The following is a 54,455-nucleotide window of genomic DNA, read 5'->3' as shown; positions in this document are numbered from 1 at the left end:
GACGTGGCAGGAGTGGACCGGCCGCCCGGCGCCGGCAGGCACCGCCACACCGCCGCAGCCGTTCGTGCGCAGCGCGGAATACGACCCCGAGGAGCCCGTGCTCGCCTCCAAGGCGATCGTCGTGCCCGAGAGCGGCGACCGTGCCGAGCCGTCTTTGGCCCGCACCGACGCTCCGCAGCCGCGCGACGTGGCCCCGTCCGCAGACACCGTCACGGCCGATGCTGCGGGCTTCCATCGGTTCGGCTATCGCGGCCGGCTCGGCCGCAGCGACTGGGTGGAGCCCGAGGCCCCTGCGTCGCATGGCCTGCGCCCCGGCATGGCACGCCACTACGGCAGCGTGACGGCCGTCGTGCACGGGCACGCGGCGGCACTGGCGGCAGATCGCGTGACCGAGCACCACCGTGCGCTGCATGCCTTCGGGGTGCACGCGCAGCTCGAAGACCCCTATGCGCGCCTGCCCCGCGCCGAGCGCATCGACACCCTGCATGGGTTCGGCCGCCGAGGCAACGTCGTCGCCGACGACGTCTGACCGCGGGCAACGCCATCTCCGTGCGCTCCGGTGAGTGACCACCGGAGCGCTTTTCTTTTGGCAAACGTTCTAACGCAAACGGGGGAGGCCGAGATTTTCCTGCGACGCACACGTCGCGCAATCGTTGTTGCACATGCGCGCGGCTGCACGGCAAACGTATGTTGCCGCCGTGGCTCGCGCGCAGGTCAAAGATCGCGCCGGAAAGCGCCGAATTGGCGCCTTGAATGGCATGGCGGCTGTGCCTATGCTGGCTTCTCCTGCAAGCCGCCCATGCCCTCTCTCGATGTATCCGGCAGCCCTTGCAGTGCTCATGGTGTCAGTGAACCAAGCCCACCGTCGCGGCGGCGTGCCGTGGCCCACAAACAAGCTGGAGTCAACTGTGCTGAGTCCCCATGAATTTGCCGTGCTGCTTCTCGTCAACGACGGCGTCGCCTCGGACGACCTTGACCGCGCCGATATGGAAGCGCTGATCGAGCAAGAGCTCGTCACGTTGGAGCGCCGCGGCCCGGACCGCTGTTATGCCCGTGTGACTCTGCAGGGCTATGCGTTTCTGAAGGCTTCGGGCCATGGACGCCCGGCGCCGCGCCGCGTGGCGGCTGCGCCGCATTGAGCCGGCCCTGTCATCCGCCCCCGATGCCCTGAATGACCTTGCCGGTGCCCTCGCACGTGGGGCACGGCACGTCGCCGCGCCGGCCGGTGCCATTGCAATCCGGGCAGACGGCTTCGCCGGTGCCGGGAGTGCCGGGCCTGGCTTGATCGCCGGGGGCGGGCTTCGCTGCGGGCGTGGAGTGTTCGTTCGCCATATGTGCTCCTGGATCCGTTGAGGCGGCGCGCGTACTGGCAGACGTACGCACGCTGTGGCAAGCGCCTGTGCGCTTCGCTTCAGGGCTGCGTGGCCGGAATGTTCGGCGGGCTCGCGGGCGGACGTTCACGCCCCTGCGGGCTGCCGCCCGTCGATTGGTCCTTCACCACGTTGCCGTGCTTGTCCTGATGCGAGCTTGAACCCGTGCGCGGCACGTACTCGCCGGAGGGCTTGGTCCCGATGCGGCTGCGGTTGCGGCTGGCGTCGCGGCCTACGGGGTTGTCGGTGTGGCTGGTGCTGCCGCTGGCCGTGGTGCTGTCCGATGTCACCGATGTCCCCTTGCCGCTGCCCGACTGCGCCCCTGTGGCCTGTGCAAAGGCGTTGGTGCTGACGACCGCCGCCGCCATCGCCGCGGCAACGCAGAGTGACCGCACGATGACGCCTCGCGCGCGATGTTGTCGTGATGACCTGATCATGATCGCTCCTGATGGTGTGTCCGCCATGGCGACGCAACTCGCGCGCCCGCGCCGCTACTTGCCCGAGGCCAGCGTGCGTGCGTGCTTGAGCGCGGCGACGATGTCGGCATAAGCGCGCTCCCGGGTGGCCGTATCGGGCGCCCGCAGTGCATAGGACGGATGCCACGTCGCGAGCACCATGCGGCCCGCGTGACGCGAGACCTTGCTGAAGTGCTCCTGCAGCCGCGCATGCGCATCGTCGAGCAGCGCCTTCAGGGCCGTTGCGCCCAGCGCCACGACCACGGCGGGCTGCTCCTGTTCGAGTTCACGCTCGAGCCAGTACATGCACGCTTGCACCTCGCGCTGCCCCGGTGTCTTGTGCAGGCGGCGCTTGCCGCGCAACTCCCATTTGAAATGCTTGACCGCGTTGGTGATGAACACGTCGTCGCGCGGGATGCCGGCGTCGGCCAGCGCCCGGTCGAGCAGCTTGCCGGCGGGCCCGACAAACGGCTTTCCGGCCAGGTCTTCGCCGTCGCCGGGCTGCTCGCCGACAAGCATGATGCGTGCACGCCGCTTGCCTTCGCCAGGGACGGCCTGCGTGGCACGCCGCCACAGGTCGCAGCGCCGGCATGCATCGAGCGATTCGGGTTGCTGGGTCGGGTCCGTCTCGTCCGGCGGGCCGGCAGGGGAAGGGGGCTTCGGTGTCTTCATCGGGAACGCCTTGCAGGATGCGCAGCGCCCAGCAAGCGGGATGCCGCGGCGCAGGCGTGGAACGGACGTTGCGTCGTCGCACAGGTCGATCACAGGCTGGGCCGGCGTGCCGTTGGAGACGCGATGCAGCAGCTCTTCGAGTTGTACCTGATGTATTTCCTGATCCCGCTGTGGGTGGTCGCGGGCGTGGCCGACTGGTGCTGCCATCGCGCCACGCACATCGAGAAGACGGCCGGCGCCAAGGAGTCGGTGCTGCATCTGCTCATGCTCGCCGAGATGGGCGTGCCGGTGCTGGCTGCGCTGTTCCTGCACGTCAACGCGCTCGTGCTGGTGATCATGGCCGTGGCCTACGTGGTGCACGAAGCCACGGCGCTCTGGGATGTCAGCTATGCCGTTTCGCGCCGCAACGTCACGCCGTTCGAGCAGCACGTGCACAGCTTCCTCGAGATGATCCCGCTCATGGCGCTGTCGGTGCTGGCGCTGCTGCATTGGGACGAGGTGCTGGGGCTGTTTGGCGTGGGGTCGGCCACGCCCGACTTCAGTCTGCGCCTGAAGGATCCGCCGCTGCCCTGGGCTTACGTGGGCGGTGTGCTGGCCGTGTTCGTGCTGCTGGAACTCGTGCCGTACGCCGAAGAACTGGTGCGATGCCTGCGCCAGCGCCGGCCTGCGACCGCAGCGGCCGAACGGCACCGGGTTTGAAAAAAGGAGCTCAACTTGAATGCAACATCGAATGGCCCGCAGGACCGCCGCCGCCGGCTGGGCGACTGGCTGCCCGAGGGCGAAGACAAACTTGCCGCGTTTCGCTGCGAACTCGTGGAGCAGGCGTTATCCCGCCGGACCACGACGCCGGCCGTCTCCGCCGTACGCGCGCTGGCAAGCCTGATCGACCGCGAACCGGCGCTGCGCATGCACATGGCCCGCGCGATCGACGAGGCTCGGGACCGCGGCTACGTGCTCGGCTATCGGGACACCCGCGAACTGCTCCTTGCCATCGATCACGTCGTGACCACGGCGCCGCGGTTCAATGAATCGAGCATGGTGGTGTGTCCGATCAACGCGCTGCTCGACTGGCCGATATGCATGCCTTCCGGTTACGCGCTGTTCCGCGACCGGCGCATGAACGACGCGCTCAAGGCCGTGCTCAACGGCTGGAGCGCCTTCCTCAGCGGGCCGCATTCGCGCGCCTACCTGAACACGCATGCGCCCGACGGCTGGTTCTGCCCCGAAGCGACGCGGCGTGTCGGCATGGACCAGTTTCTGTGCGACCCGACGCAGCCGTACTGGGGCTTTGCCTCGTGGAACGATTTCTTCACGCGGCGCTTCCGTGCCGGCATGCGTCCGGTGGCGTGCGAGGACGACCCCAAACTCGTCGTCAGCGCGTGCGAGGCCGCGCCGTACAACATCACGCGCAATGCGCGCTACGAAGATACGTTCTGGATCAAGGCGCAGCCGTATTCGCTGCGCGACATCTTCGGGCCGGGCAAGGCGAACCTGGCGGAGACCTTCGCCGGCGGGAGCGTCTATCAGGCATTCCTGAGCGCGTACAACTACCACCGCTGGCACGCGCCCGTCGGCGGCACGATCGTCGATACGTATCACGTGGAAGGCACGTACTACTCGTGCGTGGAATCGGAGGGCGCCGATCCGGAGGGACTGAACGATTCGCAGGGTTACAGCGCCGCGGTGGCCGCGCGCGCCGTCATCACGATCGCCTGCGATGACCCGGGCATGGGCACCGTGGCGTGCGTGTTCATCGGCATGGGCGAGGTGTCGTCCTGCATGATCGACGTCACGCCCGGCCAGCGCGTGCGCAAGGGCGAGGAGCTCGGCTTCTTCCAGTACGGCGGGTCGACGTACTGCCTCTTCTTCGAGCCCGACGTCATCGAGTCGTTTCTGGTGGAGCCGCCGCCCGCGGGCAGCGGCGAGCCGGTCAAGGTGAACGCTGCACTCGCGCGGGCACGCTAGCAGCAGCGGCGTCAGGCCTTGACGACGTGGATGCGCAGGGCCGGTGCACCCGCCGCGATGGCGAGCAGGCGGTCGACGTTTGGGTGCGCGCCCGGGCGGTTTCGCGCGTCGGCGGTGTGCTCGGCAAACACGGCCAGTCCGTGCTCGGCTGCCTGCGCGTCGAGCTGGCCGAACGTCTGCTGCAGGTAGTGATACACCGCGAGCGACCCCTGCTTGCCGGGCTTGTTCTCGATGTCGGCCACCACGGCGCCCTGGCCGTCGATCAGATCGATGCGCTCGATGCCGTCAATGGCGGGCAGCTGGGCGAGGTTGTCCTTGAAGACGGGGGTGGGCTGGATCACTGCAATGGCTCCGTTGGTTGATCAGGCGGGCCGTATGTTAGCGGCTCGGCCCGGCCAACGCGAGCCTAGCGGCGGGTCTTGGACTGGTTGACCGCAACGGCCGCCAGGATGAGCGCCTTCAGCGCCTTCTCGTTGACCTTGTCGCCCTCCCGGAAGTCGATCGCGCGGCGCGCATTGCCTTCCAGGCTCGCATTGAACAGGCCCGCCGGGTCCGGCACGGACGCGCCCTTCGGAAACGTCATCTTCACCGCCTGCTTGTAGACCTCGCCGGTGCAGATGATGCCGTCGTGCGACCACACGGGCACGCTCCATTTCCATTCTTCGACCACCTCCGGGTCGGCCGCATGGATGAGCGCACGCAGGCGGGCAAGCATCGCCCCGCGCCAGTCGCCGAGCTCCGCGATGCGGGCATCGATCAATTCGGATGCGGGCACGGCGCTGTCGGGCGCGCTGTTCTTGGTCATGACGCTGGCTCCGTAATGGATGTATCCGCAGAGCATTCTGGCAGGAACGCAGCCGGGCGGCCACTGTGCGCGTCTGCGCCGCGCCCGCGTGCAGCCGCCGGTTTCTCCGGAATGGGAAACCTGAGAAATGCATTTTTGCTGGATTTGAAATTCCAGCAATAAAAATCGAGCTTAAAAAGCCGCGCACTTTTAACGGCGGCAACGCGAGAAACTTTAGCTGCTTGCTGAAATTCCCCACGTGAGTAGGGTGCAAGCGCCGGTTTGCCGCCAAGCCAAGCACGGTAAGGATGTCGGTATGCAATGCCTGCGCATTGCAATAGCCGGATGATGAATATGGGAGTCATCGATTGGTCATCTTTCGACTTCAATAATTGCGCCTCCGATGTTCAGGAAATCAACGGGCGTGTACCTCGCTTTCAGGCGGGGCGATTGAATCGAGAGAATTGAAAAATGACTATTCGTCAGCGGATTACGTTGCTGGTCGTGCTGATGTTCATTGCACTGGCGGCCATTGGCGGCTATGCCGTCTACCAGACGCGCAGCGGCGCCGCAGAGGTGCGCAAGGTGACCGAGGGCGTGGTGCCGAGTGCGCTGGCATCGGCCGATCTGGTGGCGCTCGTCAAGGACGTGCAACTGGCCACGATGACGCTCGTGTATGCGCCCGACGGCAACATCGTTGCGCAGGCCCGGGGCGATCTGCAGGCCAAGGAGGCCGCGCTGCGCGCTGCGTTGCAGGTGCAGGCCACACGCGCCAACAGCCATGCCCAGGCAGGCCTGGTTGCACAGGCCAAGGAAGCCGTCGACAGCTATGTCGAGGCAATCGGGCAGACCACCGACATGAAGCTCGCGGGCAAGAACGAGTTGGCGCAGGCCTTCCTGTTTGCCAACGTGGCGAGCTACCGCGACGTGCTGGAGAAGATCGTCGAGACGCTGCGCATCGAGAAGAACCGCGAGAAGGACGCAGCCATCACCGTGCTCAACGGCAAGCTCGCCACCACGGCCACTGCCATTGGCGCGGTGAGCGGCATTGCCATCGTGGTGCTGACGGCCATCGGCATGCTGCTGTACCGGCAGATCACCCGGCCGCTGACGCGCATGCAGGCCGAGATGAGCGAGATCGCCGCCAGCCAGGATTTCACGCGCCGTGTGCCTGTGGGCCGCATGGATGAAATCGGCCATTCGGTCGTCGCATTCAACCGGATGATCGAGAAGATCCAGGAGAACGCCGCGCTGCTCAAGCAGAAGACGGCCGATATCCAGGCGATGCTGCAGAACATGCAGCAGGGCATCCTGACCGTGGTGGGCAGCGGCACGGTGCACGAGGAGTACTCCATCTATCTCGAATCGATCTTCGAGACGCAGGACATTGCCGGGCGCAGCCTCATGGCGCTCGTCTTTGCCGACACCAACCTCGGCACCGATGCGCTGTCGCAGGTGGAGGCGGCCGTGGACGCGTGCCTGGGGCAGGACATCATCAACTTCGCGTTCAACCAGCACTTGCTGGCCACCGAAGTCGAGAAGCGCATGCCCGATGGCCGTGTGAAGACGCTCGACCTGTCGTGGTCGGCCATTACCGACGACAGCGACACGATCCTGCGCCTGATGCTGTGCGTGCGCGACGTGACCGAACTGCGCAAGCTGGCCGCTGAAGCGAGCGAGCAGCGCCGCAACCTGGAGATCATCGGCGAGATCCTCGCGGTCAGCCAGGAGAAGTTCCAGCACTTCATCGAGAGCTCCACGAGCTTCGTGCACGAGAACGAGCGCATCATCCGCCAGTACTCGCAGGCCGACAGCGCCGCCATTGCCGCGCTCTTCCGCAACATGCACACCATCAAGGGCAACGCGCGCACGTACAACCTGCAGTACTTGACCAACGTGGTGCACGAAACGGAGCAGACCTACCATGCGCTGCGCGAGCCGGGCAGCGAGCACGCGTGGGACCAGGATTGGCTGATGGCGGAGCTGACGCGCGTGCGCGAGGCCATCGAGAACTACGCACGCATCAACGAGGTGAAGCTCGGCCGCAAGTCGGAACCGGCACACGGCGCGGCCGCACACGCCGCACCAGCGGTCCTGGCGCGCATTCACGAGAGCCTGCGGGCACTGGAAGCGGCCAACCCGGCCAGCCTCGATGAACTGGCCGCCATGCGCGAGACGGTGTACCAGCAATTGCGCCTGGCAGACAGCGAGACTCTTGGCGAGTTGCTGGGCAGCACGCTGCAGTCGCTGCCCTCGCTTGCGCGCGAGCTTGGCAAGGAGCCCGTCCGCGTGCGCATCGACGACAACGGTTACCGCATGCGGACCGCGGCGCGCGGCGTGTTGCAGAACGTGTTCACCCATCTGCTGCGCAACGCCGTCGACCACGGCATCGAAACCGCCGACGTGCGCATGGCACAAGGCAAGCCCGCCGCCGGCTCCCTCGACATCGAGGTGGGCGTCGACCGGGGCATGCTGCAGATCACGCTGTGCGACGACGGCCGCGGCCTTGCACTCGATCGCATCCGCGCGATTGCCGTGGAGCGCGGCTGGATCGGACCGGACGATCGGCCCAGCGACGAAGACATCGCGCAGTACATCCTCCGCCCGGGGTTCTCCACGGCCGACGAGGTGACGGCTGTGTCGGGCCGGGGGGTCGGCATGGACGCGGTGCAGGAATTCCTGCGCCGCGAGCAGGGCCGCATCGAGTTGCGTTTCACCGACGACCGCAGGGGCGCGGCATTCCGCCCGTTCCAGATGGTCATCTGCCTGCCCGAGCGATTGGCGGTGGACAGCGTGCATGCCGCCGTTGGCCCGGCCGGTGCCACGCGTGTGGCCGAGGATCAGGAAGCATCGTGATGGAATCGACCATGCTGGCCGCGCTGGCGGCGGGGATCGTGCTGGGCGCGGTGACGTGGTTCGTGCAGCAGCGTCGCGTGAACGCGCTGGCGAGCAGCTTGCGCGATGCGCAGCAGCAGGCCTCCGAGTTGTCGGAAGCCGTCGCCAGGCAAACCGCCATCGCGCAGCGGCACGCGAACGAGGTTGCCGCGCTGGAGACCTCCGTCGCGCAGATGCGCGATGCCGCGGCAGACCAGCTGGAAGTCATCGAGCAGTTGCGCACGGAGCTGCAGTCGGCCGCGCACGCCAAGTCGCAGTTGGCCGACCGCGCCCGACGGATTGCGCAGGAGGCAGCGCGCCTGCGCGGCCTGGCGCTCACGTTCGAGCGCTGGCACGAGCAGATGATTTCGCTGATGGAGCAGAACCACGACATGCATGCCAAGAACCAGGAGCTGCAGTCGATCGTGCGGCACGTGGTGATCGTGTCGCTCAATGCGTCCATCGAGGCCGCGCGTGCGGGCCAGGCGGGGCGCGGCTTTGCCGTAGTCGCCAGCGAGGTCCGCACGCTGGCGGCGCGCTCGGAGGAACTCTCGAAGAGCTACCGCGACAGCCTGCACCTGAACGACCTCACCACCACCGCCACGTTCCAGGACATCCAGGCGGGCGGCAAGATGATCACCGCATCGCTGTCGAGCGTCGAGGCGCTGGCCAGCGCGTTTGAATCGTGGACGGACCGCACGTGATCGGCACCAACGCACAGGACAGCCTGGACCGCATCTTCCGCAAGGCGGCGCGCACGCGGCTCGTACTGCACGCAGAAGACGCATGCAGCGTGGCCGTGGCTGCCGCCTCGGATGACGATGCCGTTGCAGGCGAGCAGGCCGTCCTGCTGACCATCTCGTCGGTGGCGTTCCGGTTGCTGCTGGTGCTGCGCTTCGATGCATCGGAGCCCACGCGCCGGTACTTCGCCGGCGAAGGCAACGGGCGCCCGTTTGACGAAGCGTGCATGGAGATCGCCAACCTGTGCTGCGGCGCGATCAACCAGGAGCTGCTGCAGGCGTTTCCGGACCTCGGCATGTCGACGCCGTATGCGGTGAGTGCGCGTTGCGTGTCGTATCTCGATGTGCTCAAACCCGGCTATGTAGCGTCGTATGCGGTCACCATCAACGGCGACGTGCGCGTGGCGGCGACCGTTTGCGTGTGCGCGCATGCACCGCTCGATTTCGTGGCCGACGTACGTGACGAGGTGCAGCCCAGCGGCGAGCTGGAACTGTTCTGACGAAAAAGGAGAGAAGACGATGACAAGGATCCTGGTGGTCGACGATTCGAGCACCGTGCGTGACGAGGTGGCCGGTTTTCTGAGGAAGCACGGCCTCGCCGTGGATACCGCCGTGGACGGCAAGGACGGCCTGGCCAAGATCAAGGCCAACCCCGGCGTGAAGCTCGTCATCAGCGACGTCAACATGCCGAACATGGACGGCCTCACGATGGTGGAAAAGGTGCGCGGTGAACTCGGCAACAACACGGTCAACGTCATCATGCTGACCACCGAAAGCAGCACCGCCATGAAAGACCGCGGCCGGGCGGCCGGGGTGAAAGGCTGGATCGTCAAGCCGTTCAAGGGTGAGGCGGTGCTGGAGACGTTCAAGAAGCTGGCGAGCTGACACGCGGCACCGGGGTGCGCCATCGTCGACTCGATGCCGGCGGGCGTGGCGCGCACGTGTTTTTGGCGCCAAACTTGCTTGACCGAGGCCGTGGGCTGAAGGAGTCGTCATGCAAGAGCTCGCCTTTCGCACCCTGCTGTACCGCTACTTCTTCTTCGGCTGGCTGTTCAAGGACGCCAGCCGCGGCAACCTGTTCGAGCGGTCGGCCGCGTGGCGCTTCAACAAGGCACATGCGCACTGGCTGCTCGCCTACATGCGACGATGGGCGTGGTGCGGGCTGCTGTGCTATGCGCTGGGCGGCGCGCTGGAACTGGGGCTCGGCACGCCGCGCCTGTCGGTGCTGTTCTACGTGCCGAGCGCGCTCAGCGTGCCTGTGAACGTGGTGATCGCGGTGCTGTGGATCGGACTCAAGGCGCTGCCCGGGCCGCTGCGCGATCAGTAGCGCGCGGCGCTCAGTTCTTTGCCACGGGCACCAGGTCGAAGCGGTCGGCCTGATACTGGAACAGCAGGCAGTCCTCCCCCTTTTCGCAGCCGCTGTAATGCGGCATGCCGGCGGGCAGCTGATAGAACGAGCCCGCCGGATACGCCACGCGCTTGCCGTCGATCACGGCGTAGAACGTTCCCTTGAGCACCACCGTCGGCAGGTTCTGCGTATGCACGTGGTACGGATTGCCCTTGCCGGCCGGGAAGATGACGAACGCTTCGTACGGCCCCTTGCCGGTGATGCTGCCGCGCACGTCGGCCACCTGGATGCCGCCGGTGTCCGGCAACTCGCGCCACTGCAGCCTGGCGGTCGGAAACGACACGAGCGGCAGCGGCACGACACGTTGCTCGGCGGCATGGCCCGCCTGGGCGACGAGTGAGCCGAGCAAGGCCGCGGCAACGAGTGCGCCGGTACGTCGGGGGGTCAACATCATGGGTTTCTCCTGAAAGGGCTGTGGAAGTCGGGCCAGTCTAGGAGAGGCGCCCCGCCGCGAGAATCCGCGCACGCACACAGCGCCTGTGCGCGGGCTGCACGGATCAGACCGTTGCGATCAGCAGTTCTTCGGCATTGCGTGGCGGGCGCAGGCCATCGGCGCGGCCGGCAAAGTAGCGCGCCGTCAATGCGTCTGCCGAGATGTGCTGCGCCTCGCGCAAGCCGTTGTCCCGCGCGAGCGCGAGCATCTCGGCCGGGGTGAAGAAGCTGATGAAGGGCGTGCCGCTCGCACGCGCGCCTTTCTCGGCCATCTCAAGCCCTGGGCGGACATCCGGGTCCGCCATCTCCAGCGGCAGCAGGAACGTCATGGCAAAGATCGAGCCCGGCGCCAGCGATGCCACTTGCCGCAGCGTGGCCGCATTCGTTTCCTTGGTCAGGTACATGCTCACGCCGGTCGATACCACGACGGCGGGCTTGCCGGCATCGAAGCCCGCATCGACCAGGGCGTCCTGCCACGATTGCCGCGCCTCGAAATCCACCGGCACGAAGCGCAGCCAGTCCGGAACGCCATAGCCGAGTTCCATCAGGCGCCGGCGCTTCCAGGCCTGCGGGCCGGGCGGGTCCACTTCAAACACCGTCATGCGCGAGGCCACGTCGGGCCGGCGCTGCGCAAAGCTGTCCAGCCCCGCCCCCAGGATCACGTACTGGCGCAACCCGTGCGCCGCGTGTTCGATGACGAGGTCCTCGATGAACCGCGCACGCGCCACGATGGACGCGCGAAACGGCCGCGTGAACTGGGGGTGCATGTCGCCGCGCTGCTGCCAGCCCGGTTCAGGCGCGAGCAGCTTCAGGCCCACCTCGTCTTCCAGCACGTGGGGCGCAGCGTCGCTCTGCACGTGCAACGCGCGCCACAACGCGACGCGGGCGGCGGTGCTGTCGGGGGCGGCATCGTGTGCGTCGTTCATGGCAAGGATCACTCCATCCGGTCGGTCGACGGCTCGTAGTCGGGAAACACCGCGAAGGCCTGCACGGGCTGCTTTGTCATGCACACCGCGAACAGGCGGCTGGCGAGCCACCCGGCCAGCCACGCTTGCACGGTGGGCAGCGGCTGGCCCGCGAACCAATCGGGCTGCACCGCCGCAAACTGCCGCACGAACGGGAAGATCGCCAGGTCGGCCGCACACGGCTGCGCCCCGCCCAGATACCGCTGATGCTGCAAGCGCGATTCCAGCGGCGCCAGCAGGGCCTCAACGGCCTGTGCGCGCACCGTCTCGCGCGGGACGGCTTCGTTTGGATAGCGCTCGGGGTATTTGTAGCGATCGAGCAGGCGCTTGAACTCGCCGTCGTTGGTGCGCAGCAGCGCGAGGTTGTCGTCGGCCTGGGCGCGGCGCCACCAGCCTTGCGCGTCGTCCGGCTCGAAGGCCCAGCGCATGATGTCCAGGCTTTCTTCCAGCACGGTGCCGTCGGGCAGGCGCAGCACCGGCACGGTGCCTTTGGGCGATAGCGCAAGCAGCTCGGCCGGCTTGTCGCGCATCACGATCTCGAAGGTCTGGAACCGGCGGTGGGCTTGCAGCATCGCCAGGCGGGCGCGCATCGCATAGGGGCAGCGGCGATAGCTGTAGAGCAGGGGCAGGGTGGCGTCGGCGGACATCGTGATGGCGGTGCAGGACATTCGGGCGCGTCAGGGTAACGGAATCGGGGCTGCGGCGCTGCTACGCGACCAGGCGCGCATGCCCGGCGCGGCCTGAGCGCCGCACGGACTGCGGCGGCTGGCCGAACACGCGGATGAACGCGCGCCGCATGCGTTCCGGATCAGCAAAGCCGACCGCGCGCGCCACCTGCTCCAGCGATTCGTCGCCCGCCTCTACGCGCGGGCGCGCGGCTTCTGCACGCAGTTTTTCGATGGCCTTGGCGGGCGTCTGTCCCGTCTCGGCCACGAAGGCGCGGTCGAACTGGCGGCGGCTCAGGTGCGCGACCTCTGCCAGGCGGTCGACATCGAGCGCTTCATGCAGGTGCTCGCGTGCATAGCTCAGCGCCCGGGCGATGCGGCTCGATGCCGGATCCAGCTCCAGCAGCGCCGAGAACTGCGATTGCCCGCCCGGGCGCCGGTGATACACCACCAATTCGCGTGCCACCGCGCGCGATACGTCGACACCCAGGTCGTCTTCGATGAGCGCCAGCGCCAGGTCGATGCCCGACGAGATCCCTGCCGACGTCCACACCGGCCCATCGTGGATGAAGATATGGTCGCTCTGCACCTGCACGCGCGGATAGCGCCGCTGCAGCAACGCCGCCATGCGCCAGTGCGTGGTCGCGCGGCGGCCGTCGAGCAGCCCCGCCGCCGCCAGGGCAAACGCGCCGGAGCACACGCTGGTCATGCGCCGCGAGTGCCGCGCCGCTTCCTGCACGAAGGCGATCAGCCGGGCAGAAAACGCATCTTCGCGCGGGCCGTTGCCGCCCGAGATGACCAGCGTGTCGAAGGCCGGGTCGTCCAGCGGCTGCGTCTGCATGACGAGGCCCGGTGCGCTCTGCACTTGCGCGCCCCCTTCGGACACGACATCAATCCGATACGCTGGTTGCGCAGCGAGCCGGTTCGCCACGTCAAAGGCCGTCAGCGGGCCGGTGAAGTCGAGCAGGCTGCAGCCGGGAAACACCAGAAAACCGATTCTGCGCATGATGGCTTGAAATGAGGGAATAACGTCATTCAAGACGGATGTTGCTCCGCCATGCTGGCGCTGTCAAACGCACTCCTGGAGCACACCATGACGACAGCAGTCTGTTCCCCGGCCGCCGAAGGCGAGGTTTCACGCCATCACCGCTGGAAGGTGCTCGGCGTGGGCGTGGCGGCCAACGCGAGTTTTTCGGCGGCGTTCTCAGGCATCCCGACCACGGCCGTGTTCATGCGCTCTGCGTATCACCTGGGCAATGCGGAGCTGGGCGTCGCGCTGGGGGCGCTGGGGCTGGGCATTGCCGTCAGCGAACTGCCATGGGGCCTGCTGACCGACCGCTGGGGCGACCGCACGGTGCTGCTCGCGGGGCTCGGCCTGACCGCGCTGGCGTTGCTCGTGATGGCGTGCTGCGCGGTGCCGCTGCATGGCAGCGCGCCGCCCCTGGCGTGGCTGGTGGCGGGCATGCTGAGCGTCGGGCTGCTGGGCGGCAGCGTGAACGGCTCCAGCGGCCGCGCGGTCATGGGCTGGTTTCGCGAAGGGGAGCGCGGGCTCGCCATGAGCATCCGCCAGACTGCCGTGCCGCTGGGTGGCGGCATTGGCGCGCTGGTGTTGCCGGGCCTGGCCGCGCATGCCGGCTTTGGCGCGGTCTACGGCGGGCTGGCCGCGGCCTGCGCTGTGACGGCGGTGCTGACGTGGCTGTGGGTGCACGAGGCGCCCGGCATCGCGCAGGCCAGCATGGCTGGGGCCGGCGAAGCGGCCGGCGCCGCACCGTTGCGCGATCCGGTGCTGTGGCGCATGGCGCTGGCCATTGGCCTGCTGTGCGTACCGCAGGGCGCGGTGGTGGCGTTTGCCACGGTGTTCCTGCGCGATTTCGCGCATGCCGGCGTCCTCACGCTGAGCCTGACGATGGCCTCGGTGCAGGGCGGTGCGGCCGTCATGCGCGTCTGGAGCGGCCGCTGGACCGATCGGCACGGCAATCGCCGCGCATATCTGCTGACCTGCGCCCGCTGGAGTGCGGCGCTGTTTGTCGCGCTGGCCGGGGTGGCCTGGATGACGTGGGCGTGGTCGATGGACCTGACGGTCATGCGCGTGGCGCTGGTGGCGGTCATCGTGGCCGGCGGCATCTGTGTGTCGGCGTGGCATGGTGTCGGCTACACGGAACTCGCGACGCTGGCCGGCGCGCAGCGGGCGGGCACCGCGCTGGGCCTGGGAAACACGGGGGCGTTTGCGGCGCTCGGCCTCACGTCGTTGTGCCTGCCGCAGCTGCTGGCGTGGTCGTCATGGCCGGTCGTGTGGCTCGTGGCGGCGGGTAGCGCGCTGCTGGCCTGGCGGGTGCTGCCGGCGGTGCAGCCGCGCTCCGCCGGTGGTCGTATGCCGCGCTCGTGATTTCACGCGCCGGTGTTCGGAACCTGCGTGCAGTTCTGAATTTCGTTTCAAGCCAGCCCTTGCGGGGCAAGGCCTTGCGGGGCGCAAGGCCGTGCCCCGCAGGCAGCCAGGGGCCACAGATCGGTTAAAGCTCTCTGAGAATCTGTCGTTAGCTTCGTTTATATCAAACGGGTGCTTCCAGCACACCGGGCAACACCCCCGCTTTCCCATCGAGTAGTGCACGGCAGATATGAAGACGCTTTCCATCAAGGCCCGGCTTGCGCTGGTGCTGTTCGTTCTCGCTGTATTCCTTGCAGGCGTTGGCGCGCTGGGGCTATACGGCAACCTGCGCTCGAACGCGGCGCTCAAGGAAACCTACGCCAACCAGCTCGCGTCCACGCGGGCGCTCGGCCAGGCGGTGTCGCGGCTGGTGCAGGCACGCACGGCGCTCGACCGCGCCGTCTATGAAAGCGACGACGCGAAGATCGCCGACCTGGTGAAGGCCGCTCGCGCGCAGATCGCCGCCAGCGACGAGGGGTGGAAGGCCTACAACGCCCTGCCGTTCGCCACGCCGGAAGAGGAGCAGACCGCCACCGAGGCCAAGCGTCTGCGCGACACGTTCTTTCGCGAAGGCATGGAGCCGGTCCTGGCCGCCTTCGACCGCCACGACTACGCGGCAGCGCGCCCGCTGGTCCTGGACAAGCTGTACGAACTGTTTGTGCCGTATGCGGTGAAGGCGGACCGTCTGAACGCCATCCAGGCCGAGATTGCGGCCTCGGCGTACAACAACGCGCAGTCGTTCTTCAACCGCCTCGTCTGGATGTTCCTGATCGTGATTGCGGTGGGGCTGGCGCTGGCGGCGGGGTGCTATGTCGTGCTCTCGCGTGCCATTTCGCGCCCGCTGGAGGAGATGCTCGCGCATTTCCGCGAGATCTCCAGCGGTAACCTGACGACTGACATCCGCGTCCACTCGCGTGACGAGATGGGCGTGCTGATGGAAGGGCTGCAGCAGATGCAAGCCAAGCTCAAGGAGACCGTGGTGACGGTGCGCCGGGGCAGCGAGTCGATCGCTTCGGCCACCCAGCAGATCGCGGCGGGCAACACGAACCTGTCGCAGCGCACCGAGGAGCAGGCCAGCTCGCTGGAAGAAACCGCGTCGAGCATGGAAGAGCTCACGAGCATCGTCAAGCAGAACGCCGACAACGCCCGCCAGGCCAGCACGCTCGCGGTGAGCGCATCGGAGATCGCCGTGCAGGGCGGTGCCGTGGTGCAGGACGTGGTCAATACGATGGGCGAGATCAGCGAGTCGTCGCGCAAGATCACCGACATCATTGCCGTGATCGAGGGCATCGCGTTCCAGACCAACATCCTGGCGCTGAACGCCGCCGTGGAAGCCGCGCGTGCGGGTGAACAGGGCCGCGGCTTTGCCGTGGTGGCCGGTGAAGTGCGCACGCTCGCCCAGCGCAGCGCGGGCGCGGCGAAGGAGATCAAGTCGTTGATCGAGGATTCCGCCGCGCGCGTGGAGTCGGGCTCCACGCTGGTGGCGCGTGCCGGCAAGACGATGGAAGAGATCGTCGTGGCCGTGAAGCGCGTGACCGACATCATGGGCGAGATCAGCGCGGGCTCGGCCGAACAGAGCAGCGGCATCGAGCAGATCAACGAAGCCGTCACGCAGATGGACGACGTGACGCAGCAGAACGCCGCGCTGGTCGAGCAAGCTGCCGCCGCCGCGCAGGCACTGGAAGAACAGGCCGACGAACTGCGCCGCGCGGTGGCGGTGTTCCGCGTGGCCATGTAGCGCACGGCGGCACAGCACTGCGATTGCTCCGGCAGCGAAGCGGCTGCGGCGGGGCTACACTGCGGGGTCGGCCTTCGGGTCGACCCCGCTTTTTGTTCGATGCGGCCCCCATAACGATTATCCGGAGGTGTCATGCGTTTCCAGTGTCGTCGTGTTCCCGTTCGAGCCTTGGTGTCTGCTGCCGTGCTTGCATGCAGCGCCGGAGCCTTCGCCCAGACCATTCCCGCCAGCAAGCCTGCGCCTACCTCGCTCACGCCCGAGCAGCAGCGCTATCACGACATCTACAAGGAGCTGGTCGAGATCAACACGACGCATTCGGCCGGTGACACCACCCAGGCCGCGCATGCCATGGAAAAGCGCCTGCGCGAGGCCGGCTTTGCGGCCGGCGACATGCAGGTGATCGAGCCCTTCCCGAAGAAGGGCAACCTCGTGCTGCGCTGGAAGGGCACCGGCGCCAAGAAGCCGATGCTGCTGCTCGCTCACATCGACGTGGTGGAGGCCAAGCGTGAAGACTGGAAGACCGATCCGTTCAAGCTGCAGGAAACCGACGGCTACTTCACCGCGCGTGGCGCCATTGACGACAAGGCGATGGCGTCGGCCTTCGTGTCGGTGCTGGGCCAGCTCAAACAGGAAGGCTTCAAGCCCTCGCGCGACATCATCCTCGCGCTGACGACCGACGAGGAGCGCGGCGACGTGCCGAGCAACGGCGCGTACTGGATCGTCAACAACAAGCCCGAGCTGGTGAAGGCGGAGTTCGGCATCAACGAAGGCGGCGGTGGCGAGCTGCGCAACGGCAAACCGGTGCTGCACCGCATCCAGGTGGCCGAGAAGATGTACACGACGTACGAGCTGGAGGTGCGCGACGTAGGAGGACATAGCTCGGTGCCGACCAAGACGAACCCGATCTATGCGCTGTCGGCCGCGCTGGACAGGCTGGGGGCGTATCAGTTTCCCGTCAGGCTGGCAGACGTGACGCAGACCTACTTTGCGCGCAGCGCACCGCTGGCGACGGGGCAACTGGCGCAAGACATGCGTGCCGTCGGCACCGGCAAGCCGGACCAGGCGGCCATCGACCGGCTTTCCGCCAATCCGTTCTACAACGCGCAGCTGCGCACCACGTGCGTGGCCACGATGGTCAACGCGGGCCATGCCGAGAACGCGCTGCCGCAGTCGGCCAAGGCGACGGTCAATTGCCGCATCCTGCCGCACGATGATCCTGCCGATATCGACCGCCAACTCAAGCAGGTGCTGGGCAACGACAAGATCAGCGTGCGCTATGTCAACAAGCCGCTGGCGAGCCCCGCCTCGCCGCTCAATGGCGATCTGGTGAAGACGGTGGAGGCGCTCACGCAGCAGATGTGGGGCGTGCCGGTGATCCCGGCGATGAGCACGGGCGCGACGGACAGCCGCTTCATGCGCAATGCGGGGATTCCGATGTATGGGGTGTCCGGGTTGTTTACGGAGCCGGCGGATCTGCGCACGCACGTGCTGGATGAGCGGATCGAGATTGCGCGGTTGTACGACGGGAGGGAGTTTCTTTATCGGCTGGTGAAGCAGTTGGCTGAGTAAATTGTTGGGCGCGGCTTGTTCGTGCTGGTTTTTGTTGGGTTTCGGCCCCTGGCGGGGCCGACTTACTTTCTTTGTCTTGCCAAAGAAAGCAAGCAAAGAAAGGCGCGCCCGAGATGGCGACTTCCCCTTGGATTTGTGTCACGGGGAGGGAGGGGAGGCAAACTCGCTGCGCTCAGACAGCCTCCCCTCTTTTTCCTCCCCGCGACAAAAATCCAAGGCGCCATCTAGGGCAGGGTACGGCCACACCCTCTGCGTGCGGGAGTTGGCGGCGTTGCACGCGTTTTGGCTGGTTACTTTCTCAGATGAAGCCGCCGTCAGTCATCAGGGTGCGGCCGGTGATCCAGCGGGCGTCGTCCGAGGCCAGGAAGGCGATGGCGTCGGCGATGTCTTCCGGCTCGGCCAGGCGGCCCATCGGGGTTGATTCGCGCATGCGCGCTTTCACTTCATCGGGGATCGGGGCGGTCATGTCGGTGCGCGTCATGGCGGGGGCCACGGCATTGACGGTGATGTTGCGCGGGCCCAGTTCGACCGCAAACGAATGGGTGAGGGCGCCCACGGCGGCCTTGCTTGCCGCATAGACGGACAGCCCTGCGCGCGGCCGGTACACCAGGCTCGACGATACGTTGACGATGCGGCCGCCGCGCGCGGGCACGTGCGGGAGCACGGCCTGCGTCACCAGAATCGTCGACAGCACATTGGTGCGGAACTGCGCGGTGAACGACGCCTCGTCGATGCTGCCCACCGCCTGGCTTTCCAGAATGCCGGCGTTGTTGACGAGGATGTCGATGGCGCCGAAGGCCTCGCGCACGGTGCTCACCATGGCGTTGATGGAACTGGCGTCGGCCACGTCGGCCTGCACGGCAATCGCTTCTGCGCCGGTGTTGCGGATGGATTGCACCACCGCGTCGGCTTCCTTGCTGTTGCTGCGGTAGACGACCGCCACGCGTGCGCCGTCGGCTGCCAGGCGCCGCGCCACGGCGGCGCCGATGCCCCGCGAGCCGCCGGTCACGATGGCGGTGCGTCCGCCCAGTCGGGGCGCAGATGCGGTTGTCTGGGTTTGCGTCATGCTGTTCTCCTGCAATGCAATGTGTCGGGAGAACAGGTTACGAATCGGGCGGCGCGTGCGCAGCGCCCCTCGCTGCGACGCCGCGTTGCAATGCTGGAACGACGGCTCAGCCCGGTAGGCGTTTGCGGTGGGCCGCCACCTTGTGGCGGTTGCCGCAGAGCGCCATGCTGCACCAGCGGCGCGTGTGGGCTTTGGTGCGGTCGTAGAACCATCGGCCGCAGTCGGGGTGCTCGCATTGGCGGATGTGGCGGAAGTCGCCTTCGGCCAGCAGGTGGGCGGCGGCTTCGGCCGGGGCGGCCAGGCGCTGCTCCACGGAATCGGCGGGGCGCACGCGCTCCACACGCGGCGTGCCGGCCGTCCAGATCAGGATCGGGTGGCTCGGCGCTTGTCGGAGGAACGTGTTCAGGGCGTCGGCACTGCAGGGCCGCCCCGCCTTGCGCGCTTCCACCAGCTGCCGGATCACCTCGCGCAGATGCCGCGCCACCGCCAGCAGAACGCCGGGCGGAGATTGGCCGGCGAACGGTTCGGCCCACCAGCCCGCACGCACGAGCCAGTCCGACACATCGTCGTCGGATTGCCAGAAGTCGTGCGGCCGGCCCTGGACGTGGTCCACGGTGTTGAGCATGTCCAGTACGGCGTCGTCGGCAATCAGCGGTGGGGTGTTGGCAGGCATGGCGGCAGCAGCAGATCGAGTGGGCCGATTGTAACCGCGGAATGTGGTTCAATCAGGTTACGAGCGCGGCCGGTACGGTGCCCCTCGGAACGCCGCAGAAGTCCGCCGCATTACCATGGGCGCATCGTCATCATCTTGCTGGAGACCATCATGAGCGCATGGCCCGATGCCCGCATCCTGGAGCTGTTCAACATCGACGTGCCGATCGTGCTGGGGCCAATGGCCGGGGCCGCCGGCGTGGACCTGGCGATTGCGGTGGCGCGTGCCGGGGGCCTCGGTTCGCTGCCGTGCGCGATGCTGAATGCCGAGCAGATCCGCCAGCAGGTCGAGCAGTTTCGTGCCGCCGTGCGCGCGCCCATCAACCTGAACTTCTTCTGCCACACCCCGCCGCAGCCCGACCCCGAGCGTGAAGCCAGGTGGCGCGCCCATCTGGCTCCGTACTACGCCGAGTTCGGCATCGACCCGAACGCGCAGGCACCGGCGGCCAATCGCGCACCGTTTGATGAGTCGACGTGTGCGGTGGTGGAAGACCTCAGGCCAGAGATCGTGAGTTTCCACTTCGGCCTGCCGGCGCCCGAGCTGCTGGCGCGTGTGAAGGCCACGGGGGCCAAGGTGATCTCCGCCGCCACGACGGTGGAAGAGGCGCGCTGGCTGGAGGCCCGCGGCGTGGACGCCGTCATCGCCATGGGCAACGAGGCGGGCGGGCATCGCGGCATGTTTCTCGCGACGACCATCGAATCGCAGGTCGGTACGCTCGCGCTGGTGCCGCAGGTGGTGGACGCGGTAAAGGTGCCCGTCATTGCGGCCGGCGGCATTGGCGACGGGCGCGGCATGGCGGCCGCGTTCGCCCTGGGTGCCTCTGCCGCGCAGATCGGCACGGCGTATCTGCTCTCGCCCGAGGCGAAGACCTCCGCCATCCACCGTGCCGCGCTCAAGCAGGCGACGGATGCCGATACGGCGCTGACGAACCTGTTCACCGGGCGTCCGGCGCGCGGCATCGTCAACCGGCTGATGCGGGAGATCGGCCCGATGAACCCGCTGGCACCGGCCTTCCCGACGGCAGGCGGGGCGCTTGCACCGCTGCGCGCCAAGACCGAGCCGACGGGCTCGGGCGACTTCATCAATTTGTGGTCCGGTCAGGCGGGCCGGTTCGCAGCGGAAGAGCCGGCCGAAGCGATCACGCGTCGCATTGCGGCCCAAGCGCTCGAACGCCTGCGCTGAACGTTGACACCTGCCGTCGCGCACGCATGCGGGCACGCAAGACGGTGTGCCCGTCCTGTTTCGCATCACAGATCGGCATGCGTGCGATGGAAAAATTTCATGTAACTCCGTAAATGTCGATTTACGGGTTTCATCCAACTCGCGCGGCAAGCGGCTTCATGGTCGTTTCCTGCTGGAACCGATCGCGCAGAAATGCCACCAGGGCCTTGACCGACGGCGGCACGCCGGCGCGCGACGGATACAACGCATGCAGGTCGGCCGGCTCGGGCGTCCACTCCCGCAGCACGGTGCGCAGGCGCCCCTCGGTCAGCGCGGCATGGCAACAGTGCAGCGGCAGCACGGCCAGCCCCAGCCCCGCGATGGCCGCTTCGCGCAGGGCGATGATGTTGTCGCTCGCAAAGCGCGGCCGCACCGGCAGCGCCAGGCGGTGTCCGCGCGCGTCGTGCAGCACCCAGTCGCGGCTGCGCGCGAGGGTGCCCTGGCCGAGGCAGGGCAGGTCTTCGAGCGCAGCGGGCGAGGCCGGTTCGCCCAGCCGCGCGATCAGCGCCGGGCTTGCCACCAGCACGCGCGGCGACACGGCCAGGTGCCGCGCCACCACCTCGCGTGACGGCAGCGGCCCGGTAGCCGCGCGGATGGCCACGTCGATGCGCTGCTCGACCAGGTCGACGTAGGTGTTGGATAGATCGAGCTCGACGCGCAGCTTCGGGTGGGCCTCGGCAAACGCTGCCAGCCAGCCGGCCACGAGCGTTTCGGCCAGCAGCGGCGAGGTGCCCACGCGCAGCACACCTGCGGGCTCGCTGCGCGCCGCACCGGCAAGCGCCTCGATGGCGGCCGACGCATCGGCCATGTCGCGCGCATGCCGATACACCGCCTCGCCCACCGGCGTGACCGACACACGATGGCTGGACCGATGCAGCAGCCGCGTGCCGAGCTGCGCCTCGAGCTCGGCAATGCGCCGGCTCAGGCGCGACTTGGGAATGCCCGTGGCCCGCTCGGCGGCGGAAAAGCCGCCGGCTTCCACCACGCGGGTAAAGAGATACAGGTCGTCCAAGCGCTTCATGTTGGGGCGAGGGTGCGTTAGAACCGCGATTGAAGCACAGCTGGGGCCTGTCCCGCGTCGCGCGCCCGGCTGTACAGTGTCGGCTGGACCGGCCCACGCCGCCAACGCTGCCGCGCGCGCCGGAAGCCGTTTCGCAAACGCAAGGAGACCGCATGGACAGGCAAGCCACGCAACCGCACGGGATGTCCCGCGACCGGCTCGCACGGGTCGAACGCTTCATCGACGACGCTTACATCGCCACGGGCAAGCTGCCCGGCGCGCTCACGCAGGTATGGCGGCGTGGCGAGCTCGTCCTCAATTCTGTGCTCGGCCTCGCCGACCGGGAGCGGCAGGTGCCGCTGGCCGAGGACGCGATCTTCCGCATCTATTCGATGACCAAGCCGGTGACCTCGGTGGCGTTCATGATGCTGGTCGAAGCATGCGAGGTCGCGCTCGACGACCCGGTCAGCAAGTTCATCCCGGCATGGAAGGACCTGGGCGTGTTCGCCGGCGGCTTCATGGAGGGCTTCCAGACGCGCCCGGTGAAGCGCCCGATGCTGATGGTCGATCTGCTGCGCCACACATCTGGCCTCACCTACGGCTTTCACCAGAACACGAATGTCGATGCGGCGTATCGGCGGTTGAAGCTCGGCGACGTCACCACGCAGGGCACGCTCGACGAGATGATCGAGAAGCTGGCCGGTGTGCCGCTGGAGTTCTCGCCGGGCGAGGCGTGGAACTACTCCGTGTCGACCGATGTGCTCGGCTACCTCGTCGGCAAGATCAGCGGCATGCCGTTCGAGACGTTTCTGAAGGAGCGCATCTTCGACCCGCTGGGCATGATCGATACGGGCTTCTACGTGCCCGAGGACAAGGCGTCGCGCTTCTGCGCGTGCTATGCCGTGGGGGCGCTCGGTTCGGCGTTGGTGTCCGACCGGCCCGCGCTGCAGGATGATCCGCGCACCAGCCGGTACCTCGCGCCGCCGAGCTTCGTGTCGGGCGGCGGCGGCCTGGTGTCCACGGCGGCCGATTACCTGCGGTTCTCGCGCATGCTGCTGCAAGGCGGTGAACTCGACGGCGTGCGCCTGCTGGGGCCGAAGACGGTGGCGCTGATGACCGCGAACCACCTGCCGGGTGGGGTCGACATCTCGACCTTGTCGCCGCGCTCGATGTTCAGCGAGGCGGCCTACGACGGCGTTGGCTTCGGGCTGGGTTTTGCCACCACGATATCGCCGGCTGCCACGCTCATCCCCGGCAGCGCCGGCGACTTCTTCTGGGGCGGCGCGGCCGGTACCTTCTTCTGGGTGGACCCGCAGGAAGACCTGATCGGGCTCTTCCTCACGCAGGTTCTGCCGTCGTCCGCCTACCCGGTACGCCGACAGCTGCGCACGCTGGTGTACAGCGCGATCACGGAATCGGGTGCGGGCGGGCGTTGAACCCACGCTTGCAGCGGCGTCCAAGCTGTGCCGCCTAGGGGCGCCCGATCAATGCGCGGTGTTCGAGGTGCGCCGCGCGCCCGGCGGCACAACGGCGAGAAGCGCGCGCCGCTGGCGTATCGCCCGGGGGTGGATATGTCCGGGGCGATGACGCTCGAGCGAGGCCAACAGGTGTCTTGCCCATGCCGCAACCCCCGCGCGGTCCAATTCATCGGGTTCCCCATCACTGGGGAGCAAGAGCGAAATCGCAAAGTCGCGGGGGCTCAGCGCGGTGATCTCTTTTCTGCGCGGTTTTAATCGCGCTGTCATAACGTCCTGCTCGAAGGCGTGCCGATTTCGCCGGGGTATTCTGGGGCGAGCAAAGGATAAGCAGACAGTTTTGAGCCTTCAAGTTAATCGGCGCGCATATACGGCAAAATAGTGAAAAGACTTTTATCGAGGGTGTAAGCGGCGTCGTAGGAATCATGTAGGACGAGGACTCGGCTGATTGTGCTACTGAAATTCCTGGCGGTTTTTCGTACGCTTCTGCGTCGGCGCCATGGGCGCAGATTGGCGGGCGTTGAGAATAAGAGCGGGGGAGCGGGGCAGTCGCCTGCCGCCGGCGATGCGCGGCCTAGCAATACAACTGCCCTTGTGTTTTGGATCGCCCTAACGGGCGATATTTTTTTTGTTTTGGCGCGGTGCTAATCTCTCGGCGCACTTCCGGCGGACCGCGAAACAAAGGAAGTGACGAAGAGACAATAACATCATGAGGCGGGCCGTGGGTTTTTCTTGTCGCCCCGATAATGCTCCCTAGAGACAGCCCCATGCTCAGCCACGAAGTTCAATTGCGCCCGGCTTCTCTTGCCGATTGGTGCCAAGTCGCTGCGCTCCTGAAGAGTGCCAGGCTGCCGGCTGACGATATCGATATTCAGGACACCATCGAAGCATTTCACGTTGCACTGGACAAAGGCCGCGTCATTGGCTGCGCTGCTGCTGAGCGTGGAGGGGCATCCATCGTGATTCGTTCGGTCGTGGTCGACCCGATGTATCGCGATCAAGGTATCGCAAGTCGCCTGATTGGCACGCTGCTCGTGCGTGCGCGTGCCAGCGGCGTGCGACAGGCTTACCTGCTTTCTGCGCGGGCGCCGCTTTACTTCGCGCGTTGGGGGTTTTATCTCTTTCCCGTGGAGAACGCGCCGGCCGAGGTCAGGGCATCGGCGGCGTTCAGGGACGCCGGGCAGGCATCGCCGCTTTGCATGCGGTGCGATCTGCGCTGACCGGCGGGCGCGTCCATGGTGCCGGGCGCCGGCTCAGAGGCCCAGGTCGGACAACCCAGGGTGATCGTCGGGGCGGCGGCCCAGCGGCCAGAAGAACTTGCGGTCCTCTTCCTTGATGGGCAGGTCATTGATGCTGGCATGGCGGTGGGTCATCAGGCCGTGCTCGTTGAATGCCCAGTTCTCGTTGCCGTAGCTGCGGTACCACTGGCCGGCGTCGTCGTGCCACTCGTAGGCGAAGCGCACGGCAATACGGTTGCCCTCGAATGCCCACAGCTCCTTGATGAGACGGTAGTCGAGTTCGCGCCGCCACTTGCGCTCCAGGAACGCCTGCGCCTGTTCGCGCCCGAGCGGGAACTCGGCACGGTTGCGCCAGCGGGTATCGGGGCTGTAGGCCAGGACGACGCGGGCCGGGTCGCGCGAATTCCAGGCGTCTTCGGCCAGGCGGATCTTCTGGACGGCGGTGTCGCGATTGAACGGAGGCAGAGGCGGGCGGGTTTCCATGGTCGGTCCAGTGGCGTGGTGGTGTGAAGGTGGATCGGCTGCGGGCAGCGCGCTAGCGGGCCGGCCACGCACCGGTCCCGGCGAGGAACGGCGACGGTTCCGGCGCAGAGAACCGCCAGGGCAAGGCTTGCGGCCGCCGATACATGCGCTCGACATGAAACCGCACGAGGCGCTGCGCGCCTTCGAACGCCTGCACGTCGTGCCCGTCCCATACGATCTCGCAGGTGCCCGCGAGATGGAGCAGGTCGCCCGATTCGAAGTCCGGAAACAGCAGCCCCGCCGAGGGGTTCACATGCAGGTTGCCCAGCGTGTTGAAGAAATTGTTGCCGATAAAGTCGGGCCACAGCAGCGTTGCGTCGTCATCGACACGGACGAACCCCGGCTTGCCGCCGCGGTGCGAGACATCCGCTCCCGTCGCCCTGGCAGGCCCGGCCGTCGCTGCATGCGTAGCGATGAAGAACGTATCGGAAGACCGGATGAGCCGCACCGCCGCATCGTCGAGTGCCGGCACCGATTGCGCCGCGGCAGGCGCCGTTGCCCGCTGGCGCGGCGCGAGGCTGCGCACCTGGATGTACTTCGGGCAGTTGCCGAAGCTCTGCCGCACGCCGATCACCATGCCGGCAGCATCGAGAGACAGCACCGGGCCGTTCAACCGGTTTCTTCGCCGCGTCGTCGTTTCAATGCCGAGCAGGCCGACGTCGCTGCCCACATGAAGCGCGCCTGCCAGCGGATCTTCGGGGTCGGGCAGGGCGCCAATGTGCAGGCTGTAGGCGTCGGGCACACGGATGAAACCGGCGTGGCCCGCCAGCAGGCTGGCACACGGCTTTCCGTCGCCGTCCAGGGCGCCGAGCACGATAAACGGGATCTTTCCGAAGAACTCCTGGTGCTGTTCCAGCAGGTAGGTTCGTATGCCGCGTTGCCCGTGCGCCTCTGCGCGGTCCCGGACGCCCGCCCGGTCCTGCACGGCGCGCTCGCCCCGGTGAAACGGCGAGGCCTGTTCTGGTAACTCCATGGCGTTGCCCCTTGACGTGTCGCCTCAGGCGGCCAGCCCCACGGCGCTCGCCTGCATGGCGACAAAGTTCGGCCATTGCTCGATGCGCGAAAGCCAGGCCCGCACGTGCGCGTAGCTGTCCAGCGAGACGTTGCCTTCCGGTGCATGCGCGATGTAGCTGTAGCACGCGATGTCGGCCAGGGTCGGTGTGGGCCCCAGCAGATAGTCATGCTCGGCCAGTTCCTCGTCGAAGATCGCCAGCAGGGCATGGCTTTGCGCGATCAGCGCCTGCGCATCCAGCGGCGCGCCAAAAACGGTGGCCCGGCGCGCCCCGGCCGGCCCCGTGGCAAGCGGCCCCGCGGCGACCGAAAACCAGCGCTGCACCTGCGCGGCGCCGACCGGGTCGGCGGGCAGCCATCTGCCATCGTCATAGCGCTTGGCCAGGTAGACGAGGATGGCATTGGAGTCGGCGATGACGGTGCCGCCGTCGTCGATCACAGGGACTTGGCCAAAGCGGTTCAACTGCAGGAACGCTGGCGTTTTGTGCTCCCGGGCGCGCAGGTCGATGTCGATCCGTTCATACGGCAGCTCCAGCAGCTTGAGCAGCAATTCGACGCGGTGGCAGTGCCCCGACAGGGCATGGCGGTAGAGCTTGATGGGCTGTGCCGGCTTGCAAGACATGGGGCGGCTCCGTTCAGGAAAGGGAGCCCCATTCTTGATTGATACGGTCGCCGGATAAATGGCTCGACACGAACTTCACTCATCCAAAAAATGGACTAATCTGTCGACCCATGTGCAACCCGCCTGGCAAAGATGGACAAGCTCCGCGCAATGCAGACCTTCGTGGCGATCGTGGACAACGGGACGCTGTCCAAGGCAGCCGCCGCGCTCGGATCGTCGTTGCCGTCCACGGTGCGCACGCTCGCGACGCTCGAAGCCGACCTGGGCGTGCGCCTGCTCAACCGCACAACGCGCCGCCTGTCGTTGACCGACGAGGGACGGATGTATCTGGCGTCGTGCCGGGACATCCTCGGCGCGGTCGACCAGGCCGAGCATCGCCTGCGGGCGCGCCAGGAAGAACCCAGCGGCCTCCTCACCATGACCGCGCCGGTCCTGTTTGGCCAGCGGCATGTGGCGCGCGCGGTGATCCCGTTTCTCGAGCGGTACCCGAAGGTGCAATGCCGTCTGCTACTGCTCGACCGTGTGGTGAACCTGCTGGAAGAGGGCGTCGACGTTGGCATACGCATCGGCCACCTCGACGATTCCAACCTGATCGCGCAGCAAGTCAGCCGTGTCAGCCGGGTCGTCGTGGCGAGCCCCGCGTACCTCCAGCGCCGAGGCATTCCGCAGAAACCGGCGGATCTCGCGCAGGAAAACTGCATCCGGTTCTCCGGGAGCGGCCGCACGACGTGGCTGTTCCAGGAGCGCGGCCGGGAGCAGCGCATCGTGATCGGCGGCAATCTCGAATGCAACCACGGCGCCCCGGCCATCGACGCGTGCGTGGCGGGGCTCGGCGTGGGGCAGTTTCTGCGGTATCAGGTGGCGAGCCAGTTGGCCGGCGGGCAACTGCAGGAAATCCTGCATGCGTACAAGGTGCCCCCGCTGCCCATCAGCGTGGTGTATCCGCATGCCGGTCTGCTGCCGAGTCGCATCAGCGCGTTCGTCGATTGGATCAAAACGGAATTCACGAAATCCGAACATGATTTCGTGGGCGATGCGTAGCTGGGCTCGCACAGCCCGATGTCCGCATGCCGCATCGCGCGGCAAACTGGACATGACGTGCCCGGCGCTGTTCTGTAAAGTGCGTTGATCGAGTCGGGCACCGGTATCCACAAGCCCCGACGCCACAACACACGCTCCAGGCCAACTTCCTGCTCATGTCCATCCAACACGCCTTGCTCACATCGCTGCTTGAAAAGCCCTCGTCGGGCTACGAGCTTGCTCGCCGCTTTGACAAGTCGATGGGCTACTTCTGGAGTGCCACGCATCAGCAGATCTACCGCGAGCTCGGTCGCATGGCAGAAGCCGGCTGGGTGAGCGTGGAAGAAGAGGAAGACAGCCGCAGGAAAACCTACACCGTGCTACCGGCCGGCCGCGACGAACTCGCGCGGTGGGTGCTGGAGCCCACCGTGTCGTCGGACAACCGTGAAGAGGTGCTGGTCAAGCTGCGTGCCGAAGCGGTGATCGGCCCGCTCGGTTTTGCCGACGAGATGCAGCGTCTGATCGAGCAGCACCGCGCGCGCCTGAACACCTTCCGCGAGATCGAGCAGCGCGATTTCGCGCGCCCCGACCTCACGCGCGCGCAGCGGCTGCAGCATGCGGTGCTCCAGCGCGGCATCGTTTACGAAGAAGGCTGGCTCGCTTGGGCAGACGATGTGCTGCCGTTGCTGGAGCCAGCCTCTGTCACCGCTTGAAGGCATCGACGGAACGCTGCGAAGCGGTCCTGGCCAGGCGGCGGAGCGTTTGTCGGCGTCGCCGGGGGCTTAAACCGTCGCCTTGCCCGTCGCCGGGGCGCGCAAGGCCTCGATCGTGTTCAGGCGGCGGCGCGCCACCTCGAACTCCTCGGCAAAGCGCTTGATGAGTTCGGCCGCCGGCACCACCCGCTTGACCGCGCCCACGCCCTGGCCGGCGCCCCAGATGTCCTTCCACGCTTTGGCCTTGGCGCCGCCGCCCGAGCCGAAGTTCATCTTGCTCGGGTCCGATTCGGGCAGCGCGTCCGGGTCCAGACCGGCGTTCTCGATGCTCTTGCGCAGGTAGTTGCCGTGCACGCCCGTGAAGAGGTTTGTGTAGACGATGTCGGTGGCGCTGGATTCGACGATGGCCTGCTTGTAGCCTTCCACCGCGTTGGCCTCTTCCGTGGCAATGAAGGCCGAGCCGACGTAGGCCAGGTCCGCGCCAGCGGCCAGCGCCGCCAGGATGGCGTTGCCGTTGGCGATCGCGCCCGACAGCAGCAGCGGGCCGTCGAACCACTCCCGGATTTCATGGATGAGCGCAAACGGCGAGGTCGTCCCCGCGTGGCCACCCGCGCCCGCTGCCACCGCGATCAGGCCATCCGCGCCTTTCTCGATCGCCTTCTTGGCAAACGTGTTGTTGATCACGTCGTGCAGCACGATGCCGCCGTAGCTGTGCACGGCGCGGTTCACGTCTTCGCGTGCGCCGAGCGACGTGATGACGATGGGCACCTTGTACTTGACGCACAGCTCCAGGTCGTGCTCCAGGCGGTCGTTGGACTTGTGCACGATCTGGTTGACGGCAAACGGCGCCGACGGCTTGTCGGGGTGCTGCGCGTCGTATTCGGCCAGCTCGGTGGTGATGCGCTGCAACCACGTCTCCAGCAGCTCGGCCGGGCGCGCATTGAGCGCCGGGAACGAGCCGACCACGCCCGCCTTGCACTGGGCGATCACGAGATCCGGGTTGGAGATGATGAACAGCGGCGAGCCCACCACGGGCACGGACAGGCGGTTTTGCAGGATCGGCGGCAGCGACATGGCAGTCTCCGTTGGTCTTGGTATGGGAATGGATTCAGGAAACGGTTCAGGCGCCTGCTCTGAGCAGGCCGAGCTTGTCGCCCAGCTTGGCACCCATCGCCGCGCCGAGCGCCTGCAGCCCCGTGGCCGGGCGGACCATGACTTCGAATTCGACGATCTTGCCTTCGGCATTGAAGCGGATCATGTCGATGCCCTTGAGGGCCTTGCCGCTTACATTGGCGCTGAATTCGAGCACCACGCTCAGCCCATCGTCGGTGGCGAAGCTGCGGTGGTATTGGAAGTCTTCAAAAACGGTGTTGACGGTGCGCAGGACCAGCGTGGTCGCGGTGCGGCCCGGATACGCCGTGTGCGCCACGGGCGAGCGGAACACCACGTCTTCGGTGAACAGGTGCTCGAGCGCGTCCATGTTGTTGCGCTCGAGCATGACGTGCCAGGCCTCCAGGGTGGCTTGGGCGGCTGCGTTCAAGGTCTGGGGAATCGGCGGCGGCATGCTGGCTCCTGGGCGGAAAGTGCAACGGATTGCATCAACGTGGGGAGCAACATAGCACAGCGCTCTCAAACTATGCAACAAGTTGCATAGTGAAGGGGTTCAAAAAACGTGTGCCTTCGGTGCCTTCAGTTGGTGGCGTGTTCCGGGTGCTGCGCACGTACCACGATGACGGTGCGGCGCGATAGTTTGGTGGTCCGCTCCGCCACGCTGCCGAGCAGAATGCGCGCGAGCCCATGCTTGCCCTGCGATCCGACGACGATGGTGTCGGCCTGCCAGCGCACGGCGTCGTGCTCCAGCGCGCTGCCGATGTCGTCATCGACGGCGCTTAGCATCAGCACATCGGTTTCGATGGCAACGCCGTCGGCTTGCAGCGCGCGATGCAGTTCGGCCAGGGAGTGGTCTGCCGTCTGGCGTTCGGCCTCGCGGAGTTTATCGACGTCGTAGATCTCCCGCGCCTCGGGCATGCGCGGGCTGCCGATGGCCCATACGACACGCAACCGCCCGCCGAATGCCTTGGCTAGCGCGGCAGCCTGGTCGACGGCGAGTTTGGCTTCGTGGCTGCCGTCAAAGCCGGCAAGGATGCGTTGATACATGATGCGCTCCGGGCGTTCGGGATGCTTTTGACTGTAGCAGCCTGGGTGGCCCAGCGGGATGCGCCTGGTCAAGCTGCCATCACATCCGCGCGGCGGTGTGCGCGGGGTGCGCGAACAACAGGTCCAGCAGCGCCTGGGCCGCTACCGACAGGCTGCGCCCGTCGCGCCGGATCACATACAGGGTGCGTACCAGCCCCGGCAATGGCAGTGGCCGCACCACCAGCTCGGGCAGGCGGAACTGGAACAGCGCCAGCGCGGGAATCACCGTAATGCCGAGGTTGGCCGCCACCAGCGCGGCCGCCGTCGCCAGGTGCTCGACTTCCATGCCGCTGCGCAGCTTGGTCGGGTGCAGGGCTGCATCCAGGTATTGCCGGATGCTCGTGTTGCGCGCGAGGTGGATGAACGGCACATCGACCAGATCGCCGACGCTGAGCGCGGGCTTGCGGGCCAGTGGATGGTCCTGGTGGCAGACGAGGTGGAAGTCGTCTGCGCAGAACGGTTGGGCGGCAAGCCCGGCCATGTCGGCGCCCATGGCGGCGATGGCGAAGTCTGCCGCGCCGCGCCGGACCATGTCGATGCACGGGTCGGACAACTGGTCGTGCAGCGCGAGCTGGATGCCCGGATGCTGCGCCGAGAATACGGCCAGCACGCCCGGGAGGATGCCCGCCGCGATCGACGGCAGCGCGGCCACCGTCACGCGGCCCGTGCGGGCAGCTGCCCGGTCGCGCAGGTCAGCGAACGTGGCTTCGAAATCGGCCAGCAGGCGCAGCGCGGATTCCGCAAAGGCTTCGCCCTCGGGCGTGAGTTCAACGTGGCGCGTGTTGCGGTCGAACAGGCGCACGCCGGCATCGGCCTCCAGGTTCTGGATCAGGGCGCTGAAGGCCGATTGCGACAGGTGGCAGGTCTGCGCGGCCTGCGTGAAGTTCTTGTGCTCGCGCAGCGCGGCAAACGCGCGGAGCTGCTTGACGGAGAGGTTCATGGGCATGCCGACGGATAGGCCGCCAGCTTATCGCGGGACCTACGCCGGAACCTCCAGCGTGAGCAGCGCGCTCGAGAGCGACTTGCCATGCGCATCCAGCGCCAGCGAGCGCGTCACGCCGCCGGCCAGCGCACCGTGCAGCACGAAATTCAGCGCGCCCAACTGCGGCAGCACGTGGCGCTCGACATGGCCGGTGACGAGTTCTGCGAAATGCGCGCGCACGCGCTCGGCCGTCACGTGCTGCTCCAATGCGGCAAAGTCCTCCGCACGATGCGCGATGACGGATATGCAAGAGATGTCGCCCTTGTCGCCGGCGCGGGTGTGGGCGAGGTCGCGAAGCAGTCGGCGCATGTCAGCTCTCCAGGATGTGCACGGCGTGCGGAGCGAGTTCCGCAGGGATCAACGTCGAGGCCACGGCGATGATCTCGCGCGCGCTTTTCGTTGCGCCGCCGCCGCCCGAGGGGCCGCAGGTCAGCAGCGTTTCGACTTCGTTGCCGATGCGCACGGCTTCGGCCATCGATTCGGTGCGCGCGGCCACGCGCACGCGCACCTCGTACGGTTCGGCGTCCGCGCGAGAGAGGGCCGCGCCATGCAGTGCATCCACGCCGATCAGCTCGAAGCGCGTCTGCGTCGTCTGCACGCCTGTGAGCGCCAGGCGCTCGCGCACGATGTCGAGCGCCAGCCGCCCGCGCGCCACGGCGTTGGGGCCGGCATAGCTGATCTGGCCCTCGCCGATGTAGCTGTCGAGATAGCCAATCGACACTTTCAGCTGGCCGGTACGCGGCGTGCCCGTTGCGCCTTCGATGACGACGCGGTCCTGGCCGGCGGTGCGCATGCGGACGTTGGAGAAGTCGGCCACGACGTCGGGCGTGAGGTAGCGCGCCGGGTCGTGGATCTCGTACAGCAACTGCTCCTTGCACGTGGCCTCGGTCACGATGCCGCCCGCCGCGGGCACCTTCGTGATGAGCACCGATCCGTCTTCCCCGACTTCGCCGATGGGGAAGCCCAGGCGCGCGAGACCGGGCACGTCCTTGACGCCCGGGTCGGCGAAGTACCCGCCGGTGATCTGCCCCGCGCACTCGAGCAGGTGGCCGGCCAGCGTGCCGCAGCCGAGGCGGTGCCAGTCGTCCATGCGCCAGCCGAAGGCGTGGATGAGCGGTCCGAGTGCCAGCGCCGGATCGGCCACGCGCCCGGTGACGACAACGTCCGCGCCTTGCGCCAGTGCATCGACGATGCCCTGCGCGCCAAGGTACGCATTGGCCGAGACCATGCGCGCACCGAGCGAGGCGACCGGCGCGCCGCCGTCCATGAGCGTGAAGTCATGGCCGCGTGCCCGCAGCAGGTCCAGCACGTCGTCGCCGGTGACGGCCGCCACGCGCAGCTTGAGGCCAAGCTCGCGGGCGATGTCGAGCGTGCGCCCGGCCGCCGCCTGCGGGTTGGCCGCACCCATGTTGGTGACGATGCGGATGCCGCGCGCCGCGCAGGCCGGCAATACGGCCCGCATGCGCGCTTCGAGCAGCGGGTCGTAGCCGTGCGTCGGGTCTTTGCGGCGCACCTGCTGTGCCAGCGCGATGGTGCGCTCGGCCAGGCATTCGAACATCAGCACGTCGATGTCGCCGTGCTCTGCCAGTTCCAGCGCCGGTTCGATGCGGTCGCCCGAGTATCCGGCGCCGCCGCCGATACGAAGTTTGTTCATGCCATCACCACGGAATCACGCCCAGCACCACGGCCGCAATCGTCATCAGCAGCGTGGCACCGAACAGGAAGGGGATCGAGAATTTCTGGTGGTCGGCCAGCTCGATGCCGCACAGCCCCACCACCAGGAAGGTCGCTGGCGTGAGCGGGCTCACCGGGAAGCCGGTGGTCATCTGGCCGAGCACGGCGGCCTGCGCGACATGCACCGGCGCGACGCCGAGCATCTTCGACGCCTCGGCCACCACCGGCAGCACGCCGAAGTAGAACGAATCCGGATCGAACAGCAGCGACAGCGGCATCGACAGCACGCCCAGCACCACCGGAATGTGATGCGCCATGGCGGGCGGGATGAAGTCCACCGCCGTCCTGGCCATCGCCGTGAGCATGCCCGACTTGCTCATGATGCCGGTGAACACGCCCGCCGCGAGCAGGATGCTGGCCATCATCAGCGCGGCCTTGGCGTGGGCGTCCACCCGCTGGCGTTGCTGGTCGACGTTCGGGTAATTGATGAGCAGCGCGGCCACCACGCCCAGCATGAACATCACCACCGGGTCGACCTTGCCGCTTACCATCACGCCCATCACGACGACCGTGAGGATCAGGTTGATCCAGAAATTGCGCGGGCGGCGCAGCGCCTGCTCGGCGTCCGACAGCGGGCGTGCGACGACCTGCGCGGCGCCATCGTGGTGGGCGAGGCCGAGGCGTTTCTCTTCACGCTTGCCCAGCAGCCACGCACACACGAAGACGAACACCAGCCCAACGGCCTGCACGGGGATCAGCGGATTGAAGATGTCCGTCACCGGCATGTGCAGCGAGGCGGATGCGCGGATCATCGGCCCTGTCCACGGCAGGAAGTTCACGCCGCACGCCATCGACGTCACGCATGCCAGGATGCGCCTGTCCATCCCGAGCCGGTCGTACAGCGGCAGCATGGCGGGAATGGTGATGAGGAACGCCACCGCGCCCGAGCCATCGAGGTGGATCAGCAGCGCCAGCAGCGCCGAGCCCACCACGATGCGCGGCGGACGGCTGCCGACGGTGCGCAGGATGCGGTCGATGATCGGGTCCAGCATGCCGGCGTCCGTGACGATGCCGAAGTACAGGATGGCGAAGATGAACATCCCGGCCACCGGGGCGACATCCTTGATGCCCCCGATGATGAACTTGCTGGTGTTCAGCCCGAAGCCGCCGATGAGCGCGGCAACGATGGGAATGGCGATGAGCGCGACCAGCGGCGACATGCGCTTGGTCAGGATGACGACGAACAGCGCAACGATGGTCAGCAGCCCGAGCAGTGCGAGCATGGTCTCCTCCGCGTTTTGGATTCGGAATCCCTGTTGGCGGGATTTGTCGGCGACTGTAGAAGCTCGCGATCTGCCTGTGAAACGGAATATTTGGATGAATTATGCGGATCCGCCGATGAATCCATCCGACGCGGTCGGCGGATTCGCGGCAGAATGGTGCGTCCAAACTTGCTGCTGGAGTGCCCGTGAGCGCCACCCCCACCGTCCTGATCCTCCCCGGCTGGCAGAACTCCGGCCCCGAGCACTGGCAATCGCGCTGGGAGCGCCTGCATGGGGATCGTCGTGTCGAGCAGCGCGACTGGTTCACGCCCAAGCGTGCGGATTGGGTGGCGGCGCTCGAGGCCGAAGTCAGCGCTGCGCCGGGCGACGTGGTGCTGGTCGCGCACAGCCTGGGCTGCGTGCTGACGGCGCACTGGGCGGCCGCATCGCCGCGCGCGGTGCGCGTGCGCGGGGCGCTGCTGGTTGCGCCGCCGCAGCTCGATCGCGCCGACATGCCAACCGAACTGGCGGACTTCCGCCCCATGCCGCAGCAGCGCCTGCCGTTTCCTTCCGTGCTGATCTTCAGCACCGACGATCCATTCAGCGACGCCGGCTGGAGTGCGCGCCAGGCGTCCGCGTGGGGCGCCGAGCCGATCGACCTGGGCCCGCGCGGCCATATCAATGCCGAGTCCGGCCTGGGTGACTGGCCGGAAGCTCGCGCCATCGTCACCAAGTGGACGAAAGACCTCATCTGAGAGGTGGACTTGACCCTGAAGCTTCTTCAGGGTTTTGAATGGAGGGCATGAAACCCGATCTCGCCTCCACCCTGACTGTCCACGACGCCGCCGCCAAGCCGGAAGCCCCGGCTTGCGGCGGTTGCTGCGGCCACCAGCCGCCGGTCGCAATGGACACTTCCCGCCACGCACACGATCACGGCCACGATCACCACGATCATGGCCACGCGCACGCAGCCGCGGCGCTCGCCGATGACACCGCCCGCGCGGCAGCCACGGGCCGCACCACCGTGCGCATCGAGCAGATGGACTGCCCGACCGAAGAGCGCATGATCCGCGCCAAGCTGGGCAGCGCCGATGGCGTGGTCGCGCTGGATTTCAACCTGCTGGAGCGTCATCTGACGATCCACCACACCGTGGACGACGTGACGCCGTTCCTCGAAGCCCTGCGCGCCATCGGCATGGACGGCGAGGTGCTCGAACAGCACGGTCGCACGGCGACCGCGCAAGTGCCGCCGGCCGGCATTTCGCGCCGCACGTGCTGGCTGGGGGTGGGCGGCGTGGCGGCGTTCGCTGCGGAGGCCATTGCGTGGTCGCTCGGTGACCATGCGTGGCCGGTGCTGGGGCTGGCGCTCGCCTCCATCGCGCTGGCCGGCGGCCCGACGTTGCGCAAGGGCTGGATCGCCCTGCGCGCATTCACGTTCAACATCAACTTCCTGATGGCGGTGGCCGTGATCGGCGCGCTGCTGATCGGCAAGTGGGCCGAAGCGGCCATGGTGATCTTCCTGTTTGCCGTGGCCGAGGCGATCGAAGCGCGCGCGCTCGTACGTGCCCGCGATGCCGTGCGCGCGCTCACCGCCATCGCGCCCGATACCGCGGAACTGGCCGATGGCGCCGGCGGCTGGCGCGACGTCGCCGTCGGGTCGGTCGCCATTGGCGCGCGCCTGCGTGTGCGCACAGGCAGCCGCGTCCCGGTCGATGCGCGCGTCGTGAGCGGCCGTGCGGCGCTCGATGAATCGCCCGTCACCGGCGAGAGCCTGCCCGTCGAGAAGGCCGTCGGCGACACCCTCCTCGCCGGCACCATCGTCACCGACGGCGTGGTGGAGGCGCAGGCCACGGCCGTGGCGGCCGACAGCACGCTCGCCCGCATCGCCGGGGCCATCCAGGAGGCGCAATCGCAGCGCGCGCCCACGCAGCGCTTCGTCGACAGGTTCTCGTCCGTCTACACGCCCGCGGTGATGTTGCTGGCGCTGGCCGTGGCCATCGTCGGCCCGCTGGTGACGGCCGACGGCTGGCTTGCCTGGACGTATCGCGCGCTGGTGCTGCTGGTGATCGCCTGCCCCTGCGCGCTCGTGATCTCGACGCCCGTGACGGTGGTCAGCGGTCTGGCTGCCGCCGCGCGGCGCGGCATCGTCGTCAAGGGCGGCGTCTACCTGGAAAGCGGACGCCGCCTGCGCGCGCTGGCGCTGGACAAGACCGGTACGCTCACCGCCGGCCGGCCGGTGCTCGATGCGGTGGTACTGCCCAACGGCGAACGCCGCGCCGTCGCCGCGCTGCGTGCCGCAACCGACCGCGAACACCTGCAGGCGTTGGCCGTCGCGGCTGCACTGGATGCCAACACCACGCACCCGATCGCCGTGGCCATCGTGCAGGCGGCTGCCCAGCACGGCGGCGTGGACGCGGCTTCCGTCGAGGATCTGTCGGTGCTGCCGGGCCGCGGCGTGGCGGGCACGCTCAACGGCGTGCGCTGGCACCTCGGAAATGCCGCGCTGGTGGCGGATCGCGGCTTGGACACGCCGGCCTGGCGCAGCGCTGCGGAATCGCTGCAAGCCGAAGGCATGTCGGCGGTCACGCTGTGCGATGCGAATGGTGCCGTGGCGCTTTTCGGCGTGCGGGACCGCGAGCGTGCGCAAAGCGCCGAGGCCATCGCCGCACTGCGCGCGCTCGGCGTGACACCGGTCATGCTGACCGGCGACGATCGCCGGGCCGCGTGGGCCATCGCCAGGACAGTCGGCATCGAGAACGTGCACGCCGAACAGCTGCCTGCCGACAAGCAGCGTGTGGTGGGCGGACTCGCCGCGCAGCACGGCTTTGTCGGCATGGTGGGCGACGGCATCAACGACGCCCCGGCCCTCGCGCGCGCCGACATCGGCTTTGCCATGGGAGCGGCCGGCACCGCCACGGCGCTCGAAGCCGCCGACGTTGCCATCATGGACGACGACCCGCGCAAGCTCGCGAGCTTCATCCGCATCAGCCGTCGCACGGTGGCCGTGCTGCGTCAGAACATCGTGCTGGCCCTCGGTATCAAAGCGGTGTTCCTGGCCCTGGCCGTGATGGGCGACGCCACGCTGTGGATGGCGATCTTTGCCGATGTGGGCGCGAGCCTGCTGGTGGTGTTCAACGGCTTGCGGGTGATGCGCGCGCGCGTTTGAAGGCCGGGGGCGCCTTCAGCGATGCACGCCCCGGATGTGCTTGTGCGCGTGCTCGGCTTCGCCATGATCGTGCCCGTGCCCGGCGTGGTGGCCGGCGACCGCTTCCTCGTGCAATGACTGCAACACGCCGCACTCCGCCACCGACGCGGCCCTCGTACAGCGCCGCCCGATCGCCTCGATCTGCCGCTTCAGATCGTTCAACTCGGCAATGCGTGCTTGCACATGGCGCAGATGCTCGTCCAGCAGGCTGTTGATCTCTTCGCACGAGGCCTGCGGGTTGGCTTGCAGCTCCAGCAGCCGGCGGATCTCGGTGTGCGCCATGTCGAGCGACCGGCACTTCGCGATGAAGGCCAGCTGCTCGGCATGCTCGGGCGTATAGACGCGATAGTTGTTGGCAGCACGTGCGGGCGGCGGCAGCAGGCCCTGCGCTTCATAGAAGCGGATGGTCTCGATGCTGATGCCCGTGCGCTGGGCGAGTTCGCCAATTTTCATACGCGTTGAAAGGAATGGTCAGAAGACGGTCGGTTCAGCCGTGACGGATTCCACGCCAGCGACCTTCAGGCAGGCGTCCATGCACGCGCGGCAGGCGGCTGCGCAGTCCACGCAGTGCCCCTGCTCATGATGGTCGCATTCTTCTGCGCACTGGCTGCAGATTTCGGCGCAGTCTTCCAGCAGCAGTTCGGCAAATTCGCTGTTCCGCTCCAGGAACTTGCGGGTGAGCGCGCAGTATTGCCCGCAGTCGGTGCACACGCTGATGCAGCGCGCCATGGCCGCGGCGTGCCCATTCTTGCTGCATTCCGCCGCGCAATGATTGCAAGCGTTTTCGCACGCCTGGAGCGCCTGGATCACACTGGCAAAACGCTTGGCATTCTCTTTCGCGGTCGGACGATTGGTCATGTCGGTTCTCCTTTTGGCAGTGGATGTGCGCGCAGGGGCGCTTCGAAGAGCTGCGCCGGGGAATCGCCCGAACGCACCTCTCCAATTTAGCAACTGGCGCTCCACTGTGTGGGCCGACGTGTGCCTTAAGCGGCTTGTGCCTCGTTCTTGCCGCTGCGCAGCATGCCGCTGCCCGCGTGGGTGATCAGCCGGTTGACGCCGCCCACCACCGCGCGGATCGACGCGGTGGTCAGGTTGGCATCCACGCCCACGCCGAACACGCTGCCGGCCACGCCCGGCGCTGCCACTTCCGCGAAAGCGATCGCGTCGGCATTGGCGCCTTGGCCCAGTGCACGTTCTTCATAGTGGTGGATCGACACGGGTGCCGTCAGCACGTGCGACAGCGCATGCACGAGCGCATCCAGCGGCCCGTTGCCCACGCCTTCGCAGATGTGCTCACGATCGGCAATGTTGACGACCAGGCGGATGTGCTGGCTGCCGTCTTCCTGCTCGGTCAGGCGGTGCGACACGTAGCCGATTGCGCCATCGCTGCGCAGATACGTCTGCTGGAACAGTGCCCAGATGTCGGCGGCGGTCACTTCGCGGCCGCTTTCGTCGGTCAGCTTCTGCACGGTGCTGCTGAACTCCACCTGCAGGCGCCGCGGCATCGCCACGCCATAGCCCGATTCGAGCAGGTATGCGATCCCGCCCTTGCCCGACTGGCTGTTCACGCGAATGATCGAGTCGTACGTGCGGCCCACGTCGGCCGGGTCGATCGGCAGGTACGGCATTTCCCAGATGGCGTCGGGCTTCTGCACGGCAAAGCCCTTCTTGATCGCATCCTGGTGCGAGCCCGAGAACGCCGTGAACACCAGGTCGCCCACGTACGGATGGCGCGGATGCACCGGCAGCTGCGTGCAGTCTTCGCACGTGCGGGCCACGTCGTTGATGTGCGAAAAATCCAGGCCCGGATCGACTCCTTGCGAATACAGGTTCAGCGCGAGTGTGACGAGGTCCACGTTGCCGGTGCGCTCGCCATTGCCGAACAGGCAGCCTTCCACGCGATCGGCGCCGGCCATCACCGCCAGTTCAGCCGCTGCCACGGCCGTGCCGCGGTCATTGTGCGGATGCACGGAGAGGATGATCGAATCGCGGCGCGCCAGGTTGCGATGCATCCATTCGATCTGGTCGGCGTAGATGTTTGGCGTGGCCATCTCCACCGTGGCAGGCAGGTTGAAGATGATCTTGTGCTCGGGCGTCGGCTCCCAGACTTCGGTCACCGCGTTGCAGACCTCCAGCGCAAAATCCAGCTCGGTGCCGCTGAAGACTTCGGGGCTGTACTGATACGTCCACTGCGTCTCGGGCATCGTCTGCGCAATCTCGCGGATCAGCTTGGCGCTTTGCACGGCAATGCGCTTGACGCCTTCGCGGTCGGTGTTGAACACCGTGCGGCGGAACACCGGCGCGGTCGCGTTGTAGACGTGGATGATGGCGCGTTTGGCGCCGCGCAGCGATTCCATCGTGCGGCGGATCAGGTCTTCGCGGGCCTGCGTGAGCACTTCGATGGCCACGCCGTCAGGGATGTGTCCGCCCTCGATCAGCTCGCGGACAAAATCAAAATCGGTTTGGGAGGCAGCGGGGAAAGCGGCTTCGATTTCCTTGAAGCCGATCTGCACGAGCATCTTGAACATGCGCATCTTGCGCTCGGCGTTCATGGGCTCGAACAAGGCCTGGTTGCCGTCGCGCAGGTCCGTGCTCATCCAGATCGGGGCACGGGTGATCGTCTTGTTGGGCCAGGTGCGATCGGCGAGGGCGATGGCGGGGAAGGGGCGGTACTTGGTGGCGGGGTTCTTCAACATGGTGCGTGCGTCCTGTGAGATCGAGATCGGTTTCGTACAACGGGGACGGCCGCGCGGGCAGCGTCCGGGGTGGCCGGAATCGGGTTCGGGAGGTGGCGGCCAGACAGCCACGGGCGCGTGGTCTGGCAACCGGTCGGTAGTCGTAGCGAAAGCGGGATCGAGGCAGACATGAGAAAGCTCCAACGATTCGGCGCACGGACTGCGCCACACACAAGGCCCGTCGCCGCTCAGGGCACGGACCGGTCAAACACCGGAACGAGGGGGAAAGAGAGGTCTACGCGCTTACACGCGTAGTAGAGAAGCGGATAGCAGACCGCGCACGCACGAGAGGGTGCGCGCAGGAGCGGTACGGAGGATGGTCTGCTGAGAATGCATCCGGCGATAGTGATGGGGAGGGCGGGGTGTTGTCAAGCTGCCTGGGCGGATTCCGGACGGCTTTTTTGGGCACATGAACCACCAGATCCAGAGCCGACGAAAACGTGTGCAGCCCGCCAGAAGCCATGTGATGTGGCGCCAGCAGAACCCATCCGAACCTGCTTTAATACACCCCGTCCATACCGCCAGCCCGCTATATCGAAGGCGTCATAACGGTAAGACTCCCCTCACGCCCCACAAGGAGAATCCCCCAATGGTCACGTTGAACATCAACGGCAAACCGGTGGAAGTCGATGCGGATCCGTCGACCCCGCTGCTCTGGGCGTTGCGCGACAACCTGGGCCTGACCGGCACGAAGTTCGGTTGCGGCGTTGCGTCGTGCGGTGCCTGCACGGTGCACCTGAACGGCCAGCCCACGCGCAGCTGCGTGCTGCCGATTTCCGCAGTGGCGGGCCAGCAGATCACCACGTCCGAACACATCGCCGACGACAAGGTCGGCAAGGCCGTGCTCGAGGCGTGGGTCAAGCATGACGTGGCGCAATGCGGCTACTGCCAGAGTGGCCAGATGATGAGCGCGGTCGGCCTGCTGCGCAGCAAGAAGAAGCCGACCGACGCCGATATCGATGCCGCGATGGCCGGCAACCTGTGCCGCTGCGCGACGTATCAGCGGATTCGCGCGGCGATCCACGACGCTGCGAAGTCGCTGGCGTAAGCCCCACCGGAGAACCCACGATGCGTATTCGAAACCTGGAAGCGCTGGCCGGTGGCGGCGCGCAACATCAGCCGGCAACTGCGGATGCCGGCGCTCGGGCTACGGTGGCGCTCGACCGCCGCAGCTTTCTGAAACTCACGACGCTGGCCGGTGGCGGGCTGGCACTCGGGATTGCGCCCGCACTGGCCGGCGCGCAGGACGCGAAGGCCAAGCCGCCTTCGCCGCCGCAAGCGTTCATCATCATCGCGCCGGACAACACCGTGACGGTGGCCGTGAACCGGCTCGAGTTCGGGCAGGGCGTGCATACCGCGCTGCCGATGGCGCTGGCCGAAGAACTCGACGTGGACTGGCGCAACGTGCGCGGCATGCTCGCGCCGGCGGGCGATCCATACAAGGACCCGGGCTTCGGCATCCAGATGACGGGCGGCTCGACCGCGCTGAACCATTCGTTCCAGCAATATCGCGAGCTGGGCGCACGTGCGCGCGCGATGCTGATTGCTGCCGCGGCCGAGCGCTGGAAGGTCGACCCGTCGACCTGCCGCACGGTCAACGGCGTGGTCACGTCGGGTAGCCATCGCGCGACGTACGGCGAGCTCGCGCAGGCCGCGATGGCCCTGCCGGTGCCGGCGCAGGTCACGCTGAAGAACCCGTCGCAGTTCCGCATCGTCGGCAAGCCGACGCCCCGCCTCGATGCGCGCGCGAAGCTCGACAGCTCGCTCAAGTTCGGTCTCGACACGCGCCTGCCGAACATGAAAGTGGCCGTGCTGGCGCGTCCGCCGCGCTTTGGCGGCAAGGTCGCCAAGTACGATGCGGCGGCGGCCAAGGCGGTGAAGGGCGTGGTCGACGTGTTGCAGATCCCGACCGACCGCGGCGGCAGCGGCGTGGCGGTCATTGCCGATGGCTACTGGCCCGCCAAGATGGGCCGCGACGCCCTGCAGGTCACGTGGGAAGACGCCGGCTCGACGGTGTCCACGCCCGCGCTGATGGAGGAATACCGCAAGCTCGCGGGCCAGCCCGGCACGGTCGCCAAGACCGCCGACGTGAGCGGCATTGCATCCGCGCCCACGCGCATCCAGGCCGACTACGAGTTTCCGTACCTGGCGCACGCGCCAATGGAGCCGCTGAACTGCACGATCGACCTGCAGCGCGACGGCGGCAAGACGACCGGTGCCAAGGTGTGGGTCGGCTCGCAGTTCCAGACCATCGACCAGGGCGCGATCGCCAAGGTGCTCGGCGTGGCGCCGGACAAGATCGAGCTCAACACGATGATGGCCGGCGGCGGCTTCGGCCGGCGCGCGATCACCACGTCGGACTATGTCGTGGAAGCTGCCAACGTGGCCAAGGCCTACGCGGCTGCCGGCCACAACGGCCCCGTCAAGGTGATCTGGAGCCGCGAAGACGACATCCGCGGCGGTTACTACCGGCCGATGCACCTGCACCGCGTCAGTGTGGGTGTCGACAACAGCGGCAAGGTGGTTGGCTGGGATCACGTGATCGTCGGCCAGTCGATCCTCAAGGGCACGCCGTTCGAGGCCTTCATGGTCAAGAACGGGGTGGACGAGACCATGGTGGAGGGCGTGATCGAGAACCACTATGGCTTTCCGATGCAGCTGACGGTGCATCACCCCGACGTGAACGTGCCGGTGCTGTGGTGGCGCTCGGTGGGCCACACGCACACGGCCTACGTGATGGAAACCATGGTCGACGAAGTGGCGCACGCCGTCCGGCAGGATCCGGTGGCCTTCCGCATGGCGCGCTTCACAGGCAGGGAACACGAGCGCCATCGCGCGGCGCTGCAGCTGGCTGTCGACAAGTCCGGCTACGGCAAGCGCAAGCTGCCGAAGGGCCAGGCGTGGGGCGTGGCGGTGCACGCGTCGTTCGAGTCGGTCGTGGCGTATGTGGTCGAGGTGTCGATCGACCAAGGCAAGCCGCGCGTGCATCGCGTGACCGCCGGCGTGCACGCCAACCGCGTGGTCAACCCGATGGGCGCCGAAGCGCAGATCCAGGGGGCGTGCGTGTTCGGCCTGGCGATGATCCAGCCTGGGTTTGCCATCGAAATCGAACACGGCGCCACCAAGAACAGCAACTTCACCGACTTCCCGCCCGTGCGCATGCCGGACGCGCCGCCGGTGAACGTGTTCTTCGTGCCGTCGGAAGACAACCCGACCGGCCTGGGCGAACCCGGCACGCCGCCGATCGCGCCGGCGGTGGCCAATGCCGTGTTTGCGCTCACCGGCAAGCGGCTGCGCAAGCTGCCGTTCGATACGGTGTGACCGTCATCCACGCGTGATGTGATTGGCGCCGGCATGCAGCAATGTATGCCGGCGTTTTACTGCGGAGCGTTTCTTGCTGCGCACGCTCTCTCACGAACCGGAGATCATCATGGCACTCAATATCCTGTACACCGCGCACGCCAAGGCCACGGGCGGCCGCAACGGCCACACGCAGACCGAAGACGGCCAGGTGTCGCACGACTTGTCGGTACCGAAATCGATGGGCGGCCCCGGCAAGCCCAATACGACCACCCCCGAAGACCTGTTCGCAGCCGGCTATGCCGCATGCTTCGGCTCGGCGTGCGACTTTGTGGCCAAGACCGTACTCAAGCTCAACCCCACCAGCATCGAGATCCACTGCGACGTCGGCATCGGCACACGGCCCGAAGGCGGCTTCGGCCTGAAGGTCGGCCTGACCGCGCGCATCGGCGGGTTGTCGCAGGGCGATGCGGATGCGCTGGTCGCCAAGGCTCACGAGGTATGCCCGTATTCGAACGCCACACGCAACAACGTGGAAGTCACGCTCAAGACCGAGGTCGTCTGATGTCGCAGCGGCCTGTGGTGGGTGTCCTGCTGGCCGCGGGACGCGGCAGCCGGTTCGATCCGGCCGGCGCGGCCAACAAGCTGCTCGCGCCGCTGCGCGATGGCGTCACCGCCGGTACGCCGGTCGCGTTGCAGGCCGCGCGGCACCTGAAGCAGGCGCTGGACGATGTGGTGGCGGTGGTGCCCGCTGCCGCCACGCATGGGGCCCAGGCTGAGCGGCTGGCCGCGTTGCTGGCTGAGGCGGGCTGCGAGGTGCTGCGATGCGCCGACGCCGCGCGCGGCATGGGCGCCAGCCTGGCCGCCGGGGTGGCGGCCCGACCGCACGCCGGCGGCTGGGTCATCGCCCTGGCCGACATGCCGTGGATCGCCCCCGCCACCATCGCGCAGTTGGCCGGTGCGCTGGACGCGGGCCACTGCGTCGCACCGTTTTACGAGGGGCAGCGCGGGCACCCGATCGGCTTTGGCGCCGATTTCTTCGCGGGCCTGGCGTCGCTCGATGGCGACGAAGGCGCACGGCGGCTGATCACGCCGGGCACGCTCATCCGCATCGATACGGACGATGCCGGCATCCTGCGCGACGTCGATACGCCTGGCGACCTGACGCGTTGATCCACCCTCGGTGCCAGTTCGGCTGGCTGGGGTAACGCCGGCGCTCTCTTGCCAGCCCGGTGCGGCCCAGGGTTTCCTGAACGGAACATCCATGGTTCCAATCATGGAACCACGAAAAAGGGACTGCACATGGGGGGCTGTTGCAGACTGCGTATCCCGAACGGATCGACCGCCGTCTCCAGGCGCAATCGATCCTGCACGGACCACATCACCCCGCCCAGACTTGTCCACAGCAGCAGTCAAACCGGTTGCAAAAGCGTGTGCAACCGCTTGACGCGCAAGGAGTTGTTGCAGGATGTAACACCCCGTCACGATGTGGATAACTTGCGCTTGACACGGCAGCTTCCCGTGCTCGGCACGTTTGTCGAAAACCGTCAAGCCCTTTGTGATTTCGGGACTGGCGGCCATGGCCGGTTATGCACAGAACATGTGGATAACTCTGTGGGAAACCTTACCCGGCCCGCGTGGTGACGCGTTTGTGTCGGCGTTGCCCGCGAATTTGGCAAGGTGCGTCAGCGTTAAGACATCTTCATTGCCGTCGGCGCGTGCAACGTCTGATTACAACTTGAAACAGCACGTTGTGCACTGGCTGGCCAGACTTTCGGTACGCGGTCGGTGATGGCAACCGACGCATTCCAAGGAGAAGAACATGATTCGGGTACTGACGACTCTGCTGGCCGGTGTGATGCTGCTGACGGCAACCGGCTGTGCCAACATGACGGCGCGCCAGCGCAATACAGCCATCGGTGCGGGCGTGGGCGGACTGGCCGGCGCTGCGCTCATCGGCGGTCCGGGGGCAACCTTGGGCGGCGCCGCACTGGGCGGTCTGGTCGGCAACGTGACGACGCGCTGATCGACGCCCGTCCACACAAGAAACGGACCTCCGCGGTCCGTTTTTTTTTATGCCCGCGCGCGGCTGTGCGAGCGTAGAAGCGCCTCCAGCGCCGGCACCTCCAGCGGCCGGCCGAAGAGAAACCCCTGCACTTCATCGCACGCGTGGGCCGCGAGGAAGGCCGACTGCTCGGCCGTCTCAACGCCCTCGGCCGTGACGGTCATGTTCAGCGCGCGGGCCATCGCGATGATGGTCTTGGTCAGGGCCACGCAGTCGGGTACCACCGGTACGCCGCTGATGAACGATCGGTCGATCTTGATGTTGTGGATCGGCAGGCTGCGCAGGTACGACAGCGAGGAAAACCCGATGCCGAAGTCATCCAGCGAGATACGCACCCCGCGCGCAGCGAGGCTCGTGAGCAGCCGCTGCGTCGACGGCCGGTCCGCCAGCAGCACGCTTTCGGTCAATTCAAGCTCCAGGCGCGTGGGCGCCAGGCCGGATGTCCTCAGCGCTTCGTCCACGTCCTGTTCGATGACGCCCGCATCGCACTGCCGCGCCGACACGTTCACCGCGATGCGTCCCGTAAAGCCGAACTCGCGCGCCCACGCCTGGCCTTGCGTGCACGCCTGCATCAGTGCCCAGCGGCCCAGCTCGAGGATGTAGCCAGACTCCTCTGCCACGTCGATGAACTCGGCGGGCGACACCGCGCCGAGCTCCGGATCCGACCAGCGCATCAGCGCCTCGACCGCGACCATCTCGCGCGATGCCAGCGCGTACTTCGGTTGATAGACCAGCCGCACCTGGCCGCGCGCGAGCGCCCTGCGCATGCGTTCGTTCAGGGTGAAGCGGCGCAGCATCTGGGTTTCAAGCGCACGCGAATACCGTGCGACGCGGTTGCGGCCCTGTTCCTTGGCCCGGTACATGGCCGCCTCGGCGTGCATGACGAGCGTGCCCGCGTCGCCGCCGTCTGCCGGAAAGACCGCCACGCCGATGCTGGCAGAGAGGTGCACTTCGCGCTGGTCGCCGGCAAAGGGCTTGGCCAGCGCTTCGAGCACCTGCCGCGCCAGGCCATCGGCTGCGGCCGGGTCTTCAATGGCGACGCAGAACCGGTCCCCGCCCAGGCGGGCCAGCAGCGCGCGCGGGCCGGCTGCGGCCCGCAGGCGCTGCGCCGCGGTGTTCAGGATCTGGTTGCCCGTGTGGTGGCCCATCGCCTCGTTGACCGTCTTGAAGTGGTCCAGGCCGATGTAGAGCAGCGCCAGTTCACCGCTGGCCTGCAATGCCAGCCGCGCATCGAGCCGCTCGACGAATGCGGCGCGATTCGGCAGGCCAGTGAGCGAGTCCTTGGTTTCAAGCAGGCGCAGCTGCTCGTGCGCCGAGCGCTCGGCCGTGATGTCGCTGAAGATGACCAGCACCGCGTGCGGCGAGGCGCTGTCGGGCGAGAACATCGGCAACACCGATTCGCGCAGCCAGACGACTTGCCCGTTGGTCGCCTGCACGCCCACCACGACGTTGCTGACGGCGCGTCCGGTGCGGGCCGCTATGGTCGACGGCCACGCGGCGCGCGGCAGGATGGTGCCGTCTTCGCTGAACATCATGTCGGAGAACGCGGCGCGCGGCCGCCCCTTCCACGACGCGCCGGACAGGCGAAGGATTTCCGCCGCGCTGCGGTTGTAAGACAGGACCCGCCCGTCAATCGACAGCGTCAACACGCCTTCGCTGAGGTGGTTGACCACAAGCCGATACTGGTCGCGCAACTCGCGGGTCTGGCGGTATTCGGTTTCGAGCCGCAGCAGTTTGACCAGTGCGGCGACATAGTGGCCGCAGGCGTCGCGCAAGGCTGCATCGCCGGGCGGTGTTGAATCCGGGGCGGGGTAGAACAGGCAGAGCAGATCTTCACCTGCCGCGATGCCACCGTGTTGGGCGGGAATGCGGCACAGCCAGGCAGGGCGTGCATCGGCCAGCGCGCCAGGCTCCATGTCGTTTCGTGTGGAAAGCAACACTGTCACTGGGGCATCGCCGGCGCGAACGGGCTGGCCGGCAGGTGCTTGAGCTTGGACATGCGCAGGTAGGCGATGGCGATGAAGTTCTGGCTCGTCCTGAAGCCGCGCGCGGCGCGCTTGGCCTGCTGCAGCAGCCCGTTCATCGCCTCGACGAAGGCGTTGCTGCGGTGATCGACCATGCCGCGCACCACCGCGTCGAACCGCTCCTTGAGCGTGGCGGCCAGCTTCTTGAACGGCTCGAGCCGACAGCGCCGCGCCCAGCTCAGCCAGGCCCTGAGGTCGGATGCGGCCTGTTCGATGCTGTTGTGCGCTGTGGCCCGCGCGTACACCTCGCGCAGCGCCATCTTCAGCCGCCACGCCCGCGCGCTTTTGAGCGTCGAGCGCTGCAGCCAGTGCATCGCCTGGATCTGGCGGGCGCTCCAGCTGCTGGGGTTGCGCCGCATGCCCCACAGCAGCTGCCTGAGCGTCTTACGCTGGCCAGTGCCCAGCGCGGCTCGCACCGCCTGCGCGTCGGTGGCCATCTCCGCGCGGCGCACCTGGTCCATCGCCTCGATGGCCATCGAGACGACGTGAAAGCGGTCGTAGCTGATCTGCGCCTCGGGCAGCGCCAGCGCCACGCCCTTGGCGTAGGCCGCGCTCATGTCCATGCACACGTGCCGCACCTGGGCGGGATCGCCGCCATGGGCCTTCAGATCCTCGGCGAACTCCACCACCGTGCGGTGCTCGCGCCCCTCGGTGGCGAACAGCAGCCGCTTGCGATCCAGGTCGTGCACGACGGTGATGTAGTGCTGCCCGCGCCGCAGGCTGGTCTCGTCGATGCCCACCGTGCGCACGCCGGAGAAGTCTTCCAGCGCACGCGCCTGCTCGACGTAGAACTCGATGCGCCGCCACAGCCGCTTGTCCTTGCAGCGCAGCAACTCGGCGGCCTGGCGCACCGGCAGGTCCAGGCACAAGGTCAGCGCCAGCGCTTCGAACGCCGCGGTGAAGCCCGAGCCCGGACGCGCCCAGGGCACGGCCACCTGCGTGGTCTTGCCGCAGGCACCGCAGGCCACGCGCGGCACGTCGCAGTGCAGCCAGGCCTCGAACTGGAAGAAGTCCAGGTGCCGCCAGGATCGGCGCAGCCGGTCGTGCACCGGTTGCGTGGCCGCACCGCATGCCGGGCAGGCGATCCTGCTGGTGTGGCAGCCGATCTCGAAGTCGATACGCCGCTTGGCGGTGTCGAGCCTGACGTCATCGACGACCCACGGCGGCTGCAAGCCCAGCGCGCTGGTGAACAGAGCTTCTACGGCAATGCCCATGGACTCATCCTCCTGCTCAAACCCGCCCGGTGGACATGTGCACAGGCCGACCAGCGGCCTGCACACATGCCCACCGGGCTCGACGACCAGGAGTCATTGTGAGTGTTGTGTTCCACACGAAATGACGAAGGACCGCGCGCCAGCCAATACCTCTCGCAATGCCGCGGGCACATTGGCGTGGCGCACCAGCTCGACCGGGGGCAGATCGTGCAGCAGGGGCGCCAGGCTCGCGAGGTCGGTGTCGAGCGTGTCGGGTGCCGGCGGGGCCGGGCGCGTTGCAGATGCGGGCCGGGATGCCAACTGCGACCGTGCCGTCTGTGTGCCGTATAGCCTGGCACGCCCCGACACCACACGCACCACGACGCAGAGCGAGTTCGGCAACGTCGCTTCGATGGCCCTGAGCACCGCCTGCAGCCGCTCGCCTGGCGAGGTGCTCGACGGCAGTGTCGAGAGCAGGTAATCGAGGTGTTCATAGGGCAATGCTGCGCCAACGGTTTCAGCGCTGAGGATGCGTTCACCGGGTTTGCCCGGCATCTGCGCATCGAGCGGCAAGGGTAGGCCATGCACCACCACCTGCTGGGCCGGCAGGCCTTCGAAGCGGGTCGGGGTGACCGTCAGGCGGACGCGCACGGGGTCGGTCAGGGCGCCAAGCGCGATGGCCGAGACGAGCTGTGCTTGCGGCGCCTGCGGCCCCTCCGGCATGGCGGGGTCGGCGTGGTCTGCGTCCGCAGCGGCAAGCCAGGCCGGAACATCCTGGAAGAAGCGGGAGAACGGCTCGCCCAGCAATTGATCGGCAGATGCCGCGTGCAACATGCAGACCCCCGCCGCATTGGCATACACGATGCGGCCCTCGAGCACGACATAGAGCGGAACGGGCAGGCTTTGCGCCGACAGCGGGTAGGAAAGTTCGTCTTGCATCCCACGCTCCAACCAATGGTATGGCCCACGAGATCTCGCCATGCACGGATCCGCGGCGCTGGGCCGGCGGAAGGGGAGACAACATTCTTCATGATGCGCAAAAGTCGTGCGTGGCGCAAAGTCTCGTTTGTGGCGAATACAACACTTTGATTGGGCTGTGCCCGCAGCCCACCCTTGTATTGCGACGTTCGGCCCGGCCCTGCGAGATCGAGGTCATTTGCGTGGCGTCGGTGTGTTCAATACGGTTTGACGTTTTTTTACCGTGCGGGAAAGTGGATTGATTGATCGCTGCGTAAGCTCCAATTCGCGCGGATATCAATAGGCACGTCTGTCGTCAAGCCGAAATGCGGGTGGAGGATTCCGCAGAACCTTCAAGGCGAAAAGAAGCCCCCTTGGCAAATTCGAGAATGCCGGCACGCCCGGGAATGCAAATCGCGCATGCACGGCACGCTCAAAAAGAACCACACCTGCGCCATTGAAACCACGCCACGAATTCGTATGCGGGAACGCGGTCCGACGATGGCCCTTGAGACAGCATCTGGCGTGCCAAGCCCGGGCGCCCGCGTGAGACGGGTGGTGTTCAACTCTGCTGCTATCGCTGCGGTCGTGGCCGTGCCGTTCTCTTGTACCGGTAAGCGCCGACTCGTGCGCCATGCCGGTTTTGTCGACGGCGCTAAGCCGCATGCTTTGAAGCTTCACAATTGAAACCATTGAAATTTGATTTCAGTTGCGAATACAATTCGCCTAATATTCTGCCCACACCGGACTTCATACCGGTCTTTATCGGGAGCCCATATGGCGACATACAAGGAATTGATTGCACAAAAGGCCAAGCTGGAAGAACAGATTGAAATGGCGCGCGCCAAGGAACTGGAAGCCGTGATTCAGCAGGTTCGCCAGACGGTTGCCGAATATGGCCTGACGGCGGAAGATCTGGGCCTGGTCCCGCGCCGCGGTCGCCGCGCGGGCGCCAAGTCGCCGGTGCCGCCCAAGTATCGCGATCCGAAGACCGGCGCGACATGGTCCGGCCGCGGCCGTGCGCCGGCCTGGATCGGCAAGAACCGCGACAAATTCCTCATCGCCTGATCCGCATCCGGCGTACCGCACGGAGCAAAACGGCTCACCGCTCTGGTGGGCCGTTTTTGTTGGAGCGGGCGCCGCATGTTCCTGTATAACGCTGGCATGACGCCCCGCCTGCCCAAATACCTCGAACTGGCCGACCGCATCCGGCTGGACATCCTGCACGGCAACCTGCCGGCCGGCAGCATCGCCCCCAGCGAGAATGAACTGGCGCAGCGCTACGCCGTATCGCGGCTCACGGCGCGCCGTACGCTCAACGAGCTCGCCGCGCGGGGGCTGCTCAAGCGTGCACGCGGCCAGCGCAGCGTGGTGCTGGATTCCTCGGGGCCGCATCGGCCGGTGCTGTATGCGCGGGGGCAGTCTGATGCCGCGCTCGAATACGTGCCGGGCGCGGTCTACACCGTCAGCGCCTTCCAGCTCCGGCCGGCCGACGAAGCCGTTGCCGCGGCGCTGGAGCTCGAGCCCGGCGCGCAGGTCGCCTTCGTCGAGCGCCGTGCGCGCGTGGACGGGCAGACCATCATGCTGCTGCGCACGTGGCTGACCTCGAGCCTGGCGGCCATGCTCGAAGCACGGGACTTTGAAGACCGTCTTTTCGTGCAGGTGTTCCAGCGTGCCAACCTGACGATCACGCGCTCGCGCGAGGCGACGCTGGCGTGCCTGGCCGATGCCCACCAGGCTGACGCGCTTGGCGTGGCGGCCGGTGTGCCGCTCGTGCGCGTGCGCCGCATCGGCTATAGCGTGTCCGACCTGCCCATCTCCCTGACGTATTGCGATTTTTCGCCGGAGCGCTATCTGCGCGAAGTCGATCTGCGGGTGTTGCAGAACGACGAGCGGGCATGACCATGCTCCATCGCGCACTTGCGCCAGCACGGTGCAGAATCCGCGCCACACACCCCTGCGTTGGGACTTGTCTGCCACGGGTATTCAAGCTAGTCTGCGCCCCTTCCCGCGCAACGCATTGATTTGTGACATCCCGGCCGCCGTCACGGTATTGGCACGGCTGTTGCATTCGATCGCGCCGTCTCAGCGGGGCAGGTTGAGCCGCCTGCCGCGCGAAGTCGATTCAACACAACGGAACCACAAGAGGGAGAAATCAACGATGCAACTCAAGCGACGTTTCAAGGTGGCCGCGGCGGGCCTGACCGCCGCCGCCGGCCTTGCCGCCGGCGCAGCGCAGGCACAGTCGTCCGTCATGCTCTACGGCCAGGTGGACGCCTGGGCCGGCGCAACCAAGAACCTCGGCGCATCCGATCGCGCCTGGGGCGTCAATTCGGGTGGCATGTCGACGTCGTACTGGGGCATGAAGGGCAGCGAAGACCTGGGCAACGGCCTGAAGGCGATCTTCACGCTCGAAGCGTTCTTCCGTCCCGACACCGGCAAGGTCGGTCGCTTTGACGGGGACCACTTCTTTGCCCGCAATGCCTTCGTGGGCCTGCAGTCGAACACGTGGGGCTCGATCAAGCTCGGCCGCAACACCCCGCCGTATTTCGTCTCGACGATTCTCTTCAACCCGTTCATCGATTCGTATACGTTCTCGCCGATGGTGTTCCACACCTACCTCGGCAACGGCCGTACGGGCACCGCCGGTATTTCGGGCCTGGTGGGCGATTCGGGCTGGGACAACTCGATCATGTATTCCACGCCCGATTTCAACGGGCTGACCGGCAACTTCATCTACGGGGCAGGCGAGCAGGCCGGCCACAACGGCCAGAACAAGTGGGGCGGCAACTTCCTGTACTTCCACGGCAACTTCGCGGCCACGGCGGCGTTCCAGCAGGTGCGCTTCGATGCGAGCCCCGGCGACCTGAACGCCCTGGTGACGGGCTTCTCGCGCCAGACGGCTGCGCAGCTGGGGGCGACATACGACTTTGGCGTGGTCAAGCTGTACGGCCAGTACCAGTACATCAAGAACACGATCAACACGGGCGATGCCAAGAGCAACGGCGGCCAGCTCGGCGTGTCGATCCCGGTCGGCCCGGGCAGCATCCTCGCGTCGTACGCGTACACGAAAACCAGCGGTGCAGTGGACGTGAAGCGCAATACGTGGGCGGTGGGGTACGACTACGCGCTGTCCAAGCGCACCGACGTGTATGCCGCGTATTTCCGCGACAAGGTGTCGGACCTGAGCTCGGCCGACACGTTCGGCGTGGGCATCCGCGCGAAGTTCTGAGCGGAGTCGTCTCGCTTTTCTTGTCATCTGCCGCCCGCGTGTCGACAGCGTGGGCGGGATATTCCAGCGGCGCCCCGATGTGGGCGCCGTTTTTTATGCGCGAAGGAAGACGGTGTCAGCCGGTGCGTGCCAGGCGCAGCGGCGTTTCTGCGCCGACCTGCGGACCGTTCAGCAACATGGCGCCGCGCTGCGTGGCGACGAACACGGCTTCGGTACGGCTGCGCACTTCGAGCCGCCGATAAAGCGCATTGATATGCGCTTTCGTGGTCGCCTCCGAGATATTCAGCATGCGGCTGATGGTTTTGACCGGATGGCCGCGGGAAAGCAGAACGAGTATCTCGTATTGGCGCTGCGTGAGTCCGAGCAATGCGCAGTCGTCATGGCCCCGGGGCGCGCCGGCCGCAATGGTTTCGGGCCGGGCCAACACGACGGACGCAGGCACATAACGGCCACCGGCCAGCACGAGTTCGAGTGCCGCCCCGATCAATTTGCCGGAATAGCTTTTCAGCAGATAGGCCGAGACATTCAATTGCATGAGCGCGCGCACGTGCGCAACCGAATCGTTTTCGCTCAGTACGGCGACATGCCGCGGATGCGGCTGCTGGAGCAACCGCGAGAGCGCCGGCAGATCGTCGATGCCCGGCAGCGGCAGGCCGATCAGGGCGAGTTCGGCGTCCGCATGCGCCGCGAGGTTTTCAAAAAGGTCTTCGTCCGGTTCGACGCTGACAACCTCGGAAATGGCCGGCAAGGATTGCAAGACGTGAGTCGCGCCGGCACGCACCAACGGGTGTGCCTCTACTACGATTGATTTCACTGCGCCGCCTGTCTGGTTATGGTTGTTTTTCCCATTTCCCGGAATCGCCGTCGCTGCGCGGATTTGGATCGGTGGGATCCAAAATCAATGCAAACGGGCTTGTGGAAACGCAATGGCGCGCGGCTTCGGTATATTTCCCCGTTCAACCGGCAGT

Annotated in this window: 56 protein-coding genes (1 of these 56 only partly in view); 28 read left to right on the top strand and 28 right to left on the bottom strand. The window is 66.9% G+C overall.

The window, feature by feature from the left end; all coding sequences use genetic code 11:
- Both pgaD and TK49_RS18450 read left to right on the top strand, forming a co-directional pair.
- Nucleotides 1–529: the 3' portion of a poly-beta-1,6-N-acetyl-D-glucosamine biosynthesis protein PgaD gene (pgaD, locus tag TK49_RS18455; RefSeq protein ID WP_045218854.1), read on the top strand. Its footprint begins 443 nt before the window's first position; the window shows 529 of its 972 coding nt (coding positions 444–972); the start codon falls outside the window, past its left edge; it ends in the stop codon at nt 527–529.
- A gap of 379 nt (nt 530–908) precedes the next feature.
- The gene (locus TK49_RS18450) at nt 909–1,139 is read left to right on the top strand and encodes a hypothetical protein (protein ID WP_045220324.1); all 231 of its coding nucleotides are present in this window, start codon (nt 909–911) and stop codon (nt 1,137–1,139) included.
- A gap of 272 nt (nt 1,140–1,411) precedes the next feature.
- On the opposite strand, the gene TK49_RS18440 is transcribed toward TK49_RS18450, so the two are convergent.
- Both TK49_RS18440 and TK49_RS18435 read right to left on the bottom strand, forming a co-directional pair.
- Nucleotides 1,412–1,765, bottom strand: a complete 354-nt coding sequence (locus tag TK49_RS18440; RefSeq protein WP_157774014.1) for a hypothetical protein — start codon at nt 1,763–1,765, stop codon at nt 1,412–1,414.
- 96 nt (nt 1,766–1,861) lie between these two features.
- The gene (locus TK49_RS18435; protein ID WP_045218847.1) at nt 1,862–2,497 is read right to left on the bottom strand and encodes a UdgX family uracil-DNA binding protein; all 636 of its coding nucleotides are present in this window, start codon (nt 2,495–2,497) and stop codon (nt 1,862–1,864) included.
- A 123-nt stretch (nt 2,498–2,620) separates the two neighbouring features.
- On the opposite strand from TK49_RS18435, the gene TK49_RS18430 reads away from it, so the two are divergent.
- A complete protein-coding gene (locus TK49_RS18430) occupies nt 2,621–3,196 on the top strand; it encodes a hypothetical protein (protein WP_045218845.1) in 576 nt (191 codons plus the stop codon).
- A 15-nt stretch (nt 3,197–3,211) separates the two neighbouring features.
- Nucleotides 3,212–4,462, top strand: a complete 1,251-nt coding sequence (locus tag TK49_RS18425; RefSeq protein WP_045218843.1) for a phosphatidylserine decarboxylase family protein — start codon at nt 3,212–3,214, stop codon at nt 4,460–4,462.
- An 11-nt stretch (nt 4,463–4,473) separates the two neighbouring features.
- Here TK49_RS18425 and TK49_RS18420 read toward each other — a convergent pair whose 3' ends face one another.
- Complete coding sequence (locus TK49_RS18420) at nt 4,474–4,803, bottom strand: DUF2322 family protein (protein ID WP_045218842.1); 330 nt, start codon at nt 4,801–4,803, stop codon at nt 4,474–4,476.
- A gap of 65 nt (nt 4,804–4,868) precedes the next feature.
- A complete protein-coding gene (locus tag TK49_RS18415; protein WP_045218840.1) occupies nt 4,869–5,267 on the bottom strand; it encodes a DUF1801 domain-containing protein in 399 nt (132 codons plus the stop codon).
- Between the two features lie 450 nt (nt 5,268–5,717).
- Here TK49_RS18415 and TK49_RS18410 point away from each other — a divergent pair, with 450 nt between their 5' ends.
- From TK49_RS18410 to TK49_RS18390, 5 genes are all read left to right on the top strand, one after another.
- Nucleotides 5,718–8,102: a HAMP domain-containing protein gene (locus TK49_RS18410; protein WP_045218837.1), complete on the top strand. Its 2,385-nt coding sequence runs from the start codon at nt 5,718–5,720 to the stop codon at nt 8,100–8,102.
- Entirely contained in the window at nt 8,102–8,824 is a 723-nt protein-coding gene (locus TK49_RS18405; RefSeq protein WP_045218836.1) for a methyl-accepting chemotaxis protein, read from the top strand. The genes TK49_RS18410 and TK49_RS18405 overlap by 1 nt, the downstream gene beginning before the upstream one ends.
- A complete protein-coding gene (locus TK49_RS18400; protein WP_045220321.1) occupies nt 8,821–9,360 on the top strand; it encodes a hypothetical protein in 540 nt (179 codons plus the stop codon). Before TK49_RS18405 ends, TK49_RS18400 begins: the two co-directional genes overlap by 4 nt.
- 19 nt (nt 9,361–9,379) lie before the next feature.
- Nucleotides 9,380–9,745, top strand: a complete 366-nt coding sequence (locus TK49_RS18395) for a response regulator (RefSeq protein WP_045218834.1) — start codon at nt 9,380–9,382, stop codon at nt 9,743–9,745.
- Nucleotides 9,746–9,854: 109 nt separating this feature from the next.
- On the top strand, nt 9,855–10,187 hold the full coding sequence (locus TK49_RS18390; RefSeq protein WP_045218832.1) for a hypothetical protein: 333 nt from the start codon (nt 9,855–9,857) through the stop codon (nt 10,185–10,187).
- 10 nt (nt 10,188–10,197) lie between these two features.
- Here TK49_RS18390 and TK49_RS18385 read toward each other — a convergent pair whose 3' ends face one another.
- From TK49_RS18385 to TK49_RS18370, 4 genes are all read right to left on the bottom strand, one after another.
- Nucleotides 10,198–10,662 carry a cupin domain-containing protein gene (locus TK49_RS18385; RefSeq protein WP_240480047.1) on the bottom strand — a complete coding sequence of 155 codons (465 nt, stop codon included), beginning with the start codon at nt 10,660–10,662 and terminating at the stop codon, nt 10,198–10,200.
- A gap of 103 nt (nt 10,663–10,765) precedes the next feature.
- On the bottom strand, nt 10,766–11,626 hold the full coding sequence (locus TK49_RS18380; protein ID WP_045218830.1) for a class I SAM-dependent methyltransferase: 861 nt from the start codon (nt 11,624–11,626) through the stop codon (nt 10,766–10,768).
- Nucleotides 11,627–11,634: 8 nt separating this feature from the next.
- Nucleotides 11,635–12,312: a glutathione S-transferase gene (locus TK49_RS18375; RefSeq protein ID WP_045220317.1), complete on the bottom strand. Its 678-nt coding sequence runs from the start codon at nt 12,310–12,312 to the stop codon at nt 11,635–11,637.
- A 61-nt stretch (nt 12,313–12,373) separates the two neighbouring features.
- A complete protein-coding gene (locus tag TK49_RS18370; protein ID WP_045218828.1) occupies nt 12,374–13,336 on the bottom strand; it encodes a GlxA family transcriptional regulator in 963 nt (320 codons plus the stop codon).
- A gap of 87 nt (nt 13,337–13,423) precedes the next feature.
- Between TK49_RS18370 and TK49_RS18365 the strand changes: the two genes are divergently transcribed.
- From TK49_RS18365 to TK49_RS18355, 3 genes are all read left to right on the top strand, one after another.
- Entirely contained in the window at nt 13,424–14,716 is a 1,293-nt protein-coding gene (locus tag TK49_RS18365) for an MFS transporter (protein ID WP_045220315.1), read from the top strand.
- Nucleotides 14,717–14,945: 229 nt separating this feature from the next.
- Entirely contained in the window at nt 14,946–16,493 is a 1,548-nt protein-coding gene (locus TK49_RS18360) for a methyl-accepting chemotaxis protein (RefSeq protein ID WP_045218825.1), read from the top strand.
- 132 nt (nt 16,494–16,625) lie between these two features.
- The gene (locus tag TK49_RS18355) at nt 16,626–18,062 is read left to right on the top strand and encodes a M20/M25/M40 family metallo-hydrolase (RefSeq protein ID WP_045218822.1); all 1,437 of its coding nucleotides are present in this window, start codon (nt 16,626–16,628) and stop codon (nt 18,060–18,062) included.
- Between the two features lie 298 nt (nt 18,063–18,360).
- Here TK49_RS18355 and TK49_RS18350 read toward each other — a convergent pair whose 3' ends face one another.
- Together TK49_RS18350 and TK49_RS18345 are read right to left on the bottom strand one after the other, a co-directional pair.
- On the bottom strand, nt 18,361–19,128 hold the full coding sequence (locus tag TK49_RS18350; protein WP_045218820.1) for an SDR family NAD(P)-dependent oxidoreductase: 768 nt from the start codon (nt 19,126–19,128) through the stop codon (nt 18,361–18,363).
- A 106-nt stretch (nt 19,129–19,234) separates the two neighbouring features.
- On the bottom strand, nt 19,235–19,801 hold the full coding sequence (locus TK49_RS18345; RefSeq protein WP_045218817.1) for a CGNR zinc finger domain-containing protein: 567 nt from the start codon (nt 19,799–19,801) through the stop codon (nt 19,235–19,237).
- A gap of 150 nt (nt 19,802–19,951) precedes the next feature.
- Between TK49_RS18345 and TK49_RS18340 the strand changes: the two genes are divergently transcribed.
- Entirely contained in the window at nt 19,952–21,022 is a 1,071-nt protein-coding gene (locus tag TK49_RS18340; RefSeq protein ID WP_045218816.1) for an NAD(P)H-dependent flavin oxidoreductase, read from the top strand.
- 130 nt (nt 21,023–21,152) lie between these two features.
- On the opposite strand, the gene TK49_RS18335 is transcribed toward TK49_RS18340, so the two are convergent.
- Complete coding sequence (locus TK49_RS18335; protein WP_045218814.1) at nt 21,153–22,082, bottom strand: LysR family transcriptional regulator; 930 nt, start codon at nt 22,080–22,082, stop codon at nt 21,153–21,155.
- A gap of 152 nt (nt 22,083–22,234) precedes the next feature.
- Between TK49_RS18335 and TK49_RS18330 the strand changes: the two genes are divergently transcribed.
- Together TK49_RS18330 and TK49_RS18325 are read left to right on the top strand one after the other, a co-directional pair.
- The gene (locus tag TK49_RS18330; RefSeq protein WP_045218811.1) at nt 22,235–23,497 is read left to right on the top strand and encodes a serine hydrolase domain-containing protein; all 1,263 of its coding nucleotides are present in this window, start codon (nt 22,235–22,237) and stop codon (nt 23,495–23,497) included.
- Between the two features lie 806 nt (nt 23,498–24,303).
- A complete protein-coding gene (locus tag TK49_RS18325) occupies nt 24,304–24,756 on the top strand; it encodes a GNAT family N-acetyltransferase (protein WP_045220313.1) in 453 nt (150 codons plus the stop codon).
- Nucleotides 24,757–24,789: 33 nt separating this feature from the next.
- Here TK49_RS18325 and TK49_RS18320 read toward each other — a convergent pair whose 3' ends face one another.
- From TK49_RS18320 to TK49_RS18310, 3 genes are read right to left on the bottom strand one after another with little or no spacing between them, the layout of a single operon-like run.
- Nucleotides 24,790–25,257: a nuclear transport factor 2 family protein gene (locus tag TK49_RS18320; RefSeq protein ID WP_045218809.1), complete on the bottom strand. Its 468-nt coding sequence runs from the start codon at nt 25,255–25,257 to the stop codon at nt 24,790–24,792.
- A 52-nt stretch (nt 25,258–25,309) separates the two neighbouring features.
- Nucleotides 25,310–26,269, bottom strand: a complete 960-nt coding sequence (locus TK49_RS18315; protein WP_045218807.1) for a pyridoxamine 5'-phosphate oxidase family protein — start codon at nt 26,267–26,269, stop codon at nt 25,310–25,312.
- Between the two features lie 24 nt (nt 26,270–26,293).
- A complete protein-coding gene (locus tag TK49_RS18310) occupies nt 26,294–26,929 on the bottom strand; it encodes a glutathione S-transferase family protein (RefSeq protein ID WP_045218805.1) in 636 nt (211 codons plus the stop codon).
- A gap of 132 nt (nt 26,930–27,061) precedes the next feature.
- Between TK49_RS18310 and TK49_RS18305 the strand changes: the two genes are divergently transcribed.
- Together TK49_RS18305 and TK49_RS18300 are read left to right on the top strand one after the other, a co-directional pair.
- On the top strand, nt 27,062–27,970 hold the full coding sequence (locus tag TK49_RS18305; protein ID WP_045218803.1) for a LysR family transcriptional regulator: 909 nt from the start codon (nt 27,062–27,064) through the stop codon (nt 27,968–27,970).
- Between the two features lie 155 nt (nt 27,971–28,125).
- Complete coding sequence (locus tag TK49_RS18300; protein WP_045218801.1) at nt 28,126–28,662, top strand: PadR family transcriptional regulator; 537 nt, start codon at nt 28,126–28,128, stop codon at nt 28,660–28,662.
- A 69-nt stretch (nt 28,663–28,731) separates the two neighbouring features.
- On the opposite strand, the gene TK49_RS18295 is transcribed toward TK49_RS18300, so the two are convergent.
- The 7 genes from TK49_RS18295 to TK49_RS18265 form a co-directional block, all read right to left on the bottom strand.
- Nucleotides 28,732–29,736, bottom strand: a complete 1,005-nt coding sequence (locus TK49_RS18295) for an NAD(P)H-dependent flavin oxidoreductase (protein ID WP_045218799.1) — start codon at nt 29,734–29,736, stop codon at nt 28,732–28,734.
- Between the two features lie 46 nt (nt 29,737–29,782).
- Nucleotides 29,783–30,226 (bottom strand): nuclear transport factor 2 family protein, encoded by a 444-nt coding sequence (locus tag TK49_RS18290; protein ID WP_045218797.1) that lies wholly within the window; start codon nt 30,224–30,226, stop codon nt 29,783–29,785.
- Between the two features lie 125 nt (nt 30,227–30,351).
- The gene (locus TK49_RS18285) at nt 30,352–30,819 is read right to left on the bottom strand and encodes a universal stress protein (RefSeq protein ID WP_045218795.1); all 468 of its coding nucleotides are present in this window, start codon (nt 30,817–30,819) and stop codon (nt 30,352–30,354) included.
- Between the two features lie 79 nt (nt 30,820–30,898).
- Nucleotides 30,899–31,798, bottom strand: a complete 900-nt coding sequence (locus tag TK49_RS18280; RefSeq protein ID WP_045218792.1) for a LysR family transcriptional regulator — start codon at nt 31,796–31,798, stop codon at nt 30,899–30,901.
- Nucleotides 31,799–31,837: 39 nt separating this feature from the next.
- Nucleotides 31,838–32,149, bottom strand: a complete 312-nt coding sequence (locus TK49_RS18275; RefSeq protein WP_045218789.1) for an AtuA-related protein — start codon at nt 32,147–32,149, stop codon at nt 31,838–31,840.
- A gap of 1 nt (nt 32,150) precedes the next feature.
- Nucleotides 32,151–33,494 carry an acyclic terpene utilization AtuA family protein gene (locus TK49_RS18270; protein WP_045218787.1) on the bottom strand — a complete coding sequence of 448 codons (1,344 nt, stop codon included), beginning with the start codon at nt 33,492–33,494 and terminating at the stop codon, nt 32,151–32,153.
- Between the two features lie 4 nt (nt 33,495–33,498).
- Nucleotides 33,499–34,797 (bottom strand): CitMHS family transporter, encoded by a 1,299-nt coding sequence (locus tag TK49_RS18265; RefSeq protein ID WP_045218785.1) that lies wholly within the window; start codon nt 34,795–34,797, stop codon nt 33,499–33,501.
- A gap of 185 nt (nt 34,798–34,982) precedes the next feature.
- Here TK49_RS18265 and TK49_RS18260 point away from each other — a divergent pair, with 185 nt between their 5' ends.
- Together TK49_RS18260 and TK49_RS18255 are read left to right on the top strand one after the other, a co-directional pair.
- A complete protein-coding gene (locus tag TK49_RS18260; protein ID WP_045218782.1) occupies nt 34,983–35,531 on the top strand; it encodes an RBBP9/YdeN family alpha/beta hydrolase in 549 nt (182 codons plus the stop codon).
- Between the two features lie 47 nt (nt 35,532–35,578).
- Nucleotides 35,579–37,942: a heavy metal translocating P-type ATPase gene (locus TK49_RS18255; RefSeq protein WP_045220311.1), complete on the top strand. Its 2,364-nt coding sequence runs from the start codon at nt 35,579–35,581 to the stop codon at nt 37,940–37,942.
- A 15-nt stretch (nt 37,943–37,957) separates the two neighbouring features.
- Here TK49_RS18255 and cadR read toward each other — a convergent pair whose 3' ends face one another.
- The 3 genes from cadR to leuA all read right to left on the bottom strand — a co-directional run bounded on the left by cadR (nt 37,958) and on the right by leuA (nt 40,677).
- Nucleotides 37,958–38,434, bottom strand: a complete 477-nt coding sequence (gene cadR / locus TK49_RS18250) for a Cd(II)/Pb(II)-responsive transcriptional regulator (protein ID WP_045218780.1) — start codon at nt 38,432–38,434, stop codon at nt 37,958–37,960.
- Between the two features lie 18 nt (nt 38,435–38,452).
- Nucleotides 38,453–38,839, bottom strand: a complete 387-nt coding sequence (locus tag TK49_RS18245) for a four-helix bundle copper-binding protein (protein ID WP_045218778.1) — start codon at nt 38,837–38,839, stop codon at nt 38,453–38,455.
- A gap of 125 nt (nt 38,840–38,964) precedes the next feature.
- The gene (leuA, locus tag TK49_RS18240; RefSeq protein ID WP_045218776.1) at nt 38,965–40,677 is read right to left on the bottom strand and encodes a 2-isopropylmalate synthase; all 1,713 of its coding nucleotides are present in this window, start codon (nt 40,675–40,677) and stop codon (nt 38,965–38,967) included.
- Nucleotides 40,678–41,305: 628 nt separating this feature from the next.
- Here leuA and TK49_RS18235 point away from each other — a divergent pair.
- The 5 genes from TK49_RS18235 (at nt 41,306) to TK49_RS18215 (ending at nt 46,042) form a co-directional block, all read left to right on the top strand.
- Nucleotides 41,306–41,764 carry a (2Fe-2S)-binding protein gene (locus tag TK49_RS18235; protein WP_045218774.1) on the top strand — a complete coding sequence of 153 codons (459 nt, stop codon included), beginning with the start codon at nt 41,306–41,308 and terminating at the stop codon, nt 41,762–41,764.
- Nucleotides 41,765–41,784: 20 nt separating this feature from the next.
- Nucleotides 41,785–44,037: a xanthine dehydrogenase family protein molybdopterin-binding subunit gene (locus TK49_RS18230; RefSeq protein ID WP_045218771.1), complete on the top strand. Its 2,253-nt coding sequence runs from the start codon at nt 41,785–41,787 to the stop codon at nt 44,035–44,037.
- Nucleotides 44,038–44,146: 109 nt separating this feature from the next.
- Nucleotides 44,147–44,581: an organic hydroperoxide resistance protein gene (locus TK49_RS18225; RefSeq protein WP_045220309.1), complete on the top strand. Its 435-nt coding sequence runs from the start codon at nt 44,147–44,149 to the stop codon at nt 44,579–44,581.
- Nucleotides 44,581–45,189, top strand: a complete 609-nt coding sequence (locus TK49_RS18220) for a nucleotidyltransferase family protein (protein ID WP_045218770.1) — start codon at nt 44,581–44,583, stop codon at nt 45,187–45,189. Before TK49_RS18225 ends, TK49_RS18220 begins: the two co-directional genes overlap by 1 nt.
- A 649-nt stretch (nt 45,190–45,838) precedes the next feature.
- A complete protein-coding gene (locus TK49_RS18215) occupies nt 45,839–46,042 on the top strand; it encodes a hypothetical protein (protein ID WP_082062863.1) in 204 nt (67 codons plus the stop codon).
- 47 nt (nt 46,043–46,089) lie between these two features.
- Here the strand turns inward: TK49_RS18215 and TK49_RS18210 are convergent, their stop codons facing one another.
- From TK49_RS18210 to TK49_RS18200, 3 genes are all read right to left on the bottom strand, one after another.
- Nucleotides 46,090–47,997: a putative bifunctional diguanylate cyclase/phosphodiesterase gene (locus TK49_RS18210; protein WP_082076356.1), complete on the bottom strand. Its 1,908-nt coding sequence runs from the start codon at nt 47,995–47,997 to the stop codon at nt 46,090–46,092.
- Nucleotides 47,998–48,023: 26 nt separating this feature from the next.
- The gene (locus TK49_RS18205; RefSeq protein ID WP_045218767.1) at nt 48,024–49,319 is read right to left on the bottom strand and encodes an ISL3 family transposase; all 1,296 of its coding nucleotides are present in this window, start codon (nt 49,317–49,319) and stop codon (nt 48,024–48,026) included.
- A gap of 93 nt (nt 49,320–49,412) precedes the next feature.
- Entirely contained in the window at nt 49,413–50,237 is an 825-nt protein-coding gene (locus tag TK49_RS18200; protein WP_045218765.1) for a hypothetical protein, read from the bottom strand.
- Between the two features lie 438 nt (nt 50,238–50,675).
- On the opposite strand from TK49_RS18200, the gene TK49_RS24615 reads away from it, so the two are divergent.
- From TK49_RS24615 to TK49_RS18185, 4 genes are all read left to right on the top strand, one after another.
- On the top strand, nt 50,676–50,942 hold the full coding sequence (locus TK49_RS24615) for a hypothetical protein (protein ID WP_157774013.1): 267 nt from the start codon (nt 50,676–50,678) through the stop codon (nt 50,940–50,942).
- Between the two features lie 90 nt (nt 50,943–51,032).
- Nucleotides 51,033–51,323 carry an H-NS histone family protein gene (locus tag TK49_RS18195; protein ID WP_045218763.1) on the top strand — a complete coding sequence of 97 codons (291 nt, stop codon included), beginning with the start codon at nt 51,033–51,035 and terminating at the stop codon, nt 51,321–51,323.
- A gap of 96 nt (nt 51,324–51,419) precedes the next feature.
- The gene (locus TK49_RS18190; RefSeq protein WP_045220302.1) at nt 51,420–52,157 is read left to right on the top strand and encodes a GntR family transcriptional regulator; all 738 of its coding nucleotides are present in this window, start codon (nt 51,420–51,422) and stop codon (nt 52,155–52,157) included.
- Between the two features lie 259 nt (nt 52,158–52,416).
- Nucleotides 52,417–53,487: a porin gene (locus TK49_RS18185; RefSeq protein WP_045218761.1), complete on the top strand. Its 1,071-nt coding sequence runs from the start codon at nt 52,417–52,419 to the stop codon at nt 53,485–53,487.
- Between the two features lie 115 nt (nt 53,488–53,602).
- Here TK49_RS18185 and TK49_RS18180 read toward each other — a convergent pair whose 3' ends face one another.
- On the bottom strand, nt 53,603–54,301 hold the full coding sequence (locus TK49_RS18180) for a LuxR C-terminal-related transcriptional regulator (protein WP_082062864.1): 699 nt from the start codon (nt 54,299–54,301) through the stop codon (nt 53,603–53,605).
- Nucleotides 54,302–54,455 lie beyond the last annotated feature (154 nt).

It is taken from the genome of Ralstonia mannitolilytica (assembly GCF_000954135.1).
In the GTDB taxonomy this organism is placed as follows: domain Bacteria; phylum Pseudomonadota; class Gammaproteobacteria; order Burkholderiales; family Burkholderiaceae; genus Ralstonia; species Ralstonia mannitolilytica.
Note: the sequence above shows the minus strand (reverse complement) of the source record. Positions and strands in the feature narration are given on the sequence as shown.

Excerpts from the sequence above, each read along its gene's own strand:
- TK49_RS18370 (WP_045218828.1), bottom strand. The coding sequence starts at position 13,336 with ATGCGCAGAATCGGTTTTCTGGTGTTTCCCGGCTGCAGCCTGCTCGAC.
- TK49_RS18340 (WP_045218816.1), top strand. The coding sequence starts at position 19,952 with ATGAGCGCATGGCCCGATGCCCGCATCCTGGAGCTGTTCAACATCGAC.
- TK49_RS18210 (WP_082076356.1), bottom strand. The coding sequence starts at position 47,997 with ATGGAGCCTGGCGCGCTGGCCGATGCACGCCCTGCCTGGCTGTGCCGC.
- TK49_RS18365 (WP_045220315.1), top strand. The coding sequence starts at position 13,424 with ATGACGACAGCAGTCTGTTCCCCGGCCGCCGAAGGCGAGGTTTCACGC.
- TK49_RS18410 (WP_045218837.1), top strand. The coding sequence starts at position 5,718 with ATGACTATTCGTCAGCGGATTACGTTGCTGGTCGTGCTGATGTTCATT.
- TK49_RS18235 (WP_045218774.1), top strand. The coding sequence starts at position 41,306 with ATGGTCACGTTGAACATCAACGGCAAACCGGTGGAAGTCGATGCGGAT.
- TK49_RS18275 (WP_045218789.1), bottom strand. The coding sequence starts at position 32,149 with ATGCGCCGACTGCTTCGCGACCTCGCCCACACCCGCGCCGGCGACAAG.
- TK49_RS18185 (WP_045218761.1), top strand. The coding sequence starts at position 52,417 with ATGCAACTCAAGCGACGTTTCAAGGTGGCCGCGGCGGGCCTGACCGCC.
- TK49_RS18345 (WP_045218817.1), bottom strand. The coding sequence starts at position 19,801 with ATGCCTGCCAACACCCCACCGCTGATTGCCGACGACGCCGTACTGGAC.
- TK49_RS18220 (WP_045218770.1), top strand. The coding sequence starts at position 44,581 with ATGTCGCAGCGGCCTGTGGTGGGTGTCCTGCTGGCCGCGGGACGCGGC.
- TK49_RS18245 (WP_045218778.1), bottom strand. The coding sequence starts at position 38,839 with ATGACCAATCGTCCGACCGCGAAAGAGAATGCCAAGCGTTTTGCCAGT.
- TK49_RS18325 (WP_045220313.1), top strand. The coding sequence starts at position 24,304 with ATGCTCAGCCACGAAGTTCAATTGCGCCCGGCTTCTCTTGCCGATTGG.
- TK49_RS18375 (WP_045220317.1), bottom strand. The coding sequence starts at position 12,312 with ATGTCCGCCGACGCCACCCTGCCCCTGCTCTACAGCTATCGCCGCTGC.
- TK49_RS18305 (WP_045218803.1), top strand. The coding sequence starts at position 27,062 with ATGGACAAGCTCCGCGCAATGCAGACCTTCGTGGCGATCGTGGACAAC.
- TK49_RS18335 (WP_045218814.1), bottom strand. The coding sequence starts at position 22,082 with ATGAAGCGCTTGGACGACCTGTATCTCTTTACCCGCGTGGTGGAAGCC.
- TK49_RS18300 (WP_045218801.1), top strand. The coding sequence starts at position 28,126 with ATGTCCATCCAACACGCCTTGCTCACATCGCTGCTTGAAAAGCCCTCG.
- TK49_RS18230 (WP_045218771.1), top strand. The coding sequence starts at position 41,785 with ATGCGTATTCGAAACCTGGAAGCGCTGGCCGGTGGCGGCGCGCAACAT.
- TK49_RS18255 (WP_045220311.1), top strand. The coding sequence starts at position 35,579 with ATGAAACCCGATCTCGCCTCCACCCTGACTGTCCACGACGCCGCCGCC.
- TK49_RS18435 (WP_045218847.1), bottom strand. The coding sequence starts at position 2,497 with ATGAAGACACCGAAGCCCCCTTCCCCTGCCGGCCCGCCGGACGAGACG.
- TK49_RS18205 (WP_045218767.1), bottom strand. The coding sequence starts at position 49,319 with ATGGGCATTGCCGTAGAAGCTCTGTTCACCAGCGCGCTGGGCTTGCAG.
- TK49_RS18385 (WP_240480047.1), bottom strand. The coding sequence starts at position 10,662 with ATGATGTTGACCCCCCGACGTACCGGCGCACTCGTTGCCGCGGCCTTG.
- TK49_RS24615 (WP_157774013.1), top strand. The coding sequence starts at position 50,676 with ATGCACGGCACGCTCAAAAAGAACCACACCTGCGCCATTGAAACCACG.
- TK49_RS18355 (WP_045218822.1), top strand. The coding sequence starts at position 16,626 with ATGCGTTTCCAGTGTCGTCGTGTTCCCGTTCGAGCCTTGGTGTCTGCT.
- TK49_RS18290 (WP_045218797.1), bottom strand. The coding sequence starts at position 30,226 with ATGCCGCCGCCGATTCCCCAGACCTTGAACGCAGCCGCCCAAGCCACC.
- TK49_RS18195 (WP_045218763.1), top strand. The coding sequence starts at position 51,033 with ATGGCGACATACAAGGAATTGATTGCACAAAAGGCCAAGCTGGAAGAA.
- TK49_RS18285 (WP_045218795.1), bottom strand. The coding sequence starts at position 30,819 with ATGTATCAACGCATCCTTGCCGGCTTTGACGGCAGCCACGAAGCCAAA.
- TK49_RS18350 (WP_045218820.1), bottom strand. The coding sequence starts at position 19,128 with ATGACGCAAACCCAGACAACCGCATCTGCGCCCCGACTGGGCGGACGC.
- TK49_RS18295 (WP_045218799.1), bottom strand. The coding sequence starts at position 29,736 with ATGTCGCTGCCGCCGATCCTGCAAAACCGCCTGTCCGTGCCCGTGGTG.
- TK49_RS18190 (WP_045220302.1), top strand. The coding sequence starts at position 51,420 with ATGACGCCCCGCCTGCCCAAATACCTCGAACTGGCCGACCGCATCCGG.
- TK49_RS18380 (WP_045218830.1), bottom strand. The coding sequence starts at position 11,626 with ATGAACGACGCACACGATGCCGCCCCCGACAGCACCGCCGCCCGCGTC.
- TK49_RS18265 (WP_045218785.1), bottom strand. The coding sequence starts at position 34,797 with ATGCTCGCACTGCTCGGGCTGCTGACCATCGTTGCGCTGTTCGTCGTC.
- TK49_RS18270 (WP_045218787.1), bottom strand. The coding sequence starts at position 33,494 with ATGAACAAACTTCGTATCGGCGGCGGCGCCGGATACTCGGGCGACCGC.
- TK49_RS18200 (WP_045218765.1), bottom strand. The coding sequence starts at position 50,237 with ATGCAAGACGAACTTTCCTACCCGCTGTCGGCGCAAAGCCTGCCCGTT.
- TK49_RS18390 (WP_045218832.1), top strand. The coding sequence starts at position 9,855 with ATGCAAGAGCTCGCCTTTCGCACCCTGCTGTACCGCTACTTCTTCTTC.
- TK49_RS18315 (WP_045218807.1), bottom strand. The coding sequence starts at position 26,269 with ATGGAGTTACCAGAACAGGCCTCGCCGTTTCACCGGGGCGAGCGCGCC.
- TK49_RS18280 (WP_045218792.1), bottom strand. The coding sequence starts at position 31,798 with ATGAACCTCTCCGTCAAGCAGCTCCGCGCGTTTGCCGCGCTGCGCGAG.
- TK49_RS18310 (WP_045218805.1), bottom strand. The coding sequence starts at position 26,929 with ATGTCTTGCAAGCCGGCACAGCCCATCAAGCTCTACCGCCATGCCCTG.
- TK49_RS18405 (WP_045218836.1), top strand. The coding sequence starts at position 8,102 with ATGGAATCGACCATGCTGGCCGCGCTGGCGGCGGGGATCGTGCTGGGC.
- cadR (WP_045218780.1), bottom strand. The coding sequence starts at position 38,434 with ATGAAAATTGGCGAACTCGCCCAGCGCACGGGCATCAGCATCGAGACC.
- TK49_RS18430 (WP_045218845.1), top strand. The coding sequence starts at position 2,621 with ATGCAGCAGCTCTTCGAGTTGTACCTGATGTATTTCCTGATCCCGCTG.
- TK49_RS18215 (WP_082062863.1), top strand. The coding sequence starts at position 45,839 with ATGATTCGGGTACTGACGACTCTGCTGGCCGGTGTGATGCTGCTGACG.
- TK49_RS18330 (WP_045218811.1), top strand. The coding sequence starts at position 22,235 with ATGGACAGGCAAGCCACGCAACCGCACGGGATGTCCCGCGACCGGCTC.
- TK49_RS18415 (WP_045218840.1), bottom strand. The coding sequence starts at position 5,267 with ATGACCAAGAACAGCGCGCCCGACAGCGCCGTGCCCGCATCCGAATTG.
- leuA (WP_045218776.1), bottom strand. The coding sequence starts at position 40,677 with ATGTTGAAGAACCCCGCCACCAAGTACCGCCCCTTCCCCGCCATCGCC.
- TK49_RS18320 (WP_045218809.1), bottom strand. The coding sequence starts at position 25,257 with ATGGAAACCCGCCCGCCTCTGCCTCCGTTCAATCGCGACACCGCCGTC.
- TK49_RS18360 (WP_045218825.1), top strand. The coding sequence starts at position 14,946 with ATGAAGACGCTTTCCATCAAGGCCCGGCTTGCGCTGGTGCTGTTCGTT.
- TK49_RS18225 (WP_045220309.1), top strand. The coding sequence starts at position 44,147 with ATGGCACTCAATATCCTGTACACCGCGCACGCCAAGGCCACGGGCGGC.
- TK49_RS18395 (WP_045218834.1), top strand. The coding sequence starts at position 9,380 with ATGACAAGGATCCTGGTGGTCGACGATTCGAGCACCGTGCGTGACGAG.